Below are 55,842 nucleotides of genomic sequence, written 5' to 3' on the forward strand. Positions count from 1 at the left end.
TCATGGACGTCAACGTCCGGGGCGTGTGGAACTGCATGCGCCACCAGGTCCGCGCCATGCTCCGCACCGGCGGCGGCGCGATCGTCAACACCGCCAGCGTGGCCGGACTGATCGCCACGGGTGTCGGCGCGCCCTATGTGGCCGCCAAGCACGCGGTGATCGGTCTGACCAAGGCCGCGGCGGCCTCGTACGGGGACCGGGGCATCCGGGTCAACGCGCTGGCCGTGGGCAGCACGCTCACCGAGATGATGGAGGCGGCCGTCGCGCAGATGCCCGGGGTGGAGCAGACGTTCTTCGCGCGTGCCGTCCAGAAGCGGTTCGCCGCCCCCGTGGAGATCGCGCAGGCGGCACTGTGGCTGTGCAGCGACGCGTCGTCCTTCGTGACCGGCGCGACCGTCCCGGTCGACGGTGGCACGCTGGCCGTCTGAGGTGACGTACGAGAGGTCGTGCGGGACGGCGTCCGACCGCCCGGGGGCCTGCGGGCCGTCCGGGGCCCCGTGCTCGCGAGGCGCCCGGACGGCCGGGGGCGAGCCGTGCCTAACGGGACGCCGGCACCGGCGTCCCGGCTCCCGCCGGCCACAGCGTGCCGGCCGTCGCCTCCTCGTCCAGGGCGCGCAGCAGCGGCTCGTCGATCTCGTCCAGCCCGTCGACGAGGTGGCGGACCCCGGCCCGGCGCATCAGTTCGGCCTGGTGGCTGTGCTCGAAGCGGGTGGGGCGGCCGATGAACGGCGCTCCGAGGGCTCGCGCCGCCTCGGCGACCCGGGCCACGTCGTCGACGAAGAGCATCTGGCCGTGCTCCAGCCCGAAGTGTGCGGTGATCTCCCGCAGTCCGGGGCGCACGTCGTTGGTGCAGAGGTAGTGGGGCGGGGTGAACAGGTGGGCGAGGGCGCCGAGATGCTCGTCGAAGTGGGACTTGGCCAGGCCGCCGTAGCAGACCACCTCCAGCCCGGCGGCGCGCAGCCGCCGCAGCAGCGCACCGGCTCCCTCGGTGACCTCGACGGGGTGGTCGGCGAGGTAGGCGGCGCGCTCCTCGAAGTAGGCGGCCAGTGCCTCCTCGCCGGTCAGCGACTGCGGCACCGCCGCCGCCATGGCGCGGCCGGCGTCGGCCTGCCGCTGCGAGAAGACGCTGCGCTCGACGTCGGCCGAGTAGACACCGCCGCGGCGGGTGACGAACCGGTGGATGAGCGGGCTGAAGGTGTCGTTGAGCAGGACGCCGTCGATGTTGACGGCGGCCAGTCTCAGCCGGTGCGGACGGTAGGTCATGATCGGGTTCCCTCCCCTTGGCCGGGCGCGCTCAGGGACGTCCACAGGGACAGGGCGCGCTCCTCGCTGTTCTCGATCCTGTCCAGAGCCGGGCCGGTGGCGATGCCGGGCAGCAGCAGCCGCCACATGTTCACCGTGCGGCGGGGCAAGTCGGCGCGCCGGGAGACCACCTGCGCGAATTCCTGCATGCCCGTGCACGCGCCGACGACGAACTCGGCCAGCTCCTCGATGCGTACGTGCTCACGCAACTCGCCCTCGGCCCGCGCCACTTCGAGGCACTCCTCGAAGCTGCGGGCCCAGACGGTGTACGGCGTGGCGTCCTGCAGGCCGAAGGCGGCCTGCTCGCCGGTGAGCCGGACGCCGGCCCGCAGCAGCGGATCGGCCTGCAGCGAGTGCGACCAGATGAGGGTGATGTCCACCAGGCGCTGCAGGCCGGTCGTGGGCACGTGCGGCTCGATGGTGCTGCGCTGGGCGTTCATCACCTCCATCGCGAGGTTCTGCTTGTCCTTGAAGTGGAAGTACAGCGCCCCCGCGGTCACGCCCGCACGCTGCAGGATCTTGTTGATCCCGGCGCCGGCGTAGCCGTACTCGTCGAAGACCTCCGCGGCCGCCTTCAGGAGCTGCTCTCGGGTCTGGATCGCGCGCTCCTGCTTGGGTGCGCGATGCGTGTTCGCTCGTGTCATGGCTGCGTCCCGGTCTCGACAAGAAAAAGAACGTCCTCTATGTTACTGGCCGTGGCGCGCCTTCGCCACTGGGCGGGGCAGCGCATGTCGACGCGGCACAACAGGCGCGAAAAACAGGGGGGTTCCACATGAACGAGTCGGCGACGACTGCTGCGATACCGGTCCGGGTCGAGAAGGGTCTCGTCCACAAGCACGACGCCGGGCAGGTGCTGCTCTCGGGTCTCGAGCGCCTGGCGGAGGACGAGTTCCTGATCGCGGCGGACTGGACCGAGGCCGGCGACCTGGGGGATGGCGCCGTTCTCCTCACCGAAACGATTCGGCAGACCTTTCCGCTGCTGTCGCACGCCGGTTACGGCGTGCCGTTCGGCCACCGTCTGCTCTGGAGCGAGTACCGCTACGCGCTGAACCTGCCGAACCTGCGCGAGAACGGCACCGGCGGCCGGCCCGATCTGCACATCCGCTGCTACGACGTCGTCCGCCGCCGCGACCGGGTCACGGCCCTGTCCCTGCACATCACCGTGGAGCGCGACGGCGAACAACTGGCCACCGCCCACACCCGGTTCACCATCCAGCCGCCCGCCATCTACGACCGCCTGCGCGGCTCCCACGGCGACGCCCACCGGATGCTGGAACTGGCTCGCAGCCGCCCGCTGCCGCCCCCGGTCTCCGGCGCCGGCGAGGAGTTCCGGGACGTGGTGCTCTCGCCCACCGACACCACCGACCGCTGGCAGCTGCGGATCGACACCCACCACCCGATGTACTTCGACCACCCCAGCGACCACGCCCCGGGCATCCTCCTGCTGGAGGCGGCCAAACAGGCCGTGCGCACCCTGCGCCACCCCCGGGTCGGCGTCGCGGAGGCGATGGAGACGGTCTTCCACCGCTACGTCGAACTCGACTCCCCCTGCTGGGTGGACGCCCAGCTGCTGCCCGACGACCAGCTCGGCCGGGCCCGCTTCCTGGTGACGATGCACCAGGACGGCAGGCTGTGCTTCACCGCGCTGGTGTCGGTCGCCAACGACCGGACCGGCTGACGTCCGCCGTCCGGCCGACCCCCGGCAGCGTCTCGCCGCCCACCGCGGCGACATGGGCGCCGAGCACCATGTCGTCGCCGACGGCGACGGGACGGCCGACGGAGCGCAGGAGGTCGAGGTCGGAGGCGTGATCGGCGTAGGCGGCGGCGCGCGACGGGGACACCGCGCGCCGCCGCATCAGCGTGCGCGCCAGCCGGCCCTTCTCCACGCCGATGACCGGGCGCTCCACCAGGCCCGTGCAGGAGCCGTCGGCGTACTCCGGCTCGCTGCACAGGATCTCGTCGGCGCCGAGCAGTTCGGCGACCGGCTCCAGACACGGCCGGAACGAGCCCGACACCAGCACGATCAGCGCGCCCCGCGCCTGGTGCCGGCGCAGCGCGGACACCACCGGCGGATGCAGCAGCGAGCCCCCGGCGAGTTCCGCGTCGAACCAGGCCCGGCCGTGCGCGAACAGCTCCTCACGCGGGCGGCCGGCGAACAGGCGGTAGTACTCGCGGTTGGTGACCAGCCGGGAGACGCCCGCCGCCGACCGGCGCCGCAGGGTGCCCGCCGCCTTCTCGTACACCGACGGCGGCAGGCCGCGCTCGCGGTAGTGGAAGCGCAGGAAACGGAACATGCTCTTGACGGTGATCAGTGTCTCGTCGACGTCGAAGAAGGCGATCTCGACGGGGGCGCCGGCAACTTCTGACATGGGCTACGGCCTTCCGTGGGTGACTGGGTGAGTGGGTGAGTGGGAGAGGCCGGGCGGCGGCCCCCGGGGGGAGGAGGGGCCACCGCCCGGCGGTATCAGGCGGCCGCGGGGACCGATGCGCCGGCGCGTGAGGTCAGGTAGGCGCGGGTGCCCTTGCCGGGCGTCTTGCGGCCGAGGTGTCCCGTGGCCACCAGCTGCCTCAGCAGCGGGGCCGACTCCGGTGCCCGGCAGCGCGGGTCGGCCTGCAGCCGGCGCTGCACCGCCAGGGCCACGTCGGCCCCGACGGTGTCGAGCAGCCGTACCGGGCCGAGCGGCTGACCGCCGACGGACCGCGCGGTCGCGTCCAGTGCGGCGGTCGTCGTCTCGTCCGCGTCGAGCAGCTGAAGAGCCTGGTTCAGATACGGGAAGAGGAGCGCGTTGACGATGAAACCGGCCCGGTCGCCGCAGCGCACGGTCCGCTTGCCGAGCCGTTCGGCCACGGCGCGGGCGCGGGCCAGGGAGTGCTCGCTGGTGCCCGCCATGGGGACCAGCTCCAGCAGGCGCATCACCGGGGCCGGGTTGAAGAAGTGCAGGCCCAGCACGTCGGCGGGGCGGCCTGCGGGCTCGGTGCAGTCGGCGACCGGCAGGCTCGAGGTGGACGTGGCCAGCAGGGTGCGCGGCGCGCAGACCGCGCCGAGTTCGGCGAACAGCCGCCGCTTGACCTCCAGGTCCTCCACCACCGCCTCGACGACGACGTCCACCGCGCCCAGCACCGAGCGGTCCGCGGTCGCCCCGAAACCGCCTCCGCCCGCCTCCTCGTCCGCGCCCGTGCGCCGCAGGGCGAACTCCACGCGCTCCGCCGCCGCCCGCGCCTTCTCCTCGGTCCGGGCCAGCAGCGTGGTGTCGAAGCCGCCGCGCACGAAGGACTCCGCGATGCCGGTGGCCATCGTCCCCGAGCCCACGACCACCACCCGGCGGCCGGGCGGCGCGGTCGGCTCCGCGCGGCGGCGCGGCCCCTCCTCGCGTCCGTAGTGGTGGAAGCCGCGGCCCGCCTTGCGGCCGAGGGCGCCCCGCGCGATCAGCTCGTCGAGGACCGGGGCCGGGGCCGCGTGTCCGTCGGCCGTCTCGGCGAGGCGGGAGAGCAGGTCGCGTGCGGTGTCCAGACCGATCGCGTCCAGCACCGCCAGCGGGCCCTCCCGCCAGCCCGCGCCGAGCCGCATGGCGGTGTCGACGTCCTGGGCGTCGGCGTAGCCGTCGTGAACCATCCACGCCGCCCGGTTCAGCAGGCCGAGCAGCAGGCCGGGGGCGAGCGAGCCGGGCCGGTCGACGACCCGGTACGCGGTCATCCCGGCCGCCGTCAGGACCCCCTCCACCCGCTCGGCCGCGGCATCACCGGCGCCTGGAGCACGGGCGACCTCCACGGCGTCCAGGTCGTCGGCGCGCAGGAAGCGCAGCGCGAACAGGTCGGCACCCGCGGCCTCCCGCAGCTCGGCGAGGGGGGTGGTCAGCGCGGTGGTGACCATCGGGGTGCCGGACCTGAGCAGCGGACGCGCCCTGGCCAGCACCTGCCGCTTCAGTGCCGCAGGTTCCGGTACGGCCTCGATGACCACGTCGGCCTCGGCGAGCCCCGCTGGGAACCGGGACACCGTACGGGGGCGCTCGGGCGGGCTCAGTTCTTCGGCGCGGGCCAGGGCCGCCGGGTCGTCGTCGACACCGACGACGGCGAGCCCCGCGCGGGCCAGCCGGCGCACCAGGGCCAGTCCGGTACCGCCGAGACCGACGACGGCGACGGTGTACGGGGGCGGCGCGAGGGCGCCGCCGGGCTGATCGGGCATGGTGTGCTCCTGTTGGTGGAGGGGGGTTGTGGAGCGCCCCACAGGGGCGCGAGGCCGTGTCTAGGTGCGGCTCCGCCGCGGGGCGCGACCAGCCACGACGGCGCGGCGGTCGGCCTAATAGCGGCTGCCGGTTGCGGCAGGAGCCGCGTTGAGCTCCCGCATGTCCTCAGCCGTCAGGCGCAGTTCAGCCGCGCCCAGGTTGTCCGCCAGATACCGGGACTGTTTGGTGCCGGGGATCGGAATCACATGCTCGCCCTGGGCGAGAGTCCAGGCGATGGCGACCTGCGCCGCGGTCGCCCCGTGCCGGGCGGCGACCTTCTCCACCGTCTGCGTGATGCGCAGGTTCGAGGTGAACGCCGTCCCGGTGAAGCGCGGATTCGTCGCCCGGAAGTCGCCGGACTCGAAGTCCCCGGGGCGGGTGTAGCGCCCGGTGAGGAATCCCCGGCCCAGCGGTGCGAACGGCACGAACGCGGTGCCGTGTTCGGCGCACCAGCCGGACATCCCGGTGCCGGGGTCGAGTGGTTCCCGGGTCCACAGGGAGAGTTCGGACTGCACGGCCGCCACCGGATGGACGCGGTGCGCGGCCTCGGCCTGCTCCCGGGTCACCTCCGACAGCCCGAGGTGGCGCACCTTGCCCGCCCGCACCAGCTCGGCCAGCGCGCCCCAGGACTCCTCCAGCGGTACGGCGGGGTCGACCCGGTGCAGGTAGTACAGGTCGATGACGTCGACGCCGAGCCGTTCCAGGGAGGCGTCGGCCGAGCGGCGGATGTGCTCGGGGGAACCGTCACGGCTCAGGGTGCGGGTGGCGAGGTCGTCCACGACGATGCCGGTCTTGGTCGCGACCACGGCGTCGCCGCGGCGGCCGGCGAGAGCGCGGCCGACGAGGGTCTCGTTGTGGCCGGCGCCGTAGGCGTCGGCCGTGTCCAGCAGGACCGGCCCGGCGTCCAGGGCCCGCCTGATCACCGCGACCGAGACCGCGTCGTCGCGCCGGGACTCGGCATAGCCCCAGCTCATTCCCATGCATCCGAGGCCGACGGGGTGGACGGCGAGTCCGGTGGGGCCGAGGACACGCGTGGTCACGTGAGGTTCCTTCCTGTCGAGGGAAGTTGAGGGGAGTCGGGGGAGTCGGGGGGCCGGGGTGCTGTCACCCCGGCCCCGTCAGGCCGCGGCGGTGAGGACCAGGGCGGCGTTGTGTCCGCCGAACCCCAGCGAGGTGCTCGCGGCGACGCTCATCCGCCGGTGCCGCGCCGCGCCGGTGACCACGTCGATGTCGACGTCGATCGCGGGGTCCAGCGACCGCACGTTCGCGGTGGGCGGCATGGCTCCGTGGTACAGCGCCAGCGCGGTGTACGCCGCCTCGACGGCACCCGCTGCGGCGAGGGTGTGGCCGGTGACGCCCTTGGTGGAGGTCACCGCAGCACGGTCGCCGAGCACCGAGTACAGGGCACGGGCCTCCGTGAGGTCGTTCATCGGGGTGGAGGTGCCGTGCGCGTTGACGTGCTCCACTTCGTCGGGGAGCACGCCGGCGTCGTCCAGCGCCGCCCTGAGCGCCCGGGCCAGACCCTCGCCCTGCGGATGCGGGGCGGTGGCGTGGTGCGCGTCGGACGTGGCGCTGAACCCGGCGATGTCCGCGTAGCGCCGGGCACCGCGGGCGGTGGCGTCCTCGCACCGCTCCAGGACGAGGATCGCCGCGCCCTCGCCGGCCACGAAGCCGTCCCGGTCCGCCGCGAACGGCCGGGACGCCGCGGCCGGTTCGTCCGTACGGCCGGACAGGGCGCCCATCCGGGACAGCCCGTTGAGCGTGCCGGGGCTGATCGCCGACTCGGTCCCGCCGGCCAGGACCACGTCGCACAGCCCCGACAGCAGCCATTCGCGGGCCGTACCGATCGCGGACGCCCCCGACGCGCACGCGGTCGCCGTGACCAGGCTGGGGCCGTGGATGCGCAGGTCCATCGCGACGTATCCGGCGACCATGTTGACCATGCTCATGGGGATCATCAGCGCCGACACGTCCTCGGGGGTGCCCTCGGAGTAGGTGCGCAGCTGCTTCTCCAGCGTGGACGCGCCGCCCAGCGAGTTGCCGATGACCACACCCACCCGGGTGCAGTCCCAGGAGCCGGTGTCCAGGCCGGAGTCGGCGACCGCCTGCCGGGCGCCGACCACGGCTAGTTGGGTGAAGCGGTCCAGCTTCCAGGCGGTGCGCCGGCCCAGCTGGGCCGTGGGGTCGAAGCCGGGGACCCGGCAGGAGATGTCGACCTTCTCGCCCTTCAGCTCCGGGTCGGTGGCCGCGGCGGAGACGCCCGACAGCACGCGCCGCCAGTTCTCCTCCACCCCGATGCCGGCCGGAGTGACCAGGCCCATACCGGTGACCGCGACACCGCGGCCCCGGGCCACGCCGCTCACGCCTGCTCCGCCTTCGCGCGGATCACGGCGACGGCCTCGTCGAGGGTGAAGGAGGACTTCAGCTCGCCCTCCTGCAGGACGATGTCCATCTCCTTGCGCAGGATGAGGCTCAGTTCCACGAGGATCAGGGAGTCGATCTCCAGCTCGTCGAAGGTGACGCCGGAGAGCAGCTCCGCCTCGTCGAGGCCGAACTTCTCGCTGATCAGGGCGGAGACGCGGTGCTTGAGGGACTCCTGGTTCAGGACGACGGGAGTGCTCATGGTGAGTTTCCTTTCGGTGCTGGGTGTTCGGTGATCCCGGTTCTCGGTTCCGGGTGTTCCGGGTGCGGTCAGTGGGTTTCGAGGTCCGGCCAGACCAGTGCGGCCGAGCCCCAGGTGAGGCCGCCGCCGAAGCCGGTGACGAGGACGCGGTGGCCGGGCCGCAGCTCGCCCTCGGCGGCGGCGTCGCGCAGGGCGAGCGGGATCGAGGCGGCGACGGTGTTCCCGACCCGGTCGAGGTTGGCCACGATCTGCTTCTCCTCCAGGCCGAGTTGCTCGCCGACGGCGTTGAGGATGCGGATGTTGGCCTGGTGCGCCACGACCTTGTCGACCTCGGCGGGGCTCCAGCCGATCCGGTCGAGCAGGGTCTGCGAGGAACGGCTCATGTCCAGCACGGCCCGGGTGAAGACGGGGCGGCCGTCCATGGTGAAGAAGTGGTCCCCGGTGCCCGGGGGTTCGGGCGTCGAGCGCTGCCGGGAGCCTCCGGCGCGCACGGTGATCAGATCGGCGCCGGAGCCGTCGCTGCCGAGGTCGAAGCCGAGCAGCGGGCCGGGCTCGTCCGGCTCGCCCGCCCGCAGCACCACGGCTCCGGCCCCGTCGCCGAAGATGGCCCGGGTGGTGCGGTCGGCCGGGTCGAGGATGGTGGAGAAGGTGTCCGCCCCGATCACCAGGGCCCGTTCGGCCACCCCGGCGGTGATCATGGAGGACGCGGTGGTGAGCGCGTACACGAACCCCGTGCACACGGCCGACACGTCGAAGGCGGGCACCGTGCCCAGCCCGAGCCGGTGGGCGACGTCCGGGGCGGTGGCCGGGCACGGCCGGTCGGGCGTGCTGGTCGCCAGCACCACCAGGTCCACGTCGGTACGGCGGGCCGAGGCGAGGGCGTCCCGTCCGGCAGCCACCGCGAGGTCGGAGGTGGCCTCACCCGGCGCGACGACATGCCGCCGTCCGATCCCGGTACGGGTCCGGATCCACCGGTCGGAGGTGTCGAGCCGCCGCGCCAACTCCTCGTTGGAGACGACCCTTTCCGGCAGCGCCCCGCCCAGCCCGCACAACACCGCGGCGCGGCTCATGAGGCCAGCTCCTCGGTCCCGCCGTGGCGGGAGTGAGGCTCGGGCGCGGCGGGGGCACTCGAGGTGCCCGCTGCCGCGCCGCCCGCCGGAGCGGAGGGGCCGACCGCCCGCAGGGCCGTCCCGGGGGCCGCCGTCCGGAAGCTGCTCCCCGCCCTGCGCAGGGCGGTACGGACCGCTGTCGGTTCCGGGGCGACGATCGCCGCCACGTGGCCGTCGGGGCGGACCGCGAGGGCCCTCGGGGCGGTGCCGAGCAGAGGGGCGAAGCCCGGCCAGGCGGAGATGTCCCGTACCGGGACGTCGTCGGGCACGGCCGCCGTCACGGACTCCCGCGCGGACAGCCAGGCGGCGTCCTGGCGTTCACCGGCCCACAGCAGCAGGGTCAGCCGGCCCGGGTCGATCGAGGGCCAGCGTTCGGCGCCCGGCTGGGGGTCGTCGTGCGCGGCGAACACCGGCAGCCGGTCGCCGACGTGGATGCGGCGGGTCAGCCCCGGCAGGGTGTCGCGCAGGGACTCGGCCGGCCGGTAGCTCACGTCGTGCTGTGCCATCAGCGGGGCGCCGAACCGCTGCAGCACCCCGGTCCGGTGGGCCAGCCGTACGGTGGCGTCGCGCAGGGCGAGTTCGTGGCGCCGCTTGAACAGCCCCCAGCTGGTCTGCTTGGCGGTGGTCAGCACGATGCGCTCCGCCGCCAGATGCCGGTCGCTGTCGTAGGTGTCGAGGATCCCCGGCTCGAAGGCGCCCCGGACCACCCCGGCCAGCTTCCAGGCGAGGTTGACCGCGTCCTGGATGCCGGTGTTCATGCCCTGCGCGCCGGCCGCGCTGAACACGTGCGCCGCGTCGCCCGCGAGGAAGACCCGCCCCGCTCGCATGGTCTCGGCCACCCGGCGCCGGGCCCGGAAGATGGTGGACCAGTCCAGCTCGCCCACGATGCCGGGCCGAGGTGAGCGCTCGTCGAGGAACCGCTGGAACAGCTGGGGCGGCGGCCCCTGTTCCTCCCGCCAGTCCGGCACGCTGATGGCGAGCCGGTACACCCCGCCGCCGAAGGGCGCGATCCCCAGGGCGCCGGAGCGGGAGTAGCAGTACACCAGCGCGTGCTGGTCCAGGTCGCCGGCGACGGGGCCGTCACCGATGGCGAAGAGCACGTCGTTTCCGGAGCCCAGCAGCTCGATCCCGGCGAGGCGGCGCACCGCGCTGTGCGCGCCGTCCGCGCCGATCACGTACTCCGCCTCGATCTGTTCGACGGTGCCGTCGGCCCGCCGCACCTCGGCGACCGGCCGGGGGCCCGAGGTGTCGAGCCCGGTGAGGGAGCCGAACTCGATCTCGCCGCCGTACGCGGCCAGTCGGGTGCGGATCACCTCCTCGGTGGTGTCCTGCGGGACGACCACGCCGAAGGGGTACGGCGTGTCGGCGAGCCGGCTCATCTCGATGGCGCCGAGATGCCGCTTGTCGGAGTAGTACTGCACCGAGTCCAGCCGGTTGCCCAGCTCGATCAGCGGCTCGGAGGCGCCGATCCGGCCGAGCAGTTCCAGGCTGCGCGGCCAGACCACGCTGGCCCGGGAGTGCTGGAGGGGACCGGCGGCCGAGTGGTCGACCAGCCGGACCGCAACACCCTGCGCGAGCAGTTCGGTGGCGAGTACGAGTCCCACGGGGCCCGCGCCCACGACGAGGACGGGACGCCGCTCACCGGGACCCTCGCGCTGAGGGAACGTCATGACAGTGCCTTTCACAAGGAGACGAAAGAAGATCAAAGATGACGAAAGAAGACTGAATGGGGGGCGCGTGCCGGGCGGTTCAGGTCCGTCGCACCACGACCGCGCTCCACGTGAACCCCGCACCCGCGCTCAACACGGCCGCGTACGCGCCGCGTTCGAGACGGTGCGGCCCGGTGTCCGAGGTCAGGGCGGCCAGGTTGGACAGCAGGTCCCCGGCACCGAGATGGCCGGTGCGCTCGCCCAGGTCGGCCAGGGGCGCGTCGGTGACCGCGGCGACGGCGGGGCCGTACACCTCCCGTGCGGTGGCCCGGCCGAGCCGCGGCAGCAGTACGGCGCTCAGGCGCCGCCCGCCGGTGCCGACGCCGGCCTCGGTCAGCGCGTCGGCCAGGACGGCCGTGGTCTCGTGCCGCAACCGTGCCAGGAACCGCTCCCTGCCGTGCTCGGTGAGGAACGCCTTCTTGGTCCGGCGGACGTCCACGGACGTACTGCGGGTGTGCGGTGCCGGGTGGAAGGCGTCGGTGTCACGGTGCGCGCTCTCCAGCTCGGGCGCCGCCCGGGTGTGCAGGGCGTGCAGGGCCAGCGCGCCGTCCGGGGCGGGCCCGGTGCCGACGACGGCCGCGGTGGCGCCGTCGCCGTACCAGACGCCGTAGTCCCCGCCCCACCGGTCGAAGCCCGGCGGGGCGAAGCGGTCGGCGGTGGTGACCAGGACGGGACCGCCGCCCGGGTGCGCGGCGAGCTGGTGGGCCGCGGCGCGCAGGGCAGCCGCCGCGCCGTTGCACATCTGCTGCACACCGGTCGGGACGGCGTCCAGGGCGCCGGCCCCCGCGGCCACGTAGTGCGCGGGCGACCAGAAGTCGTGGCCCTGGTAGTAGGTCCAGGCGTGCAGGACCCCGTCGAGGTCACCGGCCGGGCGGCCGGACCGGGACAGGGCGCGCCGGGCGGCGCGCACCGCCATCTCGGGGGCCGACAGGTCCGCGGAGACGGGCAGTTGCCCGTAGCCCATGGCATCCGCCTCGTCGGCGCTCACCCGGCCGGCGGCCAGCGCGTCCGCCGTCTTCTCGGCGGTGGGCGGCAGCCATTCGGCCGGCGCGAGCCATATGCCGTCGGGGGTCATACGCACTCCTCGCCGTCGAGGAGCGGGACGCCCGTGGACGCGGTGGTGGTGTGCATCTGCCCGGAGGCGATGACGTCGCCGTCCTGTTCGAAGTCGATGTGGAAGGTCCTGAGGTCCGGCAGCATCAGGCTGAGGTTGTCCTCGTGCGCGTACGGCTCGGTCTTGCGGATGTGCACGGTCGTCGGGGAGTCCAGCTCGGCGTACCGGGTGAAGGAGAACTCGAAGCCGGCGACCGTGCTGCGACTGACCGAGGCGCCCCACAGGTCCGACACGCCGAGCAGGCACAGCTGGCGGCCCGCCTCCATGAGCACCATGCCGGGTACGTGGTCCTGGCCGTGGTCGAACATGCTGCGGTTGTCCAGCGGGACCCGTACGGTCGCGGAGGCGTTGTCGCTGCCCACGGTGGCGTCGGCGAGCACGACGTTCGCCGGGTCGCTGCGGCCGACCAGGTGCGGGGCGACGTACGAGGTCTGGCGGGGCAGGTCCTGGAACGGCACCAGCGGCCTGCCGCGGCCCCGCAGCCGGACCGTGTCGTAGACCTCGGCGGGGATGTAGCCGACGTCCATGCGCACGAAGCCGAGGCAGCGCTGGGCGAGCTTCATGTCGATGCCGAAGGACAGCCGGCGCACATCGCCGGGCGTGCCGCGGCGGTTGCTCGTGCGCACCGAGATCCGCAGTTCGCCGGGCCGCTCCTCGTGCGGGAGGGTGAGCAGTCCGGGCAGCTCCATCGACCAGGACCGCAGCAGGAACTTGCTCTTGCGCGAGACCCCGGCGTACTCGTGGCCGCCGTAGGTCTCGGCCTGCCGGCAGCACTCCAGCAGCAGCATGGGGTCGGGGCTGCCGAGCCGTGAGGTGTGCTCGGTGTAGTAGGCGTGCAGCGGGGGGAGTTGGGCGGCGGCGAGGTACTCCTCCTCGCCGGTCTGGCGGGCATCGGTGAGGAACACCTCGGAAAGCGCCCAGCGGTGCAGCAGAGAACGGTCCACGGTGCGCATGAATTCGAGATGCGCGGCACCCGGCAGGCAGGTCTTCTTCTCGGTGGAGGTCATGGGATTCAATTCCCTTTTCTCTCGCTTGATTTCATGGTCCAGGGGGGTGGCAAAGCGCTCACTAAAAGCGAACTCAAGGGGCTGCCCGCCGGGCCACCCAGGCGAGCGGACCGCAATAGCCGTTGCCGGCCAGGTCCCAGCTCGCGCGAGGGGCGCGGGGCTCGGCGGCAGTGCCGTCGGCGGCCTCGGCGCGAGCCCGCAGAATGCTCAACACGGCCACCAGGGCGCCCAGTTCGTCGGGCGTGGGGTCGCCGCGCACCACACGGAAGGCGGCCTCGCGCAACACGTCGGCGTTCACAGCGGGGTGATCCCGTGCTTGCGCTGCGGCAGCGCCCGGTGCTTGGTGCGCAGCATGGCCAGCGAACGGGCCAGCACGGCGCGCGTCTCACCCGGTTCGACCACGTCGTCGACCAGACCGCGTTCCGCCGCGTAGTACGGGTGCATCAGCTCCGTCCGGTACTCCTCGACCATCCGCTCGCGCATCGCCGCGGGGTCCTCGGCGTCGGCGATCTGCCGCCGGAAGATGACGCCGGCCGCGCCCTCGGCGCCCATCACCGCCACCTCGTTGGTGGGCCAGGCGAAGGACAGGTCCGCGCCGACCGAGCGGGAGTCCATGACGATGTAGGCACCGCCGTACGCCTTGCGCAGGATCAGCTGGATGCGGGGGACGGTGGCGTTGCAGTACGCGTACAGCAGCTTGGCGCCGTGCCGGATGATCCCGTTGTGCTCCTGGTCCACGCCGGGCAGGAAGCCGGGCACGTCCAGCATGGTGACCAGCGGGATGTTGAAGGCGTCGCACAGGGACACGAACCGGGCGGCCTTCTCGCTGGCCCTGATGTCCAGCACTCCGGCGCTGGCGAGGGGCTGGTTGGCGACGACACCGACCACGTGCCCGTCGATCCGGGCCAGCGCGCACACCACGTTGCCGGCCCAGGAGGGGTGCGTCTCGAAGTACTCGCCGTGGTCGACGATCTCCTCGATGACCTCCCGTACGTCGTAGCCGCGCGTGGGATCGGACGGTACGAGGTCGGCGAGCCGGTCGGTGCGCCGGTCCGCCGGGTCGTCGCAGGGCAGCGCGGGCGCGGCCTGCCGGTTGTTGGAGGGCAGATAGGACAGCAGGTACCGTACGTCCTCCAGACAACTCGCCTCGTCGTCGTAGGCGAACGCGGCCACCCCGGACACCGAGGCGTGCACGTCGGCGCCGCCCAGTTCGTCCATGCTCACCCGCTCACCGGTGACCGCCCGCACGACGTCCGGGCCGGTGATGAACATCTGCGACACGCCCCGGACCATGAAGGTGAAGTCGGTCAGCGCCGGCGAGTAGGCCGCGCCGCCGGCGCACGGGCCGAGGATCACGCTGATCTGCGGGATGACGCCCGAGGCGCGGGCGTTGCGGCTGAAGATGCCGCCGTATCCGGCGAGCGCGGTCACCCCTTCCTGGATGCGGGCGCCGGCGCCGTCGCAGAGGCTCACCAGCGGGGCGCCGGACGCCTCCGCCAGGTCCATCAGCTTGTGGATCTTCGCCGCGTGCGACTCGCCGAGGGCGCCGCCGAAGATGCGGAAGTCGTGCGCGTAGACGAAGACCTGACGGCCCTCGACGGTGCCCCAGCCGGTGACGACACCGTCGGTGTGCGGCCGCTTGTGCTCCAGGCCGAATCCGGTCGCGCGGTGCCGGCGCAGCGGCTCCAGCTCGGTGAACGACCCCTCGTCCAGCAGGAGTCCGATCCGCTCGCGGGCGGTGAGCTTGCCGCGGGCGTGCTGCGCCTCGGTGGCGCGCTGCCCGGGACCGGCCTGCACCCCGGCCCGCAGCCGGCGCAGCTCCTCCACCCGCACATGCATGCTGTCGGGACGCTCGGGCGCCGACTCGGCAGGCGGCACCGGGCTGTGCGCCGGGGGTTTCTCGACCACGGTGGTCATGCCTTGTCCTCCCATCCGGACGCCCTCGGGAAGGCCGCCCGCAGACAGGGTTCGGGGCCCCGGACAATGCCTGACTCAAGACGTGAAAAAGCCGCCCGCCTCTTTTCCGTGCCTTGAGCGAAAAGCGAGGAGAACGCGGGCCGGAACTTGAGCGGCCTCCTCGGACGATGTCCTGTGACCGTTCGTCGGAATCTCGAAGGGGCAGATCATGGTCGCGCACGTTGAGGGATCCACCGCCGGGCCGCGGTACGCCGTCCTGTTCCCCGGTCAGGGGGTGCAGCGCCCCGGTATGGGGGAGCCGTGGCGGGGGACGGAGTCCTGGGAACTCGTCGACTCCGTGTCCCGGGCGTCCGGCTTCGACGTCGCCGAACTGCTGCTGACGGCCGACCAGGAAACGCTGTCGCGCACCGACCACGCGCAGATCTCGGTGTTCACCGCCTCCCTGCTGGCCTGGTCGGAGTTCCGCCGGCAGGATCCGTCCGCCGGGGTGGTGGCCCTCGCCGGGCACAGCCTCGGGGAGTACACGGCGCTGGTGGCCGCCGGGGTGCTGTCGGTGACGGACGGCGCCCGGCTGGTGGGCGAGCGGGGCCGAGCCATGGCCGAGGCGGCCCGGCAGCGGCCCGGGGCGATGGCCGCCGTGATGGGCGGCGACCTGCGGCAGGTCACGGAGCTGGTGGAGGAGGCCCGCCGGGACGGCTGCGAGTTGTGGGTGGCCAACCACAACAGTCCCCAGCAGACGGTGATCGCCGGCAGTCGTACGGCCGTGGAGGCCACCGCAGGCCGGGCGGCCGGGGCCGGCCTGCGCTACAGCGTCCTGCCGGTCACCGCCGCCTGCCACAGCCCGTACATGGAGCCCGCCGGCGCGCCCCTGCGCCGGGCCCTGGACCTGACGGACTTCACGGCCGGCACGCTCCCCGTGGTGGCCAACGTCGACGCCCGCGCCCACCGGGGAGGCGAGCACTGGGGCGACCTGTGCGCCCGCCAGCTCGTCGGCCCGGTGCGCTGGGCGGACACCCTCCACGTCCTGCACGAGGAACGGGGCGCCACCGCGTTCCTCGACATCGGCCCCGGCGCGACCCTCGCCGCCCTGACCCGACGCGTCCTGCCGGAGGTCCCCTCCCACCGCTTCAGGACGCCTGTGCCGCAGTCGGCCTGACCGGGAGCGGTGAGCGTGCGCACGGTTGCACGGCTGTTGCCCGGCAACCGTCGCGGCGGGGCGGTCGTGTGGTTGAACATGAGGTGTGCGATTCGACTCCGTTCCCATGCCGGCGAGCGTCGAGGCCAGGCCTCGTGACAGCCGTGGCTATCCGGTCCCCGCCATCACCCCGTGGGAGGGCGAGGAGCCCCAGTTCGCACTCACCGACCACGGGCGCAGCGCCGAGTGCGCACGGCGGCGTCTGTGCTCGGTGTGCGACACGCTGATTCCCAAGGGCCCGGTGTGGCGAGTGGTCGGCGCCGTCGAGAGCTCCGCGATCCGTGAGGCGCTCGCGGCCGGGCGGCCGTACCGCAACATGGCGGCGACGCTGGAGGCTCCGGGGCACCGCGCGTGCATGCTCTACGCCTCGATGGTCTGCCCGTACCTGGCCCGCCCCAACGCCCGGCGGGGGCTGAGCGCACAGACCCCGGACGACATGACCGAGCATGTCGTCCGGGGCGCCGTCCGTGGTGAGCTGGGTGCCGTGGTGGGGTTCGCCGACTACGAGTTCGCCGTCACCCCTTCCCGGGTCCTGTTCCGCTTCCTCGACGTGGTCGAGTACCTGCCGCATGACACGGCCGATCAGCACCTGGAGGAGCTGCGGGCCGAACTCGCCCGCTCGGCAGGCCGGTCGGGCGGCGGTCAGCCGCGGTAGGCCGGCAGGCCGGTGTGCGTGCTGGCCTTGACCGGCTTGCCGAAACCGTGGGCGGTCCTGGTCACCGTGTAGGTGCCGGTGGGGGTGCGGAAGGCGATGGTCTTGCCGTTCGGTGACCAGGCGGGCTCGGTGTAGTCGGTGGTGGCGTGCGGGGTGATGTCCTTGGCGGCGTTGGTGCCGGCGCCCAGGTCGTCGACGAAGAGATGGTCGTGGCCGCCGACGGAGCGCACGAAGACGACCTCCTCCTCGCCGGGGGAGAGCGCGGGCTCGGAGCCCTTGGCCAGCGCACCGCCCTGCTGACGCAGGTAGTCGTCGCGGATGTAGACCTCGCCGGTGTGGGTGTTCTCGTAGACGGACGTGCCGTACGACCCGCCGGCGTTGGGCCAGGTGTTGTTCGTCTGCGGGAGGCCGCCCTCGCCCGGTTCGCCGTTCAGGCCGAGCTTCGCCGGCTTGCCGTGATCGCTGGTGGCCTTGACGCGCTCGAGTACGGTGCTGCCGTGGATCTTGGCGGAGAAGATGATGTTGTTCTTCGCGGGGATGCCGTTCGTCCGGTCCGCCGCGGCGACCTGCCAGGTGGGGTGGGACCAGGTCTGTCCGCCCGGGTGGACGGCGACGGTCACCCGGTGGCTGCCATCGGGGTCGGAGACGACCAGGTTGCCGTGACCGTCGATGAAGGCGGCCTTGGTGCCGCTCGGGTTCCAGGCCAGGTCACGGACGACCGTGCCGAAGTCGATCGACCTGCCGCCGATCACGACGTGCCGGGTGCCGTCACTGATGGTGAGACCCCTGGGCACGCTGAGGGTGTGGGTCGACGCGGCCGCGGCGACCATCGCGGCGCTGCCCCTGGCCTCGCGGCCGGAGGACTCGGCGGCCATCGCGGTGGCGGCCGCGCCGCTCAGGGCGAGCAGTGCGGCGACCCCCGCGGTGACGAGGGCTGTGGAGCTGCGGCGGTTACGAGCGGACATCGGTTCCCCCAGGAATGTGAACGACGCTGCGGCGACGGACGCGCGGGAACCGCCCGCCGCCCCCGGGACCGGGACGGTCCGCTCGGCTTGCCGCTCTGCGCGATGGCAGAAGTCTCCCCCCGGGGCATGACGGAGCTGTGCGCCCGCCGTCACAGCTGTGCAATAACGGGTCGGATGAGCTGAGGAAACATGACGGACCCCGGGCCATCGGCCCGGGGTCCGTGCTTCCGGCGGCAGCGGTCAGTGGTGGAAGCCGACGCGCGCGGAGTCGTGCGGGTGCCCCTTGTCGAGGCGCTCGATCGCCCGGCGCATGTCCTCGGCCAGGAGTTCGATCTCGTCACGGTCCACGCCATGGCGCACGAGCACGCGCTGGATGACGGTCTCCTGACGGTCGGGCGGCAGCGGGTACGACGGGACCTGCCAGCCGCGCATACGCAGCTGGTCGGACAGGTCGTACAGGCTCCAGCCCACCGAGGCCGGGTCGGTCAGCGTCCAGGAGACGGCCGGGAGCGCCCCGGCGCCGTCGTAGAGCAGCGTGAAGGGGCCCATGCCGGCGACCTGGCGGGCGAAGTGCTGCGCCGTGTCGGCGCAGGCCTGGTACACGAGCCGGTACCCCTCGCGGCCCAGGCGCAGGAACATGTAGTACTGGGCGACGACCTGGCCGCCGGGGCGGGAGAAGTTCAGGGCGAGCGTGGGCATGTCGCCGCCGAGGTAGTCGACGTGGAAGACCAGGTCCCCGGGCAGGGCCGCCTTGTCGCGCCACAGGGCCCAGCCCACGCCGAGCGGGGCCATGCCGTACTTGTGCCCGGAGGCGTTGATGGAGGCGACCCGGGGCAGGCGGAAGTCCCATTCCAGGTCGGGGTGGAGGAAGGGGGCGATGAAACCGCCGGACGCCGCGTCGATGTGCAGGGGAACGTCGAGGCCCTTCTCCTGCTGCATACGGTCGAGTTCGGCCGCGATCTCCGCGACGGGTTCGTAGGTGCAGGTGTAGGTCACTCCGAGGATCGCCACGACGCCGATCGTGTTCTCGTCGACGTACTCGCGCAGCTGATGGGCCTGCAGGCCGGTCGCGCCCGGCTCCACCGGCACCTGGCGCAGCTCCACGTCGAAGTAGCGGGCGAACTTCTCCCAGCACACCTGCACCGGCCCGCACACCAGGTTCGGCCGGTCGGTGGGCAGACCGGCGGCCCGACGGCGCTCGCGCCAGCGCCATTTCAGGGCCAGACCGCAGAGCATGGCGGCCTCGCTGGAGCCGGTGGTGGAGCATCCCACGGCGGGCTCGGTCCCCTCATCGCGACCGGGCGCGTGCCACAGGTCGGCGAGGATGTTGACGCACCGGGACTCGATCTCCGCCGTCTGCGGGTACTCGTCCTTGTCGACGATGTTCTTGTCGAGGCACAGGTCCATCAGGCGCCGGACCTCGTCGTCGGTCCAGGTGGTGCAGAAGGTCGCGAGGTTTTGCGCCGCGTTGCCGTCGAGGAGCAGTTCGCCGCGCAGCAGCTGGAAGACGACGTGCGGCAGGGCCGGCAGCTCCGGCATGGCCCGTTTGCTCAGGGGCTGCTCGCTGATCGGTGACGTGAAGATGTCGGCGGCCGGGTCGACGGCCCTTTCCTGAGTGTTGTGCAGAGCCACCGATCGCACCTCTCGCGTTGTCCTGCCAGGTCTCTTCGGAGGCTACGAGCGACACCGGAGGCCCGACACCGGACGTACTCCACCCGTGGACCGCCCCCGGAGAAACCACCGATGGAACCAATCGAACTGATCGAACTGACCCTTATGTGTGCTTAGCTCCGCTTCATGAGCGACGCACGCGACGAGCAGGAGCCGAGACCTCCGTCCTGGCGGGCACTGATCACCGGACTGCCGATCGCCCTCATCATGACCACGATCATGGTCACCACGTATGTGTCGGCCCAGCGCGAGGTGGTGACCCGCGACCTCCCCGGTCAGATGCCGGCCTTCCACGAACAGGCCGCCAGGGCCGCGGGCACGCACCTCGGCGTGGTCCCCGGCATCGCGGTGTGCGTCCTCCTCGTGGCCGGCTGTCTGGGCTCCACCCTCGCCATGCAGCGCACCGGTGCCGCGGCCGCCCGCCGCCTCCTCAGCCTCACCTGTTACGCGATCATCGCCTCCCTGCTCACCGTCGTCATCGTCGTCTTCTTCGGCAACCCCGCCACCGGCGGAGTCAACGGCACCGCCTGTCTGCCGGCCTTCTGGCAGTACCTCCACGGCAACGCCGTCACCCAGCCGCTCGTCGTGCTGAGCGTGTACGTCGTCGTCGGCGCCGCGCTCGTCGTCATGGCCACCTACGGCCGGCTCATGTGGTGGCGCGGCGGCAAGCGGCGCCACCCGATCAGTCCCGAGGAAGAGGGCGGCATCGCCGCCCTCCCGCCCGCATGACGTCCACCGACCAACGCGCGGAGGGCGCCGGGCCGTTCACCACCCGGCTCACCTGGCAGCCGCCCGGCGGCGGCACCGCCGTCTGGGAGTCACGGCCCGCCCGGCGCCGCGGCACCATCGCGGTCCGGCCGTCCGGCGCACCGGCCGGCCGCGAGATCAAGGGTGACGCTCTCGCACTCGGCCGGCTGCGCAGGCTCAACGCCGTCGCCGCGACCGCTTTCATCATCGGCGGCGCGCTCTTCGCGGCCGGTGCGGGTGTGGCGCAGTTCGGCTCCGGCGACGCCACCACCTGCGCCTCGATCTACTTCGCCGGCGGCCTGTTCTTCAACACCGGCGGATACGTCTCCCTGCTCCAGGTCGTCAACGCCCCCCGGCACGTGCCCGGCGGCGAAGGGCGCCTGGTCACCCGCCACTGGCGCTGGTGGAGCTACGAGCCGGGGCGGGTGGACTGGCTGAGCGCGTTCGTCCTCTTCGCCGGCACGCTGGTGTTCGCCGTGGACCTGCTGGACTCCTTCCTCAGGGGGCTGAGCGTCCAGCAGATCAACCGGCTGGTCTGGGCCCCGGACATGATCGGCTGTGTGCTGTTCCTGATCTCCGGCCACCTCGCCTTCGTCGAGATCTGCCACCGCGGCCGGCCCTGCCTGCGACGCCGCAGCCTCGGCTGGTGGATCGTCGCCGTGAACCAGCTCGGCTCCGCCCTCTTCATGGTCTCGGCGATCGTCGCCTACACCCGCCCGGCCACCGGCAGTCTGATCAACGCCGGCATCGCCGACTGGGGCACCCTCCTCGGCGCCGCGTGCTTCTCCGCGGCCGGCGTTCTGCAGCTGGGCGAACGCCCCTGAGAGCCCCCGGGCACCCGTTCCCGGCAGTCCCCACGTCCCATTCACCCGTTCCAGGGCACGCGCGTTTGCCCTGCTCATCCCGCGTTTCGGCATTCCAGCGTCCCCAACTCCCGGCCGGACGTGGCGGTTGGGACGGATCACCTCACAAGCTTCGGTCATCCAGTCACCACCGCCACCCGAAACACCGAAGGGGCACAGCGACATGACCGCTCTCCGTACCTCCCGCACCCGTCTCGCAGCCGTCGCCGCGACCACCGTTCTCGCCGCGCTCTCCCTGACCGCGTGCAACGACGGAACGGGCGCCCACGACGAGGGCGCGGCGACGACCACCTCCAGGAGCACCGCGACGGGGACGGCCTCGCCGGGCGCGGACTCCGGCTCCACGGGTTCGACGGGCACGACGACCTCCCAGGGCGCCACCGGCTCCACCGGCGCCTCAGGCTCCACGGGCTCCACGGGTGCCGGTTCGACCACCGGCGGTTCGAAGCAGACCGCGCGCACCTCCGCCCCGAAGGCGCCGGCCTCCTCCGGCAAGACGGTCACCTGCGAGGGGTCCAACACCAAGACGGTCGCGGCCCCGCTGAACCGCCCCGTGAACCACATGCTGCTCACCGTGACCAACACCGGCAGCAAGACCTGCTTCCTCTACGGCTACCCGAGCGTCCAGTTCACCGACGCCCAGTCCGAGCCGCCGGTCATCGACGCGTCACAGCCCCAGGCGGTCGTCACGCTCGAGCCGGGCCAGTCCGGATACGCGGCCGTCAGCCTGTCCGCCGCCGACGGCAGCGGCGGGAAGGGCCGCACCGCGAACTCCCTGACCGTCTACTTCTACGGCCGCTCCCTCTCCGGGAACGTCGGCGCCCCCGCCCACCCCGCACTGCCGGCCAAGGGCGTCCACATCGACGACTCGATCAAGGTGACGTACTGGCAGCAGTCGATGGACGACGCCGTCACCTGGTGACCGACCCCGAGCAGCCGTACGCCAGTCCACGCAACCGGAAGGCAGGCAACCCGCATGCGCAGCAGCACCCGCAGGATCTCCCGCTTCGTCACCGCCTACATCGGCGCGGCCTTCCAGGTCGTCGTCCTGGGCACCACCGGCCATGCGGCGACGGAGGCGGGGGTCCTCCGCCGCGACCACACGGCCTGATCGCCCCAAGACCCGCTCAAGAGCCGTGCCCCGCGCGGTAGGGCCGTGACCCGGTGGGGGAGTATCTGCTCAGTCATCGCCTGCCTCTGAGGGGTCGTCATGCCTTCCGTCCGCCGTCTCGTGCCGCCCGTCGTCCTCGCCTGTCTGCTGCTGGCCGGATGCAAGTCCCCCTCGCTCGGCACCTCGGCCCCGTCGGGGAGCGGCAGCCCCGCGGGGGGAGCGGCCGGTACGACCGGCTCGGGACGGGCGATAGCGGTGGGGGCGGGCCCCCAGAAGCACTACACCGTCCAGCGGCAACCGGCGCCGGGCACCTGCCACTACCGCTACGAGCACGGGGAGCCGCTGGAGGACCCCAAGTGCACCCCGGGCGCGATATCCCCGGCCGTCACGCAGGCGAACCTCAAGTCGACGATATGCCGCAAGGGCGGATACACCTCGGGCGTGCGGCCCTCCGCGTACGTCACCGGCAAGGAGAAGAAGCTCAACGCCGCCTCCTACGACTACACCGGCGGCCTGTCGGAGGGCGAGTACGACCACCTCATAAGCCTCCAGCTCGGCGGCGACCCCAACGACCCCCGCAACCTCTGGGTCGAACCGGCCGACCCCCACCACAAGGCGAGCCAGGGGATCAACAACAAGAAGGACCCGGTGGAGACCAAACTCCACACCGCGGTCTGCGCCGGCCGGATCACCCTCGCCGCCGCCCAGCAGGCGATAGTCACCGACTGGACCACCGCCCTCAGCCGCCTCCACCTTCAGTGACCGGACCGGCCTGAACAGCGGCCGCCGGCGCCGTGTAGGCCGGACGGCGGCGAAGGCGGGCGCGGTGTTCCCGGGCGGCCGGAGCGGCGGTTGGCCGCCGCCACCGCCCCCGCCGACCCGTCTCGGGCCGCGAGGCGCCTCAGCCGTGGTGGCCCTCCGACGGTGATGCAGCCCGCCGCTGGTGGCGTGGCGTCCGTCACCCATGAGATTCACCGAAAACTCGGCCGTGGTTTTCGCCGACCGGATAGCTTGCGCTTTCAACGTCCCTTCTCCGGTTCGTCGTTCGAACCAGCATCGAGGTATCCCCCACATGCCCCGAATCACCTCGTCCATCGACGCTTCCGGCGGCCGTCACCGCAAGCCCAGAGCCATGAGCCCGTCGGTCCGCCGAGCACTCCTGGCCGCGGCGACCGCCCCGATCGCGGGGTCGATCCTGGCCGGTCCGTCCGCCTTCGCCGCCGACAAGGCCGTGCCCAGGGCGACCGCGACCGAACTCGACCCCGCCGAGCAGAAGATCGCGGACAACCTCAACACCCGTACCGTGGACGCACGTCTGGGCAGCACGCTCAGCGGTGTCGTGATCGACGCCGAGTCCGACAAGGTGGTCTGGGGGCACGACGCCACGACCGCGCTGATGCCCGCGTCCAACACCAAGCTCGCCACCTCCACCGCCGCGCTGACGGTGCTCGGCCCCGACCACCGGTTCACCACCAAGGTGGTCTACGGCGACGGCACGCTCACCCTGGTCGGCGGCGGCGACCGTACCCTGACCACCGGTGATCTGCAGGCCCTGGCGAAGACCGCGGTCGCGGGACTGAAGAGCGCGGGCCTCACGTCGGTGAAGGTCAAGGTCGACGACAGCCTCTTCCCCGAGCCCACGCTCGCCAACGGCTGGAACTCCGGCTACTACCCGGACGAGGTCGCGCCGGTACGGGCCCTGGTGGTGGACGGACACGCCGTCATGGACACCTCGCTGGACGCGGGCCACGTCTTCGCGGGCCTCCTCACCCAGCAGGGAGTCACCGTCACCGGAGACGTCACCCACGGTGTGGCCGGGCCGGGGGACGTCCCCGTGGCCCAGCACCGGTCCGGGAAGCTGTCCGGGATCGTGGAGCACATGCTCAAGGTGAGCGACAACAACATCGCCGAGACGCTGCTGCGGATGACCGCGCTCGGCGCCGGCCGCCAGGCCACCTTCGACAACGGTGCCGCGGTCGTACGGGACGTGCTCAGCCGGCGGTACGGCGTCTCACTGGAGAACTTCGAGATGTACGACGGCAGTGGGCTCTCCCGCGCCACCCGGATCCCGGCACGGACCCTGGCCGACATCCTCGACCTGACCACCGACCCCCGCTACGGCCACACCCTGCGGTACATCGCTGAGGGACTGCCCGTCGCGGGCGAGGCGGGCGCCACCCTCGGCCCCGAGTGGGGAAGGTTCGACACGGCGGACTCCAAGTGCGCTGTGGGAAAGGTCAGCGCCAAGACCGGCACCCTCACCGGTGCCATCGCGCTGAGCGGCATGACGAAGGCGCAGGACGGGCGCCTGAAGATCTTCTCCTTCGTCGAGAACGGCTCCACCGCCAACCCCGGCGACATCAAGGACGCCCTGGACGGCCTCGCCGCGACCGTCAACGGCTGCTGGGCCTGACCCCGGGGCCCCGAAACAGCCGAGCGCGTGCCTCCGCGCACTTCGGGCCCGATACGCGGAACCACGAAGGCGCCGGGCACACTCTGCGTGTTGTAGTCCCTTCGACACGAGGATGCGCCATCCATGATCACGCTCACCAAGGAAGACGGCCCGGCAGACCTGGACGGAGTGACCCATCTGTCCATCGGCGTCTCCTGGGATCCCACCGCCGGCAGCAGCGGCGGAGTACTGGGCAAGCTGCGCCGCAAGAGCGGCACCGACCTCGACCTGATCGCCATCGCCCTGCAGGGCGGGGACCCGGTGCGCCTCGCGGGCCTGGACTCGCTCGACCCCATGGGCAACGGCTCGTTGGTCCACAGCGGCGACAACCAGACCGGGCACGGCGACGGCGACGACGAAACGGTGACCGTCGAGTTCGCGCGGATCCCGCCCAACATCACGTCGATCGTGTTCGTCGCCGCCGCGTACAAGAAGGGGAGCTCCTTCCAGAAGGCGCGCAACATCAGCTTCAAGGTCTACGACGCGACCGGGGGCAGCTCGCAACAGGTCGCCGACATCTGGCCGAGTCTGCTCACCCAGGACAACGGCTGCGCCGTGGCCAAGGCGGTGCGGACCGGGGGCAGTTGGAAGCTCGAAGTGATCAACACGACGGGCAAGATCAAGCAGGGCGACGAGCACTCCCTGATGCGTTTCGCCGTCAGCAAGTAGGACGGCCGACAGGCTGTACGTGCGGTCGGTGCGGTCGGTGCGGTCGGTGTCGGCGTCGGTGCGGGCCGGCCACCAGGACGCGGGCCGCCGCGCAGGCGGATCAGTCGCTCAGCCGGTTGATGGCAGCCGCCGCGATGCCTTCCATGTAGCCGGCGTCATCGCTGGGCTGGCCGGAGAGTTCGACGATGCCGACCCTGTTGCCGCTGCGGATCACCGCGACACCACCGGCGACCTTGCCGTTGCCGCCGTAGGCCGGGTACCAGCTGCCCTTGCCGCCCCTCACGGTGATCGCATGCGCCGTGCCGTAGTACCAGTGACCCGCCGGCTCGTCCTGGCAGCCGCGCACCAGCTTGTTGAGCTGCCGCTCGTAGGACACCGCCGACGTGCCGGTGGAAGAGGCGGTCACGGACTCGGTCAGCGAGGTGCCCTTGCTGTCGAAGGCCCAGGCGACCTCGGCATAGGCGACACCCTTCCCCCTGGTCAGCGTTCGCATCGTCTCCTCGCCGGAGCACGCCGAGAGGGCTTGCTTCCCGGTCAGGCCCACCCTCGCGCCGACCGGCGACAGACCCGACTGGAAGAAGTCCTCACTCTGCATCAGGTCGCCGGAGCCGAGCCCGGGTTCGGCGACAGCGGCGGCAGGCGCGGCCGCCGACCGGTTCGGAGCACCGCTGCCGACGCCCGCGGCGGCGGGATGCGTGCCGATGACGAGCGCGATCAGGGCGGCACCGGCGGTGGCTGCCACTCCTGCCGTACGACCGCGACGCGAGAACCTCTTGCCGGCTGCTTGGTGGTGGTCGAACATCTCATCTCCTGTCTGGTGGCGACGCGGTTCGCGTCGTCGTACACCTGGGAGATGCGGCGGGTCCGCGAGATGTTGGATGGAAATCCACGGCGAGCGATGTGATCCAGGTCACTTCTGCGGGTGGGCTCGGGCGGTCTCAGAGCCGGGTCACGGCCGCCCGGACGATCCGTGTCATCGCGGCCGTGTCGAGGCAGACCTCGACCTCCAGGACACCGTAGTGAGAGCCGTTGCGCAGTATGGCGATGCCGCCGCACGGCTCCTTGCCCCGTGGCGCTGTCCCCCTGCTGTTCAGGTCGCCGTCGTACATGCCCATCCAGCTCGCGGTGATGTCCGCGGCGACGTCGATCGTGTGCGTCGGCCCGTAGACCCAGTGGGTGGCCACCTCGCTCTGGCACGGCACTTCCTCCAGCAGCAGGCGCTCGGCGTAGTTCCGGGCCAGCGCCCGGCTTCCGGCGTCGTCGGCGACTTCGAACGCGACCTCGTCCTTGATGTTCGCCGCCTTGCTGGCGCCGTCGTCGCCCGTGTCCTTGCCCGTGTCCTTGAGCGTCACCAAGTCGCGGAAGTGCGCGTCGTACGACCCCAGGGTCTGGCCGAGTGTCCTCTCACCGGTGCAGACGGCGTTGGCGTAGTAGCCGTCTCCCACACGATCGCGCACGTGGATGCGCTGGGAGACCCCGGCCTCCCTGAAGTCGGCGCCCGTCACCAGGTGCCGGTTCGTCATGGGACCGCTCGCGGGCTTCGGTGCCGTGGAGCGGGCCCCCTGCGAGGACGCCGCGGCGGTGGTCGTCGTCGCCGACGGGCGGGCCGGAGCGGAGCGACCGGGCAGCACGAACCGGCCCGTCAACAGGCCGAGCCCGACGGCCGCCGTCATGATGACGGCGATCGTCCGGGTCCGCACGGCGGCGGATGTCTCAGCAGCCACTGCTGAGGCGGTCCCGCATGAAGCGACGAGCCTGATGGATACGGTCCTTGACCGTACCGAGGGGAGCGTCGGTGATCTCGGCGACCTGGAGATAGGTCAGGTCTCCCAGATCGCGCAGCACGAAGGATTCCACCAGGGCCGGATGCCGCTCCTCGAGCGCGGCCAGCGAGTCCATCAGGTCCAGGCGGGTCCCCGCGATGACGCTCGTCGTGCGGGGGTCGGCACCGTCGGGAAGGACCGCGTGGCTGTCCTCCGCGCGTCGGCGCATCGAGCGGTACGTCGACCTGGCGGCGTTCGAGGCGATCACCGTCACCCACCCGAGGAACGAGCCCCGCCCGCTGTACTCGTGCAGATGGGTGCTGATGGACAGCAGGGCGTCCTGCGCGGCCTCCTCGGCGTCGGCGTGGTGCGGAAGAAACCTGGAGCAGCGCCGCATGACCGTCGGGCGAAGCCTGACGAGAAGGCGTTCCAGGGACGCCCGGTCACCTGCCTGGGCGGACGCCACGAGCTGGGTCAGTTCATCCTGGTCGATCATCCTGCTGTCCCCCGTTCACGCATGACCATGGACTCCACTGACCTGGACTCCCCCTGGACACACCGCAGTTCCCGGTCCTCCCGGCGCCTCGGGCAGAATGTCGCCGCATGCGGAAGCTAGGTCGTTACCACCTGGAGGAAAGACTCGGAGCCGGTTCGTTCGCGACCGTCTGGAGAGCGTACGATCCCGAACTCGACACCGATGTCGCGGTCAAGGTGCTGGCCGACAACTGGGCGTCGAACGCCGATGTACGGCAACGGTTCCTGGCCGAGGCGAGGCTGCTCCGAAGGATCTCCAGCCCACGTGTCGTACGAGTTCACGACGTGGGCGTGCAGGACGACCGGCCGTATTTCGTCATGGACCACGTCCGGGGCGGCACGCTGGCCGAGAAGGTCGGACACTGCCGGCCCGCGGAGGCACTCCGTCTGGCGGCCGAGGCCGGATACGCGGTTCAGGTGCTCCATGACGCGGGCGTCGTCCACCGTGACATCAAGCCGTCCAACCTCCTGCTCGACGTCGGCCGCACGCCCGCCGCCGTACTCGTCGCGGATCTGGGCAGCGCGAAGCAACTGGCTGACGCGTCGGGGCTGACCGTCACCACGGGCACCCCCGCGTACATGGCACCCGAACAGGCCCTCCAGGCCGGCGGGTTCGACGGCCGGGCCGACGTGTACGCCCTCGGTGTCGTCGCCTACGAACTGCTGACCGGGCGCAAGCCGTTCGGTCCGGGCGGCCGCACCACCCTTGCGACGGCCCGGACACCACCGCCGCCGCCGACCGTTCCCCGCGGACTCGGGGTCCCGAACGCCATCGACACCCTCCTCCGCGCCGCACTGTCCGCAGAACCCGAGAACCGACCACGCACCGCACAGTCATTCGCGGACGCGCTGCTGTCACAGGGGGAGGAGGAGCAGCCACCGGCCGGGTCCCCAGGACCGACCCCCCTGGTGGTCTGTCTTGCGGCGGTCGCCGTGTTCCTGGTGACAACGGCGCTGACCTGGTGGGCCCGCTGATCACGGATGCCGCCCCAGGGGGTCCTGCCAGGTGGATGTGCCCTCTCGCCGGCCACGTCGGCGGGCGTAGGCTCAAAGGCACCGAGGGCACCTCGTGTGCCGGCTCACGCGCCGGTGCCGTTCTCGGCGAACGACGACGCCGGACCGGACCCGTCCGGACCCGGAGCAGGGTTCGCCCATGACCGTGAACACGCCGGACCGCCCGGAGACCTCCCACCCGGCGACACCGGGCCGGCGACCAGCGCGTCCCGGGGCGCCGCCGGAGCGGCGCCGGCAGGGGGCCTCACCCGAGCAGGGCGAGTTCGTCCGTCCGCTGACCCGGTGCCAGATCGACGACCGCATGCTGGAGCTCGGCGAGCTGTACGCGAACACCTCTTCCCACCGGGTGCGGGCCTCTGACGCCTCGGGCCGGGGCCGGTCCGCCGCGTTCCGGCGACGGCTCGCGGGCCACATGCGGCGACCCGGGTTCGAGCTGCTCGTGGCGGAGACCGCCGGCCCCTCGGGCGGCATCGGCCTCACGGCGTGCGCCTACGGTTTCCCCGTGCGGTGCGACCGGCCCTGGTGGGACGGCCTCGACGGGTGGTACCTCCCGGAGGGCCTGCTCCGCGTCGCCGCCTTCGGCAGGCTCTTCGCGATCGCCGACATTCTCGTGGAGCGACGGGTACGCACCCAGGACCAGAGCCGCGAGTGGAACCTCGCCCGGCGGCTGCAGAGGCGGCTGCTGAGCGATCACGCGGCCGAGCTCGGTGTCACGCTGGTCGACCGTGACAACGCGGACACGCTCGAGGCACTGCTGTCCTGGGGCTGGCGCTGTCTGACGGTCGAGGCCCGCGAGGCGTCGCGACTCGCTCCCGGCCGCCTTCTGGTGCTCCGCTGACCGGCGACCGGCGGGCTCCTGTCGGGCTTGCGTGGGCGTTCCGCGCCAGGCGTCCTGGGCCGCTGGCACAGGCGGGGAAGCGGCCGAGTACCCCGCCGTCCAGCATGACGAGTTTCCATGCCGCGGCTGCTGTCACAACTGCCTCCTGCGGCAGGGGCGGATTCTCTGAGCGCGACGGCTTTGCGCGGGCGGCCCGTGGCCACCGGCGACCCACCGGCGACATGTCATGCCGCGCGGCGCTTCCCCGCGGACCGGCCCCGGGCGGTGCGCCCCCGTCGGCTCCTGGCCGCGGCCGACCCGCTGGACGCGGCCCGGCGAGCAGGCTCCGCGGCCGGCGCGGTGACGACGACCGGCACGCCGGACGGGGCCTTGGCGCCGGTGATGCGGCTCAGTTCCGCCTCTCCCGAGCGCACCGCGGTGATCGTCGGGTTGATGCCGGCCGCGGCCATCAGCCGGCCCATGTCCCGGCGTTGGCCGGGAGTGACCAGGGTGACGACGCGGCCGGACGCGCCGGCGCGGGCCGTACGGCCGCCGCGGTGCAGGTAATCCTTGTGGTCGCCGGGCGGATCCACGTTGACCACCAGGTCGAGGTCGTCGATGTGGATGCCGCGCGCCGCGACATTGGTCGCCACCAGCGCCGTCACCTGCCCGCTCTTGAACTGCGCGAGGGTCCGGGTGCGCTGCGGCTGGGACCTGCCGCCGTGCAGGGCGGCGGCGCGGACACCGCTGCCGAGGAGGTGCTTGGTCAGCCGGTCCACCGCGTGCTTGGTGTCCAGGAACATGATCACCTGGCCGTCCCGTGCCGCGATCTCGGTCGTCGTGCGGTGCTTGTCCGCCTCGTGCACATGAAGGACGTGGTGCTCCATCGTGGTGACGGCACCCGCCGACGGGTCGACGGAGTGGACCACCGGGTCGGTCAGGTAGCGGCGGACCAGCTTGTCGACGTTGCGGTCCAGGGTGGCCGAGAACAGCATCCGTTGCCCTCCGGGACGCACCTGGTCGAGCAGGGCGGTGACCTGGGGCATGAACCCCATGTCGGTCATCTGGTCCGCCTCGTCCAGGACCGTGACGGCGACGTCGCGCAGTCGGCAGTCACCGCGGTCGATGAGGTCCTTGAGCCGCCCCGGCGTCGCGACGACGATCTCGGCCCCGGCCCGCAGCGCGCTCGCCTGCCTGCCGATCGACATCCCGCCGACCACGGTGGCCAGCCGCAGCCCTACGGCGCGGGCGTACGGGGTGAGCGCGTCGGTGACCTGCTGGGCGAGTTCGCGGGTGGGTACCAGGATCAGGGCAAGCGGCTGCCGCGGTTCGGCTCGGCGGCCCGCCGTTCGGGCCAGCACGGGGAGTCCGAAGGCGAGGGTCTTGCCGGAACCCGTACGGCCACGACCGAGAACGTCACGGCCGGCCAGGGAGTTCGGCAGGGTGGCCGCCTGGATCGGGAACGGCACGCTCACGCCTTCGTGGCCGAGCGCGGCCAACAGCGGTGCCGGCATGGCGAGTTCGGCGAACGACTCGACGGCGGGCAGTGCGGGCTCGATCGTCTTGGGCAGCGTGAACTCGCCGCGGGGCGCGGCCTGTCGGCTGTCCGGGCCCTTGGGACGGCGCCGGGCGCCGGAGCGGTTCGCGGTGGAGCCCTCGAAGCGGTCGTAAGGGCGGGTGGCGCGCGTGGATCGCTGGGTGCCTTGAGCGCGTGAAACGCGTGTTCTGTTCATGTGGAATCTTCCTCGATGCGGGCGCGTATCAAGGAATTCCCGCAGCATGATGAACAGCGCAGAGAATCGCGAGAACGAGCCGGAAAGCGACAGGGGTGACTCCCCCTGAAAATGAAGCGAGCTGAGGCCCGCACCCCAAGGTGCGGGCCCCAGCTGCGAAGTATGCGTAGGTGCCGTGGTCAGGCCGGAACGATGTTCTCGGCGGTCAGGCCCTTCTGGCCCTGAGCGATGTCGAACGCCACCTTCTGGCCTTCCTGCAGCTCGCGGAAGCCCTGGGTGGCGATGTTCGAGTAGTGGGCGAAGACGTCGGCGCCGCCGCCGTCCTGCGCGATGAAGCCGAAGCCCTTTTCGGCGTTGAACCACTTCACAGTGCCGGTAGCCATGTCATTTCTCCTTCGGAAACGGTGCTCGGAGTTCGCCTTGTGCGTCCTCCGTGTCGCCGTGATGATCAGCCCGTCGGAAAAATGAACCTTTTGGCAACCACAACTGCAACCTGCCTCAACAGTAGCACGGCGCACGGTCACTGCCGCGAAAATAATTCCGCTCCGCCGGATGGAGGGGGGAATATTCCCGCTCCCGTACCTGATTCTCTCTTCGAGCCGACGGATATGTGCCTCACCGCCGGTCCGGACCCGCCCGCGGACCGGGCCGGTCAGGCCGGTCACAGGGCCAGAACCGCGCGCACTCTGTTGCCGCCCCCGGCCACCCGATCGATGTCGAAGCGCTGTGCCAGGCACCGCACCATGGCGAGGCCGCGCCCGCTCTCGCCCCAGGTCGTCAGCGGCCGAACGCCGGGCCGGCCGGGGCTGCCGTCGTAGACCTCGACGGTCACCTGTGTGTCCGACACGTGCAGGCGCAGGCGGCAGCTGCCGCCGTGCCGCGTGGCGTTGGTGACCAGCTCGGAGACGATGAGGGTCGCGTCACCGATGTGCTCGGCGCCGAGCCCCGCCGTCCGCCCGTCGTGCCGGGCGAGGAACTGCGAGGTCAACTTCCGCGCCCTGCGGGCCGATTCGGCCTCGTCGGGCAGCACGTACTCGACGCGTGCGGAACGCCGATGGGTACGCCGACGCGTACGCATGGCGGATCACTCCCCTCCCGGGCCACCCGACCACCCTGGCCGTGGCCGCTCACCGGGCCGCGGCGCTTCCCACCCGGCCGGGCCTGCCCGGTGCTGATGCCCGGTACCGGTGATCGCCAACCGGAAACGGGTGAGCCGGGTGTCGCCGGCGGGCCACGGCGCCGCGCCGCGGAGGTCACCGCGGAACAGGTACCTTCACCCTGAGGTGGTTGTCAGGGGCGGCTCACACCGTTGTGCGCGTACGCGAACTCCCGATGGTGTCCTGTCCGGGGTCCTCTGGGCTCCTCAGCCGAGAGCCGTAGAACGCCAGGTGGCGTTCCGCGGCGGTGGCCCAGGTGTGGCGGGCGGCGAGTCGGCGGCCCCGCGCCCGCCGTGCGGCGGTGTCGTCCGTGAGCGCGGCGCCGAGCTCGGCGGCCAGGTCCTGGTGGGTGGTCGCGAAACGGGCGGCGCTGTCGAACACCTCGCGCAGTACGGGCAGATCGCGTACGACCAGCGGAACTCCCGCGGCGAGTGCCTCCATCGCGGCGAGCCCGAAGCCCTCCTTGACGGAGGGGAAGGCGAAAGCGGAGGCGGCGGCCACCAGGGGCGGCAGTTCGTCATCGGCGACCTGGCCCAACACGATCGGCTCGACGCGGAGCTCGGCTGCGCGTGCCTCCCAGCGGGCTCGGTAGTCGCGGTAGTCGAAGAGGGTCTCGCCGCCCGCGATCACCAGCCGTACGTCCGGGTGTGCGGAGCGCAGCAGGGCGTACGCCTCCAGCAGGTCCAGCGAGCCCTTGCGGGGTTCGATGCCGCCGACGGTGAGGACGTAACGGCCCAGCCGGGCACGCCAGTTCGCGCGGGCGGCCGGCTCGGTGGTGGCGAAACGGTCGTAGGCCACTCCATTGGGGACGACCGCCGCCTTGATGCCCCAGCCGTCGGCCAGTTCCGTGGCGACGGCCGCCGACACGCAGATGTGCGCGTACGGCTCGACGATGGCCCGCTCGTGGCAGGCGGCCAGTTCGGGGGTGGTGAAGTGGTCGATGTGGTGGACCGTGCGGATGCAGCGGCCACCGACCGCGTTGGCGCTGATGCAGTCCTGGGCGTGGACGATGTCGTACGCCGCCGCGAAGGGCTCGAAGGCCGTGCCCAGGACGGCGATGGAGCGCAGGATCCGTTCGCCGACGGACTCCTCGGGCGGGCCGTCCGGGAACGGCACGATCCGCAGCCGTACGGCGGGGTCGACCGGCCGGAAGAAGCCCGCGTCTCCGCCGCGGCCCAGCGTCCACACCGTGACGTCCTGCCCGGCTGCGGCGAACGCCTCGGCGAGGGCGAGGGTGTGGACGACGCCGCCGCGCGGCTTGGTGGAGTAGCTCAGCAGAGCGATCTTCACGACGGGTTCTCCCGGTAGGCGTCGGGCCGGCGTTCGTCGAGGTGGCGCAGGATGCGGCGGGCGCGGTCGACCTCCTCGGCGACGTCGATCTCGGCGACCGCGAGGCCGGCCTTGGACCAGGTGCGGGCGAGGATGTCACCGCCCGGGCCGACCACTTTGGACTGGCCGAGGAACCGCATGCCCCCCATGGCGCCGGTCTGGTTGGAGGAGGCGAGGACGACCTGGTTCTCGGCGGCGCGGGCCTGGTCGTACAGGTCGAAGAGCTTGGCCTGGCGGTCCTGGGCCATGCGCGGGGCGCGGTTGGTGATGGACGTGGGCCAGGCGGAGAGGCAGGCGAGGATCTCAGCGCCGTCCAACGCCAGAGAACGGGCCGACTCGGGGAACGTCTTGTCGTAGTCGATGAGCATGCCGACGCGGCCGACGGGGGTGTCGAAGGCGTCGAAGCGGTCACCGGGCGCGTAGGCGGCGACCTCGCCGGCCGGCAGATGGACCTTGCGGTGGCGGCCGAGGACACCGTCGCCGCTGACGCAGACCGCGGCGTTGTAGCGCTCGTCGCCGCCGTCCTCGCAGTAGCCGAGGCAGACCACCATGTCGGCGGCCAGTCGGGCTACCTGGAGGATCAGCGGGTCGTCCGGCTTCAGGGCCGGCGGCAGGGCCTCGGGGTCGGGGTGGCGCAGGTCGGCGAGGTAGCCGCCGAGCGCGGCGTCGGGCAGGACCAGCAGACCGGCGCCGGAGACACGCGCGTCGTCGATGAGTTTGGCGATGCGGGCCAGGTCGAACTCCAGGTCGCGGCCGAAGTGGGCGGCCGCGGCCGCGATCCGGATCGTGCTCATGCGGTGACTGCTCCCGTGGAAAGGTCGTAGGTCTCGGGTCGCCGGTCGCGCAGGTGCCCCATCGACCGGCGGGCGGTGTCCAGAGCCTGTACGACGTCGAGTTCGGCGACGGCGATGCCTGCTGTGACCCCGGTGTCGGCGAGGATCTCGCCACCGGGGTCGACGACCTTGGCGCTGCCGACGAAGCGTAGCGACCCGAACGTGCCCGCCTGGTTGGCCGACAGCCACACGATCTGGTTCTCCAGCGCACGGGCCCGGTCGAACAGGTCGAAGCGGCGTTTCCAGCGGTCCTCTTCGAGGCTGGCGGCCGCGTTCGTACGGGATCCCGGCCACGCGGAGACACAGACCCCGATCGCGGCGCCGTCGAGCGCGAGCGCGCGGGCGGACTCCGGGAACGCCTTGTCGTAGCAGATCATCATGCCGATCCGGCCGACCGGGGTGTCGAAGGCGTGGAAGCGGTCCCCGGAGGAGTAGCTCGCGTCCTCGCTGAGCGGCTGGTGGACCTTGCGGTGGTTGCCGAGGACGCCGTCGCCGGTGACGCAGACGACACTGTTGTAGCGGGCCTCCCCGGCCGCTTCGCAGTACCCGGCGACGACCGTCATCTCCCCGGCCAGGGAAGCCAGTCGGCGGATCTCGGGGCCGTCGAGGGCGAGCGCGGGCGGGCCCTCGTCGAGTTCGGCGCGGTCGTCGAGGCTGAGCAGATACCCGCCGAGGCACGCCTCGGGCAGCGCCAGCAGGCGTACGCCCTCCTCCCGGGCTTCCTTGATCAGCCGTTCGGCGATCTGGAAGTCCTCCTCCAGGTCGCGGCCGAACTCGGCGGCGACGGCGGCCATACGCAGGGTGGTCATGCGGTCCCCATCCCGGTCACGGTGGACATGACCGCTTCGGTGATCTCTCCGTCGGGCCAGCGCAGCCCGACGCCTTCTCCTTCGATGAGCTCCCCGCACACCGCACCCGTGGCGGGTCCGGCGGGCAGGGGCGGTGCGCCCGGCTCGTCGGCCGTGAGCATCGCGAAGCCCGGGAAACAGGTGAACCAGTCGCCCACGGTCGCACCCCCCGGCCGGGGCACGGCGGCCACGTCGAGCACCGCCCTGCAGCCGCCCGCCTCGGCGAGCATGCCGAGGGTGCCGGCGATGCCCGCCATCGACACGTCCTTGGCGGCGGCGGGCCGCGCGGCGGCCACCGCGCCGGTCATGGTGCGCAGTTCGTCCCCACGGCGGTGGCTGGTCGAGTCCCACTGGCGGCCCCGGTAGCCCGGGCGCCAGCGCCCGCCGAGGTCGGCGGTGAGCCGTAGGGCGTGCCCGGGGAGGCCGCCGCCACCGGGCACCGGCCGGTCCGTGCGGCCGAGCGCGGTCACCGACAGGGCGGCGGGGACGCCGAGCTGGGTGTGCCCGCCGAGCACCGGGATGTCGTACGCCTGTGCCGCCCGGGCCAGTCCGGCCAGGACCCGGGCGGCGTGCGCGGCGTCGCGAGCGCCCACCGCGTCCAGCAGCCCGAGCGGTGCGGCACCCATCGCCGCGAGGTCGTTGACGTTCACGAGGACCGCGCACCAGCCCGCCCACTCGGGGTCCCGCTCGACCATGGACGGCACGATCGCGTCGCACGCCGCGATCACGTCGGTGCCGGGGACGGGCGCGCCGTCGTCACCGACGAAGCCCCGGGGAGGTGCCAGCGCGGTGAGAAGCGGTCCGAGGGCGGACTTCGTGGCCGCCGCGAGGGTGGCGACGCGGCCGATCGGCCAGCGCATCAGGACGTGCGGCACGCCCGCGACCGTCGTGTCCCGCACCCGCTGCCAGCCGAGCCGCCGGAACAGCACCTCGTTGCGCGCCTGGACGGTCGCGTCGAACCGCAGCACGCCCTCCGCCTCGGCGCGGGCACAGGCGGCCCGGACGAGCGCGGCGCCGATGCCGTGCGGGCCGCGGGCCCGGCGGGCGACGACCAGGCGCCCGCCCTGCCACCAGCCGAGGTCGGGGCCGTCGTCGACCGGGCCGAGGCGCACCCCGCCGACCACGGCGTTCTCCGGGTCCTTCGCGACCAGGACGACGGTCCGGGGATCGGTGTCGCGGTCGTCCAGGTCGTGATGCGCGAAGAGCCCCTGCTCCTGGACGAAGGCGGCACGGCGCAGCTCCCGGTAGGCGGCCATGTCCGCCGTCCCGTCCGCCTCCTCGATGCGAAAGGCGGGCCGGCGGGCGAGCGTGCTGCGGTCGCCCAGCAGGGCCAGGATGTCCTGCGGATCGTCCACGGCCGGCGCGGCCACGGAACCGTCGAGGTTCACGGCGCTCACCCGCCCGCTGCCTGGAGCACGCTGCAGGCGCCGCAGGCCGCACAGCCGGCCTTCTGGTCGGCGCCGCTCATCCCGGCGGCACGCAGCTTCGCGGCGACGCCCTCGGTGACGTACGTCAGGAGTTCCGCGCGGGGTGCCCCGATGCCGTCGCGGGCGGCGAGGGTGCCGCTCATCGGGCGGAACGGGACGACGAACGGGTACACCCCCCGGTCGATCAGCCTGCCCGCCCCGGCGACGAGTTCGTCGGGATCCTCGCCCAGTCCGACGAGGAGGTAGGTGGAGACACGGTTCGGTCCGAAGACGCGCACCGCCTCGTCCCACGCGGCCTCGTACTCGGCCAGCGAGAGTGCCGACTTGCCGGGCATCCAGCGTCGGCGCACCTCGTCGTCGAGGGACTCGACGTGGATGCCGATGGCGGTGGCCCCGGCGTCGTGCAGGGCGCGGATCCAGGCGAGGTCGCCGGGCGGTTCGCACTGCACCTGGATCGGCAGACCGGGCACGGCCGACAGCACAGCCCGGACCGACCGTACGAGGGTGCGGGCGCCGCGGTCGGGTCCGGTGGTGGTGCCGGTGGTCATCACCATCTGCTTCACGCCGTCGAGCCGTACGGCGGCCCCGGCGACTTCGGCCAGCTGTGCCGGGGTCTTGGCGGCCACGGTGGCGCCCGAGCGCAGGGACTCCTCGATGGTGCAGAAGCGGCAGCGGTCGGACTCGGCGTAGCGGATGCAGGTCTGTACGACGGTGGTGGCCAGGACGTCCGAGCCGTGCAGGCGGGCGATCTGCTCGTAGCGGATGCCGTCGGCCGTGGTCAGGTCGTAGAACTTCGGTCGCCGGACGGGTGTGAAGGAGATTCCGGTGTCCTCGTCACCGAGCCACACCTTGCCGTCCCGCAGGGAGTAGGGACTGTGGGGGTTGAGCGGGAGCGCGGCGTTGGCACCGTCGACGAGGACGTGTCCGTCGTCGCTGGGCCCCGCGCCGTCCGGCCGCCGCACGGGCGCGTCCGACGCGACTCCGCGCAGGGCGAGTTCGGCGCGGGTCATGATCCGCACGTCCACCGCCGTACCGCTGTCACCGGTGCCAACGCTCACGTCGTACTCCCTACAGCTGGTAGGTGGAGTTGATGATGGCGCCCTTGCGCGCGTAGTGGATCAGCGCGTCCTGGACGTCGAGGGGGTGGGTGGGGATGACGCCCTCGATGAGGTCCTCCTCGCGGGCGCCGTGCAGGGAGAGACCGAAGCGGCAGCAGTAGACCTTGCCGCCCTCGGCGATGAACGTCTTGAGCTGGTTGTTGATGTTGTGCTCGCCGGGGAAGGCGGAGTTGCCCGTGGTCGGGAAGCCGCGGGTGGCGAGGCAGTTGAGCGAGCCGGGCCCGTAGAAGTAGATCGCGGTCTCGAAACCCTTGCGCAGGGCGCGGGTGGCCTGGAGGACGGCGACGAAGGAGACCGAGGACTCGTGGGCGATGCCGTGGACGAGGGTGAAGTAGGTCTCGCCGTTCTCGGCCTGGTAGTCGGGGAAGACCTTGGTGGAGCCGTAGATGCTGGTGCCCTCGGGGAGCGAGGGGTGCGGGATCTCGTCGAGGGACTTCTGCTCGACGTCGGAGAGTTCGGCGGTGACGACGGATTCGGACATGGCTGTCTCCTTGTGCGTACGGGAAGGGAGTCGGGGTCGGTCAGTCGTAGAGCGCGGCGAACGTGTCGTGGAAGACCAGGTCGCCGAGTTCGCCGCCGCCGGTGGCTGCGGCGAGGCGGGCGTACTCGCCGGTGAAGTCACCCCACGGCTGGTCGCTGGCGAAGAGCACCCGGTCGTGGCCGATGCCGCGGCGCTCGATCTCCTGGGCCAGCCAGCGGGGAGTGAAGCCGATGGCCCAGGAGAGATCGGTGTAGACGCGCTTGCCGGCGCTGATCCAGTCGAAGAACCGGGAGCCGACGAGCTTGATGTGGCCGCTCATCCCGCCGCCGAAGTGCACGAGATGGACGGGCACTTGATCGGCGTACCAGTCGACGAGACGGCCGACCTCGTCGATGTCGGAGGCGGCGCCGGGAGAGGTGTGCACATGGACGACGAGGCCGTGCCGGGCGGCGGCGGCGAAGATGCGGTCCAGCTGGGGGCGGCAGGCCGGGTCCGTGGGGCGACCGCCCAGCAGGAAGCTCAGCTTGAGGGCCTTGACCCCGGGCTCGCCCGCCAACTGGAGGGCTTCTTCGGTGCGTTGGGCGTCCTCGGGGCGCGGGGACACCCACAGCCCGGCACGGATCCGGTCGTCGCTCTGCGCGGCCTCCAGCGCCAGTTCGTTGAAGGAGAAGGCGATCGCGGGATCCGGGACGCCGTAGTTGGGGATGACCAGGGCCCGTTCGGTGCCCTCCGTGTCCAGGTCGGCGATGAGCTGCTTGACGGTGGCCCGGGCGGTGGTGTCCGGGTTGACGGGCGGGCCGCCGTAGAAGGGATAGGCGGGCAGGACGCCGATGTGGCGGTGTGCGTCGTGGACCATGGTGTGGTTCCTCAGCCGCATGGTGTGGTTCCTCAGCCGATCGGGAGGGCGGAGGCAAGTTCGCTGGGGGCTCCGGTGAGCGTGCCGCACACGTCGGCCAGGCGGCGCGAGGCGTCGATGTGGTCCGCGAGGAACTCGGCGTCCCGGCCCACCGCCTCGAAGCGGCCCGAGCCCCACGAGTACTGCCAGGGCAGACCGAGGAAGTGCAGGCCGGGCGTGCTGGTGGCGCCGCGCCAGTGCATCGGGTAGCCGCGGCCGTCGAAGACGGGTGCCTCGATCCACCGGTGGTCGCGCCTGAAGCCGGTCGACCAGATCACCGAGGTGATGCCGGCGGCCTCCAGGTCCAGTTCGCGCGGCTGCTCGTTCGGCTCCCACACCGGGACGTACCGGGGCTCGGCCGGGGCGTCGATGCCGTGCGCGGCGATGTGCGCGTCGATGGCGTCCTTGATGCCCTCGGCGACGGAGTCGGCGTGGTCCAGGTTCACTTTCAGGTCGTCGGCGAACTCCAGGTCGGTACCGGTGACTCCGGTGAGCCGCCCGTACAGCCGCATGCCGTCGCGGGCGAAGGCGCGCAGGTCGATGTCGCGGCCGCCGTCGCGGCCGGTGACGTAGTGATTGACCCGCATGCGCACGGCGCCGGCATCGCCGAACTCGTCGATGGACTTGCCGTAGTGGCCCATGTCGTCGAGCCAGGCCACGCAGTCGCGGCCGCGGTAGAAGCGGGCCACACGAGGGGCGCTGCCGACGGCCAGGTGCACCTGGCGCCCGGCGAGGTGGAGGTCCTCGGCGATCTGGCAGCCGGACTGGCCGGTGCCGACCACGAGGACGGCGCCCTCGGGGAGCTGGTCGGGGCTGCGGTAGCGGGAGGAATGGACCTGGGTGATGCCGTCGGGCAGGCGCTGGGCCATCGGCGGGACGGACGGCGTGTGGTAGGGACCGGTGGCGACCACCACCTGCTCGGCGGTGAAGTCCCCGGCCGTGGTGGACAGTTCGAACACCCCGCTCGGCGAGCGCCGCAGCCGGGTGACCGTGACACCCTCCACCAGCGGCGGCCGGAAGAAGGAGACATACTCCTCCAGGTACCGGACGATCTCGTCACGGACCATGAACCCGTCCGGATCATCGCCCTGATACGGATAACCAGGCAGCCTGCACTGCCAGTTGGGGGTCACCAGGCAGAAGGAGTCCCAGCGCCGCTCACGCCACTCGTACCCGACCCGGTTCGCCTCGATGACGACGTGCTCGACACCACGCCGGCCGAGGCAGTAGCTCATCGAGAGCCCCGCCTGACCGCCACCGACCACGACCACCGGGATCGGGGCACCTCCCCTGCCCGTCAGGCTGGAGGGGAGGGCGCCGACCGGCCGTATCGCCGGAGCCGAGCTCACCGCGTGCTCCCGTCGGCGCCGGTCAGGGATTCCACCGTGACCTTGGCACCGCTGACGGCGGCGTAGGCGGCGGCGGTCCGCTCGATCTGCGCGAGCTGGTCGGAGGCACCGGAACAGAAGAAGCCGAACTTCTCCTTCACGCGCTCCCCGGCAATCCCGAGCGCTGTACGGCTGCGCTCGACGAAATCCGCAAGCGCGTACTGACCGCCGGGAACGAAATAGTCCTCGACTACCGTGGAGGGGGAATAGCAGCTCTGCGTCGCCCCGTCGGGCCAGCGCACATGAAAATACATCTCGGGCATGACATCCTCCATGCCGGGCGCCGAGGTCTTGCCACCTCGCCGCTGTCCGTGGAGACCAACTCCAGCCCTCGGGGATTTCCGAACGAAGTCATCCGGAATAAAGGGGAGTTGCCAAGACCTCACGCCGGTGGAACGGAAATGCCGCGCCCATCAGAGCGCCACCTTGGTTCCCCGCTGTTTCCCGCTTCAACTGGTGCGGAGTGGTGCGCGCAGTCTCATGGATGACGTCGCACTCGTGTCGTGAGCGGTATTCCGCGGACGAACAGAGGCCCGTCGCCGGATTGTCGGTGCCGCGCTACGCGTGGTCGGTTCGGTTGTCGCGCTTGTGACCCTGTACTACCTGGTGCCCTGGGACCGATCCTCCACGGCTGCCGCCGTCGGCAAGCTCGTCGTCGCGCTGGCGGGGTTCGCCGTCCTGGTCGCCGTCCAGGTCCGCTCGATCCTCCGTTCCACGTACCCGGGGCTGCGGGCCGCAGAGGCACTGGCCACCAGCGTCTCGTTCTTCTTCCGGCCTACAGCGCCATGGACGCGAGCCTGGCCGCGCTGTCCGCGGAGCTCCGGGACGCCGATCTGCACGCCCGGAAGACCGACTACCTCACGCTGCGCCCCCCAGAACTTCGTGACGGCCGTCCAAGCGCTCATCGACACGGTCCGGGCGAAGCCGGAGCGCGAGCCCCGCCCCACCTGAGCCGCCGCGCGCCGGGTCCTTACGGCGCGGACATGGTCAGGACACGACGGAGCGCTGGGGCACGGTGCCCGCGTCGGTCGGCGTGGAGCGGGTGGCGTACTGCGGTACGGGGGCGTCGTCGCGGCCGGTGTCGCGCACGAGTCCGTACCGTTCGCGGTCGGCGGAGTGCGGGTCCGGGGGACTGGCGATGTCGTCGGCCGTCTCCTGCCAGGAGGAGGGCAGGACGTCGAGGTTGTAGTCGGCCTGGGTTTCGTTGAGGTGGAGTGTGACGGTGCCGTCGAGGTAGTAGTACTCGTTCTGCCACATCTGCTGGGCTCCCGGCGGCAGGACGATCAGTCCTTGTTGCCGGTTGCCCATCCAGGTGCCGCCGGCGGGCGCGCCCGGCTGACGGTCGTCCATGCGGTGGCCGCCGCCCGACGCCACGTGGAACAGCCTTCCTCGCAGTCCGGTCCACGAGGGCATGGTCAGCAACCCGGGGCGCAGCCCGTACATCACGTCCCAGTGGACGGTGAAGTAGCCCTTCCCGCGCAGTACCACCGTGTCCCCGCGGTGGACGAGCTGGTAGCCGTCCAGGTGTCTCTTGAGCCCCGACATCGTCACCGTGGTCTGCGGGCGGTGGGGCAATGCGGCGGGCGGCCGGTCCGGCGGTGGCGCGCTGTCCACGGTGTCGACCACGGACCCGTACCGCGGCCGGGGCGAGGGATGCGAGACGGCCGAGCCCAGTACCGGTGCCGGCCGCGACGGTGATGCGGATGCGGATGCGGATGCGGTGGGCGATGGCGAGGGCGCGGGTGCCGGGCCGGAAGCCGTCGGGGCGGTGGCCGGACGCGCCGACGGGCTGGACCACGGGGCCGCGTACACGAGCACGCCTCCGCCCACGGCGAGCAGCGCACTCGCCGCCGCCACGACGGCCTTCGCGGTGAGGCTCGTCCCTGCGGTCCCTGTCGTCCCCGCAGCCGCGGAACCCCCGCTGCCTGAAGTGGCCGTGGTGCCGGCATGGCCGGCCGCCGCCGCGTGCGTTCCCGCGGACAGCCACGGGCGCCAGGCCAGCAGTGCCACCGGCACGGGCAGGAGGGCCAGGGGCGCCAGCAGTCCTTCCGGGGCCAGCATGCCTTCCTCGTGGCGCACGCACCGCGGGCACTGCCGCACATGGCGGCCCAGGCGTTTGCGCCACAGGCCGCTGGGGGCCCCGTTCCAGTCCAGGGTCAGCCGGGTCAGTTCCCCGCACGCGGGTCTGGCCGCGAGGGCTCGGACGATGACGCGGGAGATGTGCAGGCGCTCCTTCATGCGTTGCACCCGTACAGCCGCTTGATGGCCGGTCATGTCCAGCGCGGAGGCGAGCTCGGCCCGGGCGAGCCGGCCGGCCGTCTCCAGCCACCACAGTGACAGCAGCTCCCGGTCGTCCTCGTCGAGCCAACGGGTCGCGCGCACGGACTCCTCGCGCTGCCCGGACAGCCGCAGATCGAGGATGACCCCTTCGGCGAAGTCGGCGGCCGGGTCGGGCCGGTGCTCAGCCGCGTCGAACGCCGCTCCCGTCGTCTCCCTCCTGCCGCGCCTGCGGATGTGGTCGCGGACCTCGTTCACGGTGATGGTGATCACCCAGGACCGGAACGCCTCCGGGCGCTCCAGTCCCCCGATGCCGCGCAGGACGCGCATCATCGTCTCCTGGACGATGTCGTCGACGTCGTCGCGGTACGGGTGCGCGCGCGCCGCCACGCTGTAGACCAGCGGAAGCGTCCGGGAGCTGAGCTCTTCCAGGGCGCCGCGATCGCCGGCCCGGGCCGCGGCTATCACGTCGGCCGCGGGCGCGGCATGCCTTGGCATCGGGTCTCCCTTCGACCTGACGCGGGTACGAAGCCCCGCTCGCGCCGACCGAGCCGGGTTGCGGGGGACCTCGGGCACATCGCTCGGCCAAATCGCCGTCGGTGTCACACACACCGTGGCAGCGAAGTCATCGTAAGGGTGAGCGCCGACAGCCATGTGCGGGCCGGTGGATTCGTGGCGGCCGGGGATCAGCGGGAGTGACGCGGGGACGTGCGCGGACGTGAGCGGCCGCGCACGAAGACGAAGACCGCGGCGACGCCTGCGAGAACGCCGCCCGCCAGTCCTGTGCCGGCCCACAGAGCACCGACATTGCTGCCGGTGTCCGCCGTGGTGCCGGTGGAGGAGCCCAGGGGCGTGGCCGCTCGGTCGGTCCGGGCGGGGGAGGGTGCCGGTTTGCTCGCGGCGGAGGACGGGTGTGCGGTCGTGGTGGACGGCAGAGCGGTGAGCACGGTGTGGGCGCCGGCCCGGCTGACGGAGAAGCGCGCCCCGCCGATGACGAGACCGGTGCCGGAGGCTTTTGCGGTCGTCGAACCGACGGTCAGCTCAGGGGAGTTCCGGGGGAGAAGGATCTTCGCGCCTGTGACGACGTGCAGCCTGCGCAGGGTCGTGTCGCGTGCCTTGCTGAGATCCAGGACGGCCGAGGAACCGGTCAGAGCGACCGCGCTGGATGTCCGCAGAGAGGTCCCGGAGACGATCAGGCTGCCTTTGGCCACGGTGGTGGCGCCGGTGTGGGCGGCGCCGGTGAGGGTGGTGGCGGCGGCTCCGCTCTGCGTCACCGATCCGGTACCGGTCACCGCCGGGAGGGTGGTGGGTGTCCCGGTGTTGCGGAGCACGAGTGAACCGTTGTCGATCACTTTGTCGAGGGCTCCGCCGGTGTGGAGGCTTCCGTCGCCGCCCGCGGTCCCGGAGCCGAGACGGAGGGTCGCCTTCTTGTCGATGGTGGTGGATCCGTCGTAGTACTGCGCTGCCGCGAAGGTCACGTCGTTGCCGCTGGTGCCGGCGATGACGACGTCCCCGGCGCCGGGAGCGCCGAGGGTGTCGTGATACATGCCGCCGCCGATGGGCGCGCCCAGGGTCACCGGTCCGTTGTAGTCGAAGGTGAGCCGGGAGCGCTGCCGTCTGGCGTGCAGGTTGATGTAGACCGTCTGCGCCGTGCCGGGCATGAAGATCCGGTGCGTGGTCCCGTCCCCCCACTGGACGTCGGCGCCCTCGATGTTGGTGCCGCGCTTGTTCAGGTTGTGGGCCACGGGCCGCCAGTTCAGTCCGGGGTCGCTCAGCGACGGCGCCGCCCCGTCGCCGCTGTCACTCCAGCTGTAGACGCCGGTGAGGATCACCTTGCTGCCCGGGCGGGAGTGCACATTGACGTCGTTGCCGTACTCGTGGCTGTAGAAGTTCTGCCGCTGTACGACCGTGTGGTAGAGCGGGGTGTCGATGATCCATGAACCGCGGTTGACGACGGAGCGGGCGTTGGGCAGTCCGGCGGCACAGGTGGTGCTCGCGAAGTTGACGCCCGTGCCGTTGTCGAAGACGCCGGAGAACGGGTTGGTGCCACAGATCTGGAGCGTTCCCCACATGTTCCGGGGCTGGGTGACCAGGCCGGAGCCGCTGATGATGCCCAGGTTGAACAGCCGGGTCAGCGACAGACGCAGTGTGCCGTCCACCCGGATGTTGTCCTGGTTTTGCTGGTAACCGGGCGTGTTGTACGGGAAGGACCCGATCAGGCCGGTCGTACCGCCGGTGCCGTACTGGAGCGTTGCCCCCGCGTCCACGGTGACCGCGGGCTCGTCGGGACTGTCGACGACGACGTACGGGTGGTTGCCGCCCGGGATCCGGACCCTCTGGTGCTGCCGGGAGTGCGGCAGGGTGAAGGTGCTGTCCTTGGCGAGGACCAGCGTGCCGGTGCCGGACACGCGAAGGGCTCCTTCACCGCTGATCACACCGGTGTACGTGTGGGTTCCCCGCGGGACGCGCACGACCGCGTCACCGGTCAGGACGACATCACGGTTCGCCAGGACGGCGGAGGTGATGTCGCCGTCCGCGGCGACCGCGCTGCCCACCGCAACCATCGGTGTGACGGCTCCCGCGACGAGAGCCGACGCCAGGACAAGGTGCCAAGATCGCTTCATCGAGTCAGGGTGCTTCCTGAAGTGCTGGTGATCCTTACGGGCGTGAAGACCGGTGGCCGGCCACCGGGATCTCAAAAACCCGGCAACCTTCTCGGCCTCTGCGGCAACTGGGAGCCGAAAGGCCGAGTCGAACTACCGGATGGACGGGCATGAGGGCAACGAAGCACATCGCGCCACAACCGTGGCACTGGCGCGGACTGGTCCGGCATTGACCAGCCCGCCGGTCAGCCTTCACCGCCCCGCTACCGAGCACGACCGCCGTTCGAATCCCGGGCTGGGCACTGTTAGGCTGCGCTCCCCGTTGTTGAACGCGCAACCAACGCGCACATCATTGCCAGGAGAGGGCGACCCGGGGATGGTCCTCGATGACGCGTCCGCGGAGTTCCACGAATTCTTCGAACGCCACTATGCCGAACTCGCCCGTCTGGCTTACCTGCTGACCGGCGAGAGTGACGCGGCGGACGACCTCGCGGCGGACGCCCTGGTTGCCCTGTGGCAGCGCTGGGACCGATTGCGGCAGGCCGACCACCCGCTCGCCTACGCCCGCGGCGTGGTGGCCAACCTGGCGCGGGGACGGATCCGCAGCGCGGTGCGCGAGCGACGCCGTATCGCGCTGTTCTGGTCCCGCAGTCCCGAGAAGGTGGAGGGGCCGGACACGGCGGCCGTGCTGGACGTCCGCGCGGCGCTCGCCCGGCTGCCGTTCCGCAAGCGCGCCTGCGTGGTGCTGCGGCACGCCTTCGACCTGTCGGAGAAGGACACCGCCGTGGCGCTGGGCATCTCGGTCGGCACGGTGAAGAGCCAGACCTCGAAGGGAATGGCCGAGCTGGAAAGGATACTGGGCGCACGAGCGGCCGGGGACCTGGTGGCAGGGAGGAGGAACCGGTGAACGAGGAGATCGCCCGTCAGCTGCGCGCGGCCGCCGAGGCCCACCGGCCCGACCGCGCGAGGATGCTGGCCAGAGTGCAACGCGGCATGGCCGGCCCCGCCGTCCGCCACCGCGCGCGGCCGCTGGCGAGGTCCGGGACCAGGGTCGCGCTCGCCGGGCTCGCCGCCGCCGGCATCCTGACGACCGGCGGCCTGGCCGTCGCCGCCATCGTCACGACCCCCTCGCCGCAGCCGTCGGCCACCGTGACCGTGCCCGCCACCCCGTCCCCGACCGCCGGCTCCCCGCACCCGACATCGGCCCGCCCCACCCCTGTCGCGCCGGCCCCGGCCACCACCCCGGGCAGCGCGCGCCCGACTCCGCCGGCCACCAGTCCATCGCCGGCCGCCGCCGAGAGCCGGAACGGGCCGCTGTCGTCGGCCGGCTCGGTGGACCCGGGCAGCACCGTCTACTGGACGCAGAGCAACCTCGCCCTCAAGACGACCCAGCCGCTCACCTCGCTCACGGTCGAGATACGGATCGTGCAGACCGGCGGGGTGAAGAACACCGGTACCTGGCAGACCCTGCCGAGTGGTGACTTCACCGTCACCGTCCAGGAGGCCGGCGGCGTGCTGGTCTACCGCTGGGTCCTCAAGCCGGGCCTGACCGTGCCGGCCGGGAGCCATGAGTTCGCCGCGCAGTTCAACAACGGCGCCGGCGTGCGCAGTGGCGCGGGCGACGGCTACCGCGTCGACGCGCGGGATTCCGGCGGCTCCGCGTCGGTCCGGGGAGGGTTCGTCCCGACCCGGTGAACGCCGCTGTGTGGCCAGTCGGTCGGGGGGAGCCGGGTTCGGCGGCCGTGAAAATTCTCCCCTCGATCGCGGCAACGTTTGTGTGTGTGGCGACAACTGGCGGGTGACCGGGCCCGGAGCAGGGCCCGCTGTGCCAGAAGGACATGCCGTTGTCAGATCAGAACCGCTCTCATCGCCGCCGTCCGGCCACCCGCCGCGTGCTCGCCGCCGCCGTGGTCCTCGCCGCCGCGGGTGCCGCCGTACCGCTGGTCGCGCTGGCCGCACTCACGCCGGAGGCCCGCACACCGGCCCTGGGCGCCGCCGCGGCCGGCAGCGGCCGCTACTTCGGCACGGCAGTGTCCTCGGGCAGGCTCGGTGACTCGACGTACTCCACGATTCTCGACCGGGAGTTCAACATGATCACCCCGGAGAACGAGATGAAGTGGGACACCACCGAACCCTCCCGCGGCACCTTCAACTTCGGCCCGGCCGACTCGATCGTGGGCCACGCCACCGCGCACGGCCAGCGCATGCGCGGCCACACCCTGGTGTGGCACTCCCAACTGCCGGGCTGGGTCAAGTCCATCACCGACGCCAACACCCTGCGCAGTGTGATGGACAACCACATCACCACCGAGATGACCCACTACAAGGGCAAGATCTACGCCTGGGACGTGGTCAACGAGGCCTTCGCCGACGGCGGCAGCGGTCAGCACCGCAGCTCGGTCTTCCAGGACGTGCTGGGCAACGGCTTCATCGAGGAAGCCTTCCGCACGGCCCGGAACGCCGACCCCTCCGCCAAGCTCTGCTACAACGACTACAACATCGAGAACTGGACCGACGCCAAGACGCAGGGCGTCTACGCGATGGTCAAGGACTTCAAGTCCCGCGGTGTGCCCATCGACTGCGTCGGCTTCCAGAGCCACTTCGGCGCCGGCGGCCCGCCGTCGAGCTTCCAGACCACCCTGTCGAACTTCGCCGCGCTCGGCGTCGACGTCCAGATCACCGAGCTCGACATCGCCCAGGCCTCCGCCACCGCGTACGCCAACACCGTGCAGGACTGCCTCAACGTCGCCCGCTGCACGGGCATCACGGTGTGGGGCATCCGCGACAGCGACTCCTGGCGCACCGGTGAGAACCCGTTGCTGTTCGACAACAGCGGTAACAGGAAGCCCGCCTACGACGCGGTGCTCACCGCCCTGGGGGGCAGCAGCGGCGGGGGCACGGCGGGCGGCGGCACGACGGCGGCCGGGGACATCACCTCCGGCACCGTCTACACGCTCTCCAACGGGGCCGCCGGACGCGTTCTCGACGAGCCCGCGGGACAGAACGGCAACGGCACCCCGCTCCAGGTGTGGGACGCCAGCGGTGCCTCCAACCAGCAGTGGCGGGCCACCAAGAACGGCGACGGCTCCTACACGCTGACCAACGTCGCCGGCGGCCGGGTACTGGACGAGCCGGGCAACCAGACGGGCAACGGGACGAGGATGGAGGTCTGGGACTCCAACGGCGGCGCCAACCAGCACTGGCGGGCCGCCCGCAACAGTGACGGTTCCTACACGCTGACCAACGTCGCCAGCGGCCGGGCACTGGAGATCCCCGGCGGTCGGACCGCCAACGGCACGCCCGTCCAGATCTGGGACTCCAACGGCGGCGCCAACCAGCACTGGAACTTCAAGCCGACCGCGGCGCCGAAGAGCAACACGTGTGCTCTTCCGTCGACATACCGGTGGACGTCGACGGGTGCGTTGGCGCAGCCGGCGAACGGGTGGGACGCGGTGAAGGACTTCACCACCGTGACGTACAACGGCAAGCACCTGGTGTATGCGTCGAGCGTCGCGGGATCGTCGTACGGCTCGATGATGTTCAAGCCCTTCACGAACTGGGCGGACATGGCCTCGGCCGGCCAGACCGGCATGAGCCAGAACGCGGTGGCGCCCACACTGTTCTACTTCGCGCCCAAGAACATCTGGGTGCTGGCGTCCCAGTGGGGCGCGTCGCCGTTCGTCTACCGCACGTCGAGCGACCCCACCAACCCGAGCGGCTGGTCCGCGCCGCAGCCTCTGTTCACCGGCAGCATCCCCCGCACCGAATCCGCCACCGGCCCGATCGACCAGACCCTGATCGCCGACGCCCAGAACATGTACCTGTTCTTCGCCGGTGACAACGGCAAGATCTACCGGGCGAGCATGCCGATCGGGAACTTCCCGGGCAACTTCGGCTCGTCGTACACGACGGTCATGAGCGACACGACGAAGAACCTGTTCGAGGCGCCGCAGGTCTACAAGGTTCAGGGCCAGAACCAGTACCTCATGATCGTCGAGGCTCGGGGGGCGAACGAGCAGCGCTACTTCCGCTCGTTCACGGCCTCCAGCCTGAGCGGTTCATGGACCCCGCAGGCCGCCGGTGAGAGCAACCCGTTCGCGGGCAAGGCCAACAGCGGCGCCACCTGGACCGACGACATCAGCCACGGCGACCTGGTCCGCGACAACCCCGACCAGACCATGACCATCGACCCCTGCCACCTGCAGTTCCTCTACCAGGGCAAGTCCCCCACCGCGACCGGCCCCTACGACCGACTGCCGTGGCGACCGGGCGTCCTCACCCTGCAGCGCTGACCCGCCTGAACCACGGTCCTCAGCCCACGTAGACGACGAAATGCGCCCCCATCGAAGAGATGGGGGCGCATTTCGTCGGCTTCGTCTACTTGAGTGCTGTACCGCCCGAGTTGTGGTAAGCGATCGTCTTGTTGATCAGGTTCCCGCCGTCGGTCTCGACCGAGGTCTGTTCCTGCTGCCCTGGACCGAAGAACAGCCCGGCGATATGGGCGTTCGCGACCTGGTCCATGTGCCCGAGGAGCCAGTCCACCTTGTCGTCCTTGTAATGGTTGAGGGTGTTGTTCTGCGCCATGTTGCCCACGGGGATCTGCCACAGGACCACCGGCTTGCCCACGGACTCGGCCATCGTCTTGTAGAACTGCAGCGCGGCGGCGGCCTTCTGGTCGGTCCAGAAGTGGTCACTGCCGCCGTGGGCCGGCTGTGCGTACCAGCCCGCGTCGCGGTCCGAGACGTCGGTGGCCAGGAAGTCGGCGTTCTTGGCCCCGAAGCTCTCGTAGGACTTGACGCAAGCCGGCGTGTTGGTCTCCCAGTCGAAGCAGGAGAGGTGCATTCCCACGGCGGTGTTCGGCGCGTACTTGTGCGCCATCGAGATCAGGCACTGGGCGAGTCCGGTGGCGCTGTTCTCCTGCGAACCGCAGTCCTTCGGGTTCGCGCTCGAGACCTGCGCGGGAACCTGGTGCGGATCGCCGAGCGACCGGACGTAGCCCCAGAAGTCGGGCTCGAGGTCGATCGCTTCCTGCGACGTGCCGATCTTCTGGAGGAAGAAACGGTAGTCGTTCAGGTAACGGGTCAGCAGGTCAACCCGGTTGATGGCCTTGACCTCGCCCGGGCCGTCGCCCTCGCCCGCCGCGTCCCCGAGGTCGCGCAACGAGTACCAGGTCCAGAGCATCTTCTGCGGACGCGCGCTGCCCTTGTACGTCGCCTGGGACACCACGTCGTCCCGCCAGGTCACGTACGTGCCGGGCGCCGTGGTGCTGCCGTTCCAGCAGCCCCACCAGCCCGACCATCCGTCCTGGCATTTGGCTGCCGTGTAGTAGTCCGAGGAGGGCGCGGGCTGGCTGTGCACATAGGCGTACCGGACGTCGAACGGCGCGGCGGCCGCCGAGGCGTCGGACATCGAGCCGCCGATGAGCACCGTGCTGCTGCCCATGAAGCGTTTCGTCGAGCTGCCGCCACCGGCCACGGGAGACGGCGTGGACGACGGCGTGGACGACGGCGTGGACGACGGGTGAGAGCTGCTCGGAGCCGGGCTGGAGGGAACGCTGCTGCTCGGCGCGGTGGGTGTACCGGAGCTGCCGACGCTCCCGGCCGGGACGAGTTGCCACTGCTGATCGGCGCCGCCTCGGTCGCGGTTCTGGACCACACCGCTCCCGTTGGTCTTGGCGGCGTTGTGGACATCGACGGCCATGCCACTGAAGCGATTGACCAAACGCAGGTAGCCGTTCGGCGACTTGGCCAGTTTGAACTGCTGGTTGGTGCCGTTCAGGTCTTTCCACTGCACGATGGCGGAGCCGGCGGTCTTCGACCAGCCGAGGTCGTCCAGCACCTTGCCGGAGTTCCGGTTCTGCAGCCGGTAGTACCCGTCACCCGCGTCGATGAAGCGCCACTGCTGGTTGGCCCCGCCGTGGCGCGCCCACTGCACCACCGCCGCGCCGTCGTTCGTGGCATAGCCGCGGTCGTCCAGCACCTTGCCGCTGTTGCGATTGACCAGCACGTACCACTTCTTCAGATCCAGGGTTTTCTGCTGTGCGGAAGCCTGGCTGACCACGACAGCCGAGCCGGCCACGACCACCATGGCGAGACCCGCCCACAGACCCCGACGTGCGAGCAACCGACGGCCACGATGCTTCGGGCGACCACCGCGCGCGCCGCCGTCGCCGCGGTGGCCGCCGACGGGGGACTCCACCGATGACGTGGGTGGGCCGGGGACATGTCTGTGCTCTCGTTCCAGGGACACGCCTGTGCTCGCTTTCAGCTGTTGCTCTGACCGGACCACTTGGCCGGACAACGCTGAGTGGTCCGAGAGGCCGAAAAGGTTGCCGCGAAGAGCCACGGAATCTTTTTCGTTCACCGGACCCGGAAGCGGGGCCGCAGGCCGTTGTGGCTGCGGCCCCGCTCGGGCGTCGGGGTCAGGACGGGTCGCCGTACTGGAGGCCGCGTCCGTTGGTACCGATGTAGACGCGCCCGTAGGTGTCGGGGTCGCCGGTGATGACGCCGATGCTGCCGATGGCGCCCCACTGGTGGGCGTCGTCGTTGACGCGGAGCCAGGTGGTGCCCTTGTCGGTGGAGCGGAAGACTCCGGTGACGTTGTCGACGGTGCCGATCAGGTAGAGGGCCTGGTAGTCGGCGCCGGGTGCGGCCTTGCCGAAGCCGAGGGCGGCGGCGGACTGCACCGTCTTGAGTGTGGTGAAGGTGCGCCCGCCGTCGGTGGAGTGCAGCAGCCCGTTGCCGCCGCCGGCGATCCACAGGTCCCCGGCGATACCGGGGACGGCCGCGAGCCGGCCCGAGGGCAGGTTGCCGACGCGGGCGGTGAAGGTCGCGCCGCCGTCGGTGCTGGCGTAGAGCGTGCCGCTGACCAGGGAGTAGAAGGTGTTGGCCGAGGAGCGGTCGGCGACGACCACGGCGTCGGTACCCAGGCCGCTGACCTTGGACCAGCTCGCTCCCTTGTCGGTCGAGCGGTACGGGGCCTGGCCTGATTCGGCCCAGACGATGGTGGAGCCGTCCGCGGAAAGGGCGACATGACCGCTGTTCGCGCTGGGGACCGGTTCCGCGGTGAAGCCGTTCCAGCTGCTGCCGCCGTCGGTGGAGTAGGCGCCGTCCTGCGCGCCGCCGGTGCCGACGCGAACCATCACCGAGGGGGCCGACTGGGCGAAGTCGATGTCGGTGCTGCTGCTCATCAGCGGGTTCTTCATCCGTCCGGCGGGCACCTCGGTCAGGGAGTCGTGGCGGAAGCCGCCCTGGTCGCCCATGGAGGTGATGACGGTGGCGCCGCCGGGAGGGGCGATCGCGTCCGCCAGCGAGGTCTCCTCCAGCCCCCGGGCCCCGGAGGTCCAGTGGCTGGTACCGCCGCTGTCGGATGCGTTGGCGTCCTTGCTGCCCCAGATGCCGTTGCCGGTGCCGTACAGCACGTGCCCGGAGTCGAAGGGATCGATGGCCAGCGCGGTCATCCAGTGCCCGATGCCGGTACCGACGTAAGGAGCGCCGGAGGCGTCCCGCACCGACTTGTCGGCCAGTGCCTTCCAGGTCGTGCCGCCGTCGGTGGTTCGGTAGACCTCGTCCTGGGGCCACCAGCGGTCGAGGGTGGTGACCATCACCGTGGACGGCTTCTGTGCGTCGACGGCGAGACCGGAGAACCCGTAACCGCCCTGGGAGGGGGAGATGTTCTTCCACGCGCCGCCGGCCGGGGTGTACTTCCACACCGAGCCCGCCGTCGCGTCCATGGGGCCGATGCTGTTGCTGTAGGCCAGGTACAGCGAACCGTCACCGGAGACCACGCCGTGCTGCGGCATCTGGCCGGTGGGCTGCCCGGAAACCGCCTGCCAGCTGCTGCCGCCGTCGGTCGAACGGTACAAAGGCGTGGACATGTCGTTGACGCCGACGTAGACCGTGTTGCTGCCGGCCGGGCCGTATGTCACGAAGGAGATGCCCGCGCCGCTGCTCGCCCCGTCCTTGACGGGGAACGCCGAGACCTGACTCCATGTCGCGCCGTAGTCGGTGCTGCGCCACAGGCCGTTCTTGCGGGTGCCCAGCAGCAGGGTGGCGTGGTTCGCGGGGTCGATCACGAGCCGTTCGCCCGCCCCGCGGCCGGGTTCGTTGCCGCCCAGCTTGAACGGCAGATCGGTGCGCTGGAAGGTACGGCCCTGGTCGGTGGAGCGCAGGATCGCGCCGTTGCCGGCCCACTCGTTGGTGTAGGTGCCCGTCGCGAGGTAGAGCCGGTTGGGGTCGACGGGGTCCGTGGCCAGCGCGTCGATGCCCAGCAGGTTCCAGTCCTTCTCGCCGAGCCAGTCGGTCAGCGGGATCCACTGCTCGGCCGCGGTGTCCCAGCGGTAGGCGCCGCCCATGTCGGTGCGCGCGTACAGCAGGCCCTTCTCCTTCGGATTGAACACCAGCCCGGTGACGTAACCGCCGCCCACCACCTGGGCGTTCTTCCACACATACGCTCCGGCCGCGGCCGTGGTCTGAGTGCTGCCGGTCCCGGACGCCTGGGTCTCGGCCGTCTGCACCAGCTTCCACTGCTGGTTGGTGCCGCCGTGGCTCGGATACTGGATGATCGGCGCGCCCTGGGCCGTGGAGCCTCCGGAGACGTCCAGGACCTGGCCGCTCCTGCGGGAGGTGAAAGTGACGGCGTCGGAACCGCTCACATCGTCGATCCGCCACTCCTGGGAGGTGGAGGAGCTGTCGGTCTGCTGCTCGGCGGCGGCCGCCTGGGCGGTCGAACCGCCCGCTATGCCCAGCACCTTGCCACTGTTGCGGTTCACCAGTTCGTAGTAGCCGTCCCCGGTGGGTCTCAGCTTCCACTGCTGGTTGGCGGTGTTCTGGTCGGTCCACTGCTGGATGCGGGTGCCGTCGGCGGTGGAGAAGCCGTTGACATCCATCACCTTGCCACTGCGTACGGAAACCAGCCGGTAGTAGGCATTGCCGTCGATCGTCGCGGCCTGCGAGTCCTCCTGCGAGAACAGGAGATACGGCACGACGATGGCGGGTACGCCGAGCAGCAGAGCGGTGGCGGTCCAGCGACGGCGGTGACGCCCGCGGCGTCCGCCGGTCGTGGGGTTGTTCATGGGGAGGTGTTCTCCTTGCATGCCGTTCACCAGAAGAGGAGTGGATCCAGGCACGGGGGATGACCGGATCCGACTCCTGGTGGTCACAGACTCCGCACAGGGTTGCCGCGAACGGGGAACTTTTTCCGTTCACCTCGTGTGCGGTAGGCGTTGATCAGCGTCCGGGGTGGCGTTGGTGGATCCGGGTTCGCGGCAAGAGATCACCGCGCACAGCAAAAAGGCCCGGGTCGATGACCTGGGCCTTCCCCATGGAGCGGGTGACGAGAATCGAACTCGCGCTCTCAGCTGGGGAAGCGACGGCGCATGAGCGGGCGAATGGCCGCTGACCTGCGCGGATTCTTCGTGTCGGCACCGCTGCGCGGGCTTGTACGCACTGCTGTTGACCGTTTCCGTGGCGATTGCACATTCGGCGTTCAGATGTGGCGTCGCCAATGTTGGTGCCATACTCTTCTATGTACATCACCAACATTGCGTAGGAGGTGCTCGTATGTCTGTGACCCAGATCGACATCGATGATGACGCCCTGGAGCGTGCCATGGCTCTGGCCAAGGTCAGGACCAAGAAGGAGGCGGTCAACCTGGCTCTGCACTTCTACGCCGAACAGCAGGAGCGTGCGGCGCGCATCAGCCGTCACTTCGAGCGTGCGCGTGAGTGGGGTGCCGTCGAGGACGCCGAGCGCCTGCACCGGGCGGAGAAGCACAGCCGGTGATCTACTTGCTCGACACCTCCGGCCTGGTCCGGCTGCTCCGCGAACCAAAACTGCAGTCGGCCTGGTACGACGCGATCGACGCCGGTGCCATCGCATCCTGCTACGTGCAGCGAACCGAGTTCCTGTACAGCGCCCGGAACGGCCGTGAGTACGACGAGATCGCGGAGATGTTCACCGACCTCTATCCCGACGTGTCGGTGCCGAAGAACGCGGGGCGTTGGATCAGCGCGGTGCAACACCGTATGGCCCAGGCCGGGGAGCATCGCAGCGCCTCGGCGGTGGACCTCGTCATCGCCGCCACCGCCGCCCACCACGGCCTGGCTGTCCTCCACGACGATGCCGACTACCAGGCCGTCGCCCGGCACGCAACCGATCTGCTCGAGCAGAATGTCCACGACATCACCTGAGGTGCTTCCCCCACAGGTTGTGGACGGGAACTTGCGAAGTCCGGCCATCGGGGCCTGAATTCAGTCCTCGATGTCAGAAGTCTTCTGACTCATAGCTCTGCAGA

The 55,842-nt window shown here is 71.4% G+C and carries 53 protein-coding genes (1 of these 53 only partly in view); 19 read left to right on the forward strand and 34 right to left on the reverse strand.

The annotated features are described in order from the left end of the window. Nucleotides 1-428 carry the 3' portion of a glucose 1-dehydrogenase gene (locus tag ABZ453_RS28835; RefSeq protein ID WP_359019211.1) on the forward strand. Its footprint begins 343 nt before the window's first position, so 428 of the gene's 771 nt are visible here — the last part of the coding sequence; the start codon falls outside the window, past its left edge; it ends in the stop codon at nt 426-428. Between the two features lie 109 nt (nt 429-537). Here ABZ453_RS28835 and ABZ453_RS28840 read toward each other — a convergent pair whose 3' ends face one another. Further along, nucleotides 538-1,263: an HAD family phosphatase gene (locus ABZ453_RS28840; protein WP_359019213.1), complete on the reverse strand. Its 726-nt coding sequence runs from the start codon at nt 1,261-1,263 to the stop codon at nt 538-540. Further along, a complete protein-coding gene (locus ABZ453_RS28845) occupies nt 1,260-1,946 on the reverse strand; it encodes a ScbR family autoregulator-binding transcription factor (RefSeq protein ID WP_133044091.1) in 687 nt (228 codons plus the stop codon). Before ABZ453_RS28845 ends, ABZ453_RS28840 begins: the two co-directional genes overlap by 4 nt. 128 nt (nt 1,947-2,074) lie before the next feature. Here ABZ453_RS28845 and ABZ453_RS28850 point away from each other — a divergent pair, with 128 nt between their 5' ends. Continuing rightward, nucleotides 2,075-2,980, forward strand: coding sequence for a ScbA/BarX family gamma-butyrolactone biosynthesis protein (locus ABZ453_RS28850; RefSeq protein WP_359019215.1), 906 nt, complete (start codon nt 2,075-2,077; stop codon nt 2,978-2,980). On the opposite strand, the gene ABZ453_RS28855 is transcribed toward ABZ453_RS28850, so the two are convergent. The 11 genes from ABZ453_RS28855 to ABZ453_RS28905 all read right to left on the reverse strand — a co-directional run bounded on the left by ABZ453_RS28855 (nt 2,940) and on the right by ABZ453_RS28905 (nt 14,926). Continuing rightward, nucleotides 2,940-3,671 carry an HAD-IB family hydrolase gene (locus tag ABZ453_RS28855; protein ID WP_359019217.1) on the reverse strand — a complete coding sequence of 244 codons (732 nt, stop codon included), beginning with the start codon at nt 3,669-3,671 and terminating at the stop codon, nt 2,940-2,942. The genes ABZ453_RS28850 and ABZ453_RS28855 overlap by 41 nt on opposite strands. Nucleotides 3,672-3,766: 95 nt before the next feature. After that, nucleotides 3,767-5,485, reverse strand: a complete 1,719-nt coding sequence (locus tag ABZ453_RS28860; protein WP_359019219.1) for a 3-hydroxyacyl-CoA dehydrogenase family protein — start codon at nt 5,483-5,485, stop codon at nt 3,767-3,769. A gap of 114 nt (nt 5,486-5,599) precedes the next feature. Further along, nucleotides 5,600-6,565: an aldo/keto reductase gene (locus ABZ453_RS28865; RefSeq protein WP_359019221.1), complete on the reverse strand. Its 966-nt coding sequence runs from the start codon at nt 6,563-6,565 to the stop codon at nt 5,600-5,602. 78 nt (nt 6,566-6,643) lie between these two features. Then, nucleotides 6,644-7,888 carry a beta-ketoacyl-[acyl-carrier-protein] synthase family protein gene (locus tag ABZ453_RS28870; protein ID WP_359019223.1) on the reverse strand — a complete coding sequence of 415 codons (1,245 nt, stop codon included), beginning with the start codon at nt 7,886-7,888 and terminating at the stop codon, nt 6,644-6,646. Next, nucleotides 7,885-8,148: a phosphopantetheine-binding protein gene (locus ABZ453_RS28875; RefSeq protein ID WP_133044096.1), complete on the reverse strand. Its 264-nt coding sequence runs from the start codon at nt 8,146-8,148 to the stop codon at nt 7,885-7,887. Before ABZ453_RS28875 ends, ABZ453_RS28870 begins: the two co-directional genes overlap by 4 nt. Nucleotides 8,149-8,216: 68 nt before the next feature. Continuing rightward, nucleotides 8,217-9,218, reverse strand: a complete 1,002-nt coding sequence (locus tag ABZ453_RS28880; RefSeq protein WP_359019226.1) for a beta-ketoacyl-ACP synthase III — start codon at nt 9,216-9,218, stop codon at nt 8,217-8,219. Beyond that, nucleotides 9,215-10,927 carry an FAD-dependent monooxygenase gene (locus tag ABZ453_RS28885; protein WP_359019227.1) on the reverse strand — a complete coding sequence of 571 codons (1,713 nt, stop codon included), beginning with the start codon at nt 10,925-10,927 and terminating at the stop codon, nt 9,215-9,217. Before ABZ453_RS28885 ends, ABZ453_RS28880 begins: the two co-directional genes overlap by 4 nt. 79 nt (nt 10,928-11,006) lie before the next feature. Further along, the gene (locus ABZ453_RS28890) at nt 11,007-12,041 is read right to left on the reverse strand and encodes a 3-oxoacyl-ACP synthase (RefSeq protein ID WP_359019229.1); all 1,035 of its coding nucleotides are present in this window, start codon (nt 12,039-12,041) and stop codon (nt 11,007-11,009) included. Then, entirely contained in the window at nt 12,038-13,087 is a 1,050-nt protein-coding gene (locus ABZ453_RS28895) for an AfsA-related hotdog domain-containing protein (RefSeq protein ID WP_359019231.1), read from the reverse strand. The genes ABZ453_RS28890 and ABZ453_RS28895 overlap by 4 nt, the downstream gene beginning before the upstream one ends. Nucleotides 13,088-13,160: 73 nt before the next feature. Beyond that, nucleotides 13,161-13,373: an acyl-CoA carboxylase subunit epsilon gene (locus tag ABZ453_RS28900; protein WP_359019233.1), complete on the reverse strand. Its 213-nt coding sequence runs from the start codon at nt 13,371-13,373 to the stop codon at nt 13,161-13,163. Nucleotides 13,374-13,381: 8 nt separating this feature from the next. After that, the gene (locus ABZ453_RS28905; RefSeq protein WP_359019324.1) at nt 13,382-14,926 is read right to left on the reverse strand and encodes an acyl-CoA carboxylase subunit beta; all 1,545 of its coding nucleotides are present in this window, start codon (nt 14,924-14,926) and stop codon (nt 13,382-13,384) included. Nucleotides 14,927-15,212: 286 nt separating this feature from the next. Between ABZ453_RS28905 and ABZ453_RS28910 the strand changes: the two genes are divergently transcribed. Both ABZ453_RS28910 and ABZ453_RS28915 read left to right on the forward strand, forming a co-directional pair. Then, nucleotides 15,213-16,160: an ACP S-malonyltransferase gene (locus ABZ453_RS28910; RefSeq protein WP_359019235.1), complete on the forward strand. Its 948-nt coding sequence runs from the start codon at nt 15,213-15,215 to the stop codon at nt 16,158-16,160. A 106-nt stretch (nt 16,161-16,266) separates the two neighbouring features. After that, nucleotides 16,267-16,854: a hypothetical protein gene (locus tag ABZ453_RS28915; RefSeq protein ID WP_359019237.1), complete on the forward strand. Its 588-nt coding sequence runs from the start codon at nt 16,267-16,269 to the stop codon at nt 16,852-16,854. Here ABZ453_RS28915 and ABZ453_RS28920 read toward each other — a convergent pair. Together ABZ453_RS28920 and ABZ453_RS28925 are read right to left on the reverse strand one after the other, a co-directional pair. Beyond that, a complete protein-coding gene (locus tag ABZ453_RS28920; protein WP_359019239.1) occupies nt 16,842-17,819 on the reverse strand; it encodes a hypothetical protein in 978 nt (325 codons plus the stop codon). The genes ABZ453_RS28915 and ABZ453_RS28920 overlap by 13 nt on opposite strands. A 240-nt stretch (nt 17,820-18,059) precedes the next feature. Next, complete coding sequence (locus tag ABZ453_RS28925) at nt 18,060-19,445, reverse strand: glutamate decarboxylase (RefSeq protein ID WP_359019326.1); 1,386 nt, start codon at nt 19,443-19,445, stop codon at nt 18,060-18,062. Between the two features lie 171 nt (nt 19,446-19,616). Here ABZ453_RS28925 and ABZ453_RS28930 point away from each other — a divergent pair, with 171 nt between their 5' ends. The 7 genes from ABZ453_RS28930 (at nt 19,617) to ABZ453_RS28960 (ending at nt 25,332) form a co-directional block, all read left to right on the forward strand. Next, entirely contained in the window at nt 19,617-20,219 is a 603-nt protein-coding gene (locus ABZ453_RS28930; protein ID WP_359019241.1) for a hypothetical protein, read from the forward strand. After that, nucleotides 20,216-21,061 carry a hypothetical protein gene (locus ABZ453_RS28935; protein WP_359019243.1) on the forward strand — a complete coding sequence of 282 codons (846 nt, stop codon included), beginning with the start codon at nt 20,216-20,218 and terminating at the stop codon, nt 21,059-21,061. Before ABZ453_RS28930 ends, ABZ453_RS28935 begins: the two co-directional genes overlap by 4 nt. A gap of 202 nt (nt 21,062-21,263) precedes the next feature. Next, nucleotides 21,264-22,022, forward strand: a complete 759-nt coding sequence (locus ABZ453_RS28940) for a DUF4232 domain-containing protein (RefSeq protein WP_359019245.1) — start codon at nt 21,264-21,266, stop codon at nt 22,020-22,022. A 54-nt stretch (nt 22,023-22,076) separates the two neighbouring features. After that, nucleotides 22,077-22,211: a hypothetical protein gene (locus ABZ453_RS28945; RefSeq protein WP_356771578.1), complete on the forward strand. Its 135-nt coding sequence runs from the start codon at nt 22,077-22,079 to the stop codon at nt 22,209-22,211. Between the two features lie 99 nt (nt 22,212-22,310). Beyond that, nucleotides 22,311-22,973: a hypothetical protein gene (locus ABZ453_RS28950; protein WP_359019247.1), complete on the forward strand. Its 663-nt coding sequence runs from the start codon at nt 22,311-22,313 to the stop codon at nt 22,971-22,973. Between the two features lie 370 nt (nt 22,974-23,343). Continuing rightward, nucleotides 23,344-24,624 (forward strand): D-alanyl-D-alanine carboxypeptidase/D-alanyl-D-alanine-endopeptidase, encoded by a 1,281-nt coding sequence (gene dacB / locus ABZ453_RS28955; protein WP_359019328.1) that lies wholly within the window; start codon nt 23,344-23,346, stop codon nt 24,622-24,624. A 123-nt stretch (nt 24,625-24,747) separates the two neighbouring features. Then, the gene (locus ABZ453_RS28960) at nt 24,748-25,332 is read left to right on the forward strand and encodes a TerD family protein (RefSeq protein WP_359019249.1); all 585 of its coding nucleotides are present in this window, start codon (nt 24,748-24,750) and stop codon (nt 25,330-25,332) included. 100 nt (nt 25,333-25,432) lie between these two features. Here ABZ453_RS28960 and ABZ453_RS28965 read toward each other — a convergent pair whose 3' ends face one another. The 3 genes from ABZ453_RS28965 to ABZ453_RS28975 all read right to left on the reverse strand — a co-directional run bounded on the left by ABZ453_RS28965 (nt 25,433) and on the right by ABZ453_RS28975 (nt 27,591). After that, nucleotides 25,433-26,134, reverse strand: coding sequence for a hypothetical protein (locus ABZ453_RS28965; RefSeq protein WP_359019250.1), 702 nt, complete (start codon nt 26,132-26,134; stop codon nt 25,433-25,435). A 136-nt stretch (nt 26,135-26,270) separates the two neighbouring features. Continuing rightward, nucleotides 26,271-27,056, reverse strand: a complete 786-nt coding sequence (locus ABZ453_RS28970) for a hypothetical protein (protein ID WP_359019252.1) — start codon at nt 27,054-27,056, stop codon at nt 26,271-26,273. Next, nucleotides 27,046-27,591 (reverse strand): RNA polymerase sigma factor, encoded by a 546-nt coding sequence (locus ABZ453_RS28975; protein ID WP_359019254.1) that lies wholly within the window; start codon nt 27,589-27,591, stop codon nt 27,046-27,048. Before ABZ453_RS28975 ends, ABZ453_RS28970 begins: the two co-directional genes overlap by 11 nt. 107 nt (nt 27,592-27,698) lie before the next feature. Here ABZ453_RS28975 and ABZ453_RS28980 point away from each other — a divergent pair, with 107 nt between their 5' ends. After that, nucleotides 27,699-28,604: a serine/threonine-protein kinase gene (locus ABZ453_RS28980; protein WP_359019256.1), complete on the forward strand. Its 906-nt coding sequence runs from the start codon at nt 27,699-27,701 to the stop codon at nt 28,602-28,604. Between the two features lie 178 nt (nt 28,605-28,782). Further along, nucleotides 28,783-29,481 (forward strand): hypothetical protein, encoded by a 699-nt coding sequence (locus tag ABZ453_RS28985; protein ID WP_359019258.1) that lies wholly within the window; start codon nt 28,783-28,785, stop codon nt 29,479-29,481. A gap of 224 nt (nt 29,482-29,705) precedes the next feature. On the opposite strand, the gene ABZ453_RS28990 is transcribed toward ABZ453_RS28985, so the two are convergent. The 12 genes from ABZ453_RS28990 to ABZ453_RS29045 all read right to left on the reverse strand — a co-directional run bounded on the left by ABZ453_RS28990 (nt 29,706) and on the right by ABZ453_RS29045 (nt 40,932). After that, nucleotides 29,706-31,193 carry a DEAD/DEAH box helicase gene (locus tag ABZ453_RS28990; protein ID WP_359019260.1) on the reverse strand — a complete coding sequence of 496 codons (1,488 nt, stop codon included), beginning with the start codon at nt 31,191-31,193 and terminating at the stop codon, nt 29,706-29,708. Nucleotides 31,194-31,372: 179 nt separating this feature from the next. Beyond that, nucleotides 31,373-31,576, reverse strand: coding sequence for a cold-shock protein (locus ABZ453_RS28995; protein ID WP_359019262.1), 204 nt, complete (start codon nt 31,574-31,576; stop codon nt 31,373-31,375). A 278-nt stretch (nt 31,577-31,854) separates the two neighbouring features. Next, nucleotides 31,855-32,271 carry an ATP-binding protein gene (locus ABZ453_RS29000; protein ID WP_359019265.1) on the reverse strand — a complete coding sequence of 139 codons (417 nt, stop codon included), beginning with the start codon at nt 32,269-32,271 and terminating at the stop codon, nt 31,855-31,857. 223 nt (nt 32,272-32,494) lie between these two features. Continuing rightward, nucleotides 32,495-33,640 carry an MSMEG_0565 family glycosyltransferase gene (locus ABZ453_RS29005; RefSeq protein WP_359019267.1) on the reverse strand — a complete coding sequence of 382 codons (1,146 nt, stop codon included), beginning with the start codon at nt 33,638-33,640 and terminating at the stop codon, nt 32,495-32,497. Further along, complete coding sequence (locus ABZ453_RS29010; protein WP_359019269.1) at nt 33,637-34,473, reverse strand: carbon-nitrogen hydrolase family protein; 837 nt, start codon at nt 34,471-34,473, stop codon at nt 33,637-33,639. Before ABZ453_RS29010 ends, ABZ453_RS29005 begins: the two co-directional genes overlap by 4 nt. Then, nucleotides 34,470-35,321, reverse strand: a complete 852-nt coding sequence (locus ABZ453_RS29015) for a carbon-nitrogen hydrolase family protein (RefSeq protein ID WP_359019271.1) — start codon at nt 35,319-35,321, stop codon at nt 34,470-34,472. Before ABZ453_RS29015 ends, ABZ453_RS29010 begins: the two co-directional genes overlap by 4 nt. After that, nucleotides 35,318-36,757 (reverse strand): MSMEG_0567/sll0787 family protein, encoded by a 1,440-nt coding sequence (locus ABZ453_RS29020; RefSeq protein ID WP_359019273.1) that lies wholly within the window; start codon nt 36,755-36,757, stop codon nt 35,318-35,320. The genes ABZ453_RS29015 and ABZ453_RS29020 overlap by 4 nt, the downstream gene beginning before the upstream one ends. Further along, complete coding sequence (locus tag ABZ453_RS29025) at nt 36,754-37,845, reverse strand: MSMEG_0568 family radical SAM protein (protein WP_359019275.1); 1,092 nt, start codon at nt 37,843-37,845, stop codon at nt 36,754-36,756. Before ABZ453_RS29025 ends, ABZ453_RS29020 begins: the two co-directional genes overlap by 4 nt. Before the next feature lie 10 nt (nt 37,846-37,855). Continuing rightward, complete coding sequence (locus tag ABZ453_RS29030; protein ID WP_059193510.1) at nt 37,856-38,386, reverse strand: MSMEG_0572/Sll0783 family nitrogen starvation response protein; 531 nt, start codon at nt 38,384-38,386, stop codon at nt 37,856-37,858. Nucleotides 38,387-38,426: 40 nt separating this feature from the next. Further along, nucleotides 38,427-39,263: an amidohydrolase family protein gene (locus ABZ453_RS29035; RefSeq protein WP_359019278.1), complete on the reverse strand. Its 837-nt coding sequence runs from the start codon at nt 39,261-39,263 to the stop codon at nt 38,427-38,429. A gap of 11 nt (nt 39,264-39,274) precedes the next feature. Further along, the gene (locus ABZ453_RS29040) at nt 39,275-40,630 is read right to left on the reverse strand and encodes an MSMEG_0569 family flavin-dependent oxidoreductase (protein WP_359019280.1); all 1,356 of its coding nucleotides are present in this window, start codon (nt 40,628-40,630) and stop codon (nt 39,275-39,277) included. After that, nucleotides 40,627-40,932, reverse strand: coding sequence for an MSMEG_0570 family nitrogen starvation response protein (locus ABZ453_RS29045; protein WP_359019282.1), 306 nt, complete (start codon nt 40,930-40,932; stop codon nt 40,627-40,629). Before ABZ453_RS29045 ends, ABZ453_RS29040 begins: the two co-directional genes overlap by 4 nt. 325 nt (nt 40,933-41,257) lie before the next feature. Between ABZ453_RS29045 and ABZ453_RS29050 the strand changes: the two genes are divergently transcribed. After that, entirely contained in the window at nt 41,258-41,620 is a 363-nt protein-coding gene (locus tag ABZ453_RS29050; RefSeq protein ID WP_359019284.1) for a hypothetical protein, read from the forward strand. Between the two features lie 36 nt (nt 41,621-41,656). Here ABZ453_RS29050 and ABZ453_RS29055 read toward each other — a convergent pair whose 3' ends face one another. After that, complete coding sequence (locus tag ABZ453_RS29055; RefSeq protein WP_359019286.1) at nt 41,657-43,444, reverse strand: sigma-70 family RNA polymerase sigma factor; 1,788 nt, start codon at nt 43,442-43,444, stop codon at nt 41,657-41,659. A gap of 188 nt (nt 43,445-43,632) precedes the next feature. Next, complete coding sequence (locus ABZ453_RS29060; protein ID WP_359019330.1) at nt 43,633-45,510, reverse strand: autotransporter; 1,878 nt, start codon at nt 45,508-45,510, stop codon at nt 43,633-43,635. Nucleotides 45,511-45,925: 415 nt separating this feature from the next. Between ABZ453_RS29060 and ABZ453_RS29065 the strand changes: the two genes are divergently transcribed. The 3 genes from ABZ453_RS29065 (at nt 45,926) to ABZ453_RS29075 (ending at nt 49,841) form a co-directional block, all read left to right on the forward strand. Further along, the gene (locus ABZ453_RS29065) at nt 45,926-46,456 is read left to right on the forward strand and encodes a SigE family RNA polymerase sigma factor (protein WP_359019288.1); all 531 of its coding nucleotides are present in this window, start codon (nt 45,926-45,928) and stop codon (nt 46,454-46,456) included. After that, nucleotides 46,453-47,244, forward strand: coding sequence for a hypothetical protein (locus ABZ453_RS29070; RefSeq protein ID WP_359019290.1), 792 nt, complete (start codon nt 46,453-46,455; stop codon nt 47,242-47,244). Before ABZ453_RS29065 ends, ABZ453_RS29070 begins: the two co-directional genes overlap by 4 nt. Before the next feature lie 143 nt (nt 47,245-47,387). Further along, a complete protein-coding gene (locus ABZ453_RS29075) occupies nt 47,388-49,841 on the forward strand; it encodes a non-reducing end alpha-L-arabinofuranosidase family hydrolase (RefSeq protein WP_359019291.1) in 2,454 nt (817 codons plus the stop codon). Nucleotides 49,842-49,926: 85 nt separating this feature from the next. Here the strand turns inward: ABZ453_RS29075 and ABZ453_RS29080 are convergent, their stop codons facing one another. Together ABZ453_RS29080 and ABZ453_RS29085 are read right to left on the reverse strand one after the other, a co-directional pair. Beyond that, a complete protein-coding gene (locus tag ABZ453_RS29080) occupies nt 49,927-51,636 on the reverse strand; it encodes an RICIN domain-containing protein (protein ID WP_359019293.1) in 1,710 nt (569 codons plus the stop codon). Between the two features lie 334 nt (nt 51,637-51,970). Further along, nucleotides 51,971-54,622 carry an RICIN domain-containing protein gene (locus tag ABZ453_RS29085; RefSeq protein ID WP_359019295.1) on the reverse strand — a complete coding sequence of 884 codons (2,652 nt, stop codon included), beginning with the start codon at nt 54,620-54,622 and terminating at the stop codon, nt 51,971-51,973. A 487-nt stretch (nt 54,623-55,109) separates the two neighbouring features. Between ABZ453_RS29085 and ABZ453_RS29090 the strand changes: the two genes are divergently transcribed. Next, nucleotides 55,110-55,331 (forward strand): type II toxin-antitoxin system VapB family antitoxin, encoded by a 222-nt coding sequence (locus ABZ453_RS29090; protein WP_180989643.1) that lies wholly within the window; start codon nt 55,110-55,112, stop codon nt 55,329-55,331. Further along, nucleotides 55,328-55,738 carry a PIN domain-containing protein gene (locus ABZ453_RS29095; protein ID WP_359019298.1) on the forward strand — a complete coding sequence of 137 codons (411 nt, stop codon included), beginning with the start codon at nt 55,328-55,330 and terminating at the stop codon, nt 55,736-55,738. Before ABZ453_RS29090 ends, ABZ453_RS29095 begins: the two co-directional genes overlap by 4 nt. Nucleotides 55,739-55,842: the final 104 nt, after the last annotated feature.

The sequence above is a fragment of the Streptomyces sp. NPDC005799 genome, assembly GCF_040630525.1.
Classification (GTDB): Bacteria; Actinomycetota; Actinomycetes; order Streptomycetales; family Streptomycetaceae; genus Streptomyces; species Streptomyces griseorubiginosus_B.

Coding starts and splice junctions, on each gene's coding strand:
- ABZ453_RS28840 (WP_359019213.1), bottom strand. CDS start 1,263: ATGACCTACCGTCCGCACCGGCTGAGACTGGCCGCCGTCAACATCGAC.
- ABZ453_RS28845 (WP_133044091.1), bottom strand. CDS start 1,946: ATGACACGAGCGAACACGCATCGCGCACCCAAGCAGGAGCGCGCGATC.
- ABZ453_RS28850 (WP_359019215.1), top strand. CDS start 2,075: ATGAACGAGTCGGCGACGACTGCTGCGATACCGGTCCGGGTCGAGAAG.
- ABZ453_RS28855 (WP_359019217.1), bottom strand. CDS start 3,671: ATGTCAGAAGTTGCCGGCGCCCCCGTCGAGATCGCCTTCTTCGACGTC.
- ABZ453_RS28860 (WP_359019219.1), bottom strand. CDS start 5,485: ATGCCCGATCAGCCCGGCGGCGCCCTCGCGCCGCCCCCGTACACCGTC.
- ABZ453_RS28875 (WP_133044096.1), bottom strand. CDS start 8,148: ATGAGCACTCCCGTCGTCCTGAACCAGGAGTCCCTCAAGCACCGCGTC.
- ABZ453_RS28880 (WP_359019226.1), bottom strand. CDS start 9,218: ATGAGCCGCGCCGCGGTGTTGTGCGGGCTGGGCGGGGCGCTGCCGGAA.
- ABZ453_RS28885 (WP_359019227.1), bottom strand. CDS start 10,927: ATGACGTTCCCTCAGCGCGAGGGTCCCGGTGAGCGGCGTCCCGTCCTC.
- ABZ453_RS28890 (WP_359019229.1), bottom strand. CDS start 12,041: ATGACCCCCGACGGCATATGGCTCGCGCCGGCCGAATGGCTGCCGCCC.
- ABZ453_RS28895 (WP_359019231.1), bottom strand. CDS start 13,087: ATGACCTCCACCGAGAAGAAGACCTGCCTGCCGGGTGCCGCGCATCTC.
- ABZ453_RS28905 (WP_359019324.1), bottom strand. CDS start 14,926: ATGCATGTGCGGGTGGAGGAGCTGCGCCGGCTGCGGGCCGGGGTGCAG.
- ABZ453_RS28910 (WP_359019235.1), top strand. CDS start 15,213: ATGGTCGCGCACGTTGAGGGATCCACCGCCGGGCCGCGGTACGCCGTC.
- ABZ453_RS28915 (WP_359019237.1), top strand. CDS start 16,267: ATGCCGGCGAGCGTCGAGGCCAGGCCTCGTGACAGCCGTGGCTATCCG.
- ABZ453_RS28920 (WP_359019239.1), bottom strand. CDS start 17,819: ATGTCCGCTCGTAACCGCCGCAGCTCCACAGCCCTCGTCACCGCGGGG.
- ABZ453_RS28930 (WP_359019241.1), top strand. CDS start 19,617: ATGAGCGACGCACGCGACGAGCAGGAGCCGAGACCTCCGTCCTGGCGG.
- ABZ453_RS28935 (WP_359019243.1), top strand. CDS start 20,216: ATGACGTCCACCGACCAACGCGCGGAGGGCGCCGGGCCGTTCACCACC.
- ABZ453_RS28940 (WP_359019245.1), top strand. CDS start 21,264: ATGACCGCTCTCCGTACCTCCCGCACCCGTCTCGCAGCCGTCGCCGCG.
- ABZ453_RS28945 (WP_356771578.1), top strand. CDS start 22,077: ATGCGCAGCAGCACCCGCAGGATCTCCCGCTTCGTCACCGCCTACATC.
- ABZ453_RS28950 (WP_359019247.1), top strand. CDS start 22,311: ATGCCTTCCGTCCGCCGTCTCGTGCCGCCCGTCGTCCTCGCCTGTCTG.
- dacB (WP_359019328.1), top strand. CDS start 23,344: ATGAGCCCGTCGGTCCGCCGAGCACTCCTGGCCGCGGCGACCGCCCCG.
- ABZ453_RS28960 (WP_359019249.1), top strand. CDS start 24,748: ATGATCACGCTCACCAAGGAAGACGGCCCGGCAGACCTGGACGGAGTG.
- ABZ453_RS28965 (WP_359019250.1), bottom strand. CDS start 26,134: ATGTTCGACCACCACCAAGCAGCCGGCAAGAGGTTCTCGCGTCGCGGT.
- ABZ453_RS28975 (WP_359019254.1), bottom strand. CDS start 27,591: ATGATCGACCAGGATGAACTGACCCAGCTCGTGGCGTCCGCCCAGGCA.
- ABZ453_RS28980 (WP_359019256.1), top strand. CDS start 27,699: ATGCGGAAGCTAGGTCGTTACCACCTGGAGGAAAGACTCGGAGCCGGT.
- ABZ453_RS28985 (WP_359019258.1), top strand. CDS start 28,783: ATGACCGTGAACACGCCGGACCGCCCGGAGACCTCCCACCCGGCGACA.
- ABZ453_RS28990 (WP_359019260.1), bottom strand. CDS start 31,193: ATGAACAGAACACGCGTTTCACGCGCTCAAGGCACCCAGCGATCCACG.
- ABZ453_RS28995 (WP_359019262.1), bottom strand. CDS start 31,576: ATGGCTACCGGCACTGTGAAGTGGTTCAACGCCGAAAAGGGCTTCGGC.
- ABZ453_RS29000 (WP_359019265.1), bottom strand. CDS start 32,271: ATGCGTACGCGTCGGCGTACCCATCGGCGTTCCGCACGCGTCGAGTAC.
- ABZ453_RS29010 (WP_359019269.1), bottom strand. CDS start 34,473: ATGAGCACGATCCGGATCGCGGCCGCGGCCGCCCACTTCGGCCGCGAC.
- ABZ453_RS29015 (WP_359019271.1), bottom strand. CDS start 35,321: ATGACCACCCTGCGTATGGCCGCCGTCGCCGCCGAGTTCGGCCGCGAC.
- ABZ453_RS29030 (WP_059193510.1), bottom strand. CDS start 38,386: ATGTCCGAATCCGTCGTCACCGCCGAACTCTCCGACGTCGAGCAGAAG.
- ABZ453_RS29035 (WP_359019278.1), bottom strand. CDS start 39,263: ATGCGGCTGAGGAACCACACCATGGTCCACGACGCACACCGCCACATC.
- ABZ453_RS29045 (WP_359019282.1), bottom strand. CDS start 40,932: ATGCCCGAGATGTATTTTCATGTGCGCTGGCCCGACGGGGCGACGCAG.
- ABZ453_RS29055 (WP_359019286.1), bottom strand. CDS start 43,444: ATGCCAAGGCATGCCGCGCCCGCGGCCGACGTGATAGCCGCGGCCCGG.
- ABZ453_RS29060 (WP_359019330.1), bottom strand. CDS start 45,510: ATGGTTGCGGTGGGCAGCGCGGTCGCCGCGGACGGCGACATCACCTCC.
- ABZ453_RS29065 (WP_359019288.1), top strand. CDS start 45,926: ATGGTCCTCGATGACGCGTCCGCGGAGTTCCACGAATTCTTCGAACGC.
- ABZ453_RS29075 (WP_359019291.1), top strand. CDS start 47,388: ATGCCGTTGTCAGATCAGAACCGCTCTCATCGCCGCCGTCCGGCCACC.
- ABZ453_RS29080 (WP_359019293.1), bottom strand. CDS start 51,636: ATGGTGGTCGTGGCCGGCTCGGCTGTCGTGGTCAGCCAGGCTTCCGCA.
- ABZ453_RS29085 (WP_359019295.1), bottom strand. CDS start 54,622: ATGAACAACCCCACGACCGGCGGACGCCGCGGGCGTCACCGCCGTCGC.
- ABZ453_RS29090 (WP_180989643.1), top strand. CDS start 55,110: ATGTCTGTGACCCAGATCGACATCGATGATGACGCCCTGGAGCGTGCC.